This is a genomic window from Kiloniella antarctica, assembly GCF_042682825.1.
GTDB classification, from domain to species: domain Bacteria; phylum Pseudomonadota; class Alphaproteobacteria; order Kiloniellales; family Kiloniellaceae; genus Kiloniella; species Kiloniella antarctica.
The window spans coordinates 443895-500545 of the sequence record NZ_JBHUII010000001.1 but is presented as its reverse complement, the minus strand read 5'-3'; the positions used below and the strand labels follow the sequence as shown (position 1 = coordinate 500545).

Annotated in this window: 58 protein-coding genes and 1 tRNA gene (2 of these 59 cut by a window edge); 30 read left to right on the top strand and 29 right to left on the bottom strand. The window is 45.4% G+C overall.

What is annotated here, in order from left to right; genetic code table 11:
• Positions 1–308: the 3' portion of a class I SAM-dependent methyltransferase gene (locus tag ACFSKO_RS02395; protein ID WP_380248028.1), read on the top strand. It extends 457 nt beyond the left edge of the window; 308 of the gene's 765 nt are visible here — the last part of the coding sequence; the start codon falls outside the window, past its left edge; the stop codon is at positions 306–308.
• Between the two features lie 61 nt (positions 309–369).
• Here the strand turns inward: ACFSKO_RS02395 and metW are convergent, their stop codons facing one another.
• Positions 370–978 carry a methionine biosynthesis protein MetW gene (metW, locus tag ACFSKO_RS02390; protein WP_380248026.1) on the bottom strand — a complete coding sequence of 203 codons (609 nt, stop codon included), beginning with the start codon at positions 976–978 and terminating at the stop codon, positions 370–372.
• The gene (gene metX / locus ACFSKO_RS02385) at positions 975–2177 is read right to left on the bottom strand and encodes a homoserine O-acetyltransferase MetX (protein ID WP_380248024.1); all 1203 of its coding nucleotides are present in this window, start codon (positions 2175–2177) and stop codon (positions 975–977) included. Before metX ends, metW begins: the two co-directional genes overlap by 4 nt.
• Before the next feature lie 262 nt (positions 2178–2439).
• Between metX and ACFSKO_RS02380 the strand changes: the two genes are divergently transcribed.
• From ACFSKO_RS02380 to ACFSKO_RS02370, 3 genes are read left to right on the top strand one after another with little or no spacing between them, the layout of a single operon-like run.
• On the top strand, positions 2440–3282 hold the full coding sequence (locus ACFSKO_RS02380) for a chorismate mutase (RefSeq protein WP_380248022.1): 843 nt from the start codon (positions 2440–2442) through the stop codon (positions 3280–3282).
• Between the two features lie 51 nt (positions 3283–3333).
• A complete protein-coding gene (gene hisC / locus ACFSKO_RS02375) occupies positions 3334–4416 on the top strand; it encodes a histidinol-phosphate transaminase (RefSeq protein ID WP_380248020.1) in 1083 nt (360 codons plus the stop codon).
• Positions 4409–5341, top strand: coding sequence for a prephenate/arogenate dehydrogenase family protein (locus tag ACFSKO_RS02370; protein ID WP_380248018.1), 933 nt, complete (start codon positions 4409–4411; stop codon positions 5339–5341). The genes hisC and ACFSKO_RS02370 overlap by 8 nt, the downstream gene beginning before the upstream one ends.
• Before the next feature lie 81 nt (positions 5342–5422).
• Here the strand turns inward: ACFSKO_RS02370 and ACFSKO_RS02365 are convergent, their stop codons facing one another.
• Complete coding sequence (locus tag ACFSKO_RS02365; RefSeq protein WP_380248016.1) at positions 5423–6484, bottom strand: DUF2125 domain-containing protein; 1062 nt, start codon at positions 6482–6484, stop codon at positions 5423–5425.
• A gap of 111 nt (positions 6485–6595) precedes the next feature.
• On the opposite strand from ACFSKO_RS02365, the gene ACFSKO_RS02360 reads away from it, so the two are divergent.
• Positions 6596–7186 carry a gamma-glutamylcyclotransferase gene (locus tag ACFSKO_RS02360; RefSeq protein ID WP_380248014.1) on the top strand — a complete coding sequence of 197 codons (591 nt, stop codon included), beginning with the start codon at positions 6596–6598 and terminating at the stop codon, positions 7184–7186.
• 40 nt (positions 7187–7226) lie between these two features.
• On the opposite strand, the gene ACFSKO_RS02355 is transcribed toward ACFSKO_RS02360, so the two are convergent.
• Genes ACFSKO_RS02355 through ftsE form a run of 5 tightly spaced genes read right to left on the bottom strand, consistent with a single transcriptional unit; the run spans position 7227 to position 10450 of the window.
• Positions 7227–7427, bottom strand: coding sequence for a hypothetical protein (locus tag ACFSKO_RS02355; protein WP_380248012.1), 201 nt, complete (start codon positions 7425–7427; stop codon positions 7227–7229).
• Positions 7428–7429: 2 nt separating this feature from the next.
• The gene (locus ACFSKO_RS02350) at positions 7430–8161 is read right to left on the bottom strand and encodes a lysophospholipid acyltransferase family protein (protein WP_380248010.1); all 732 of its coding nucleotides are present in this window, start codon (positions 8159–8161) and stop codon (positions 7430–7432) included.
• A 6-nt stretch (positions 8162–8167) separates the two neighbouring features.
• Positions 8168–8806 (bottom strand): YdcF family protein, encoded by a 639-nt coding sequence (locus ACFSKO_RS02345; RefSeq protein ID WP_380248008.1) that lies wholly within the window; start codon positions 8804–8806, stop codon positions 8168–8170.
• A 12-nt stretch (positions 8807–8818) separates the two neighbouring features.
• Positions 8819–9709: a cell division protein FtsX gene (locus tag ACFSKO_RS02340; protein ID WP_380248006.1), complete on the bottom strand. Its 891-nt coding sequence runs from the start codon at positions 9707–9709 to the stop codon at positions 8819–8821.
• Positions 9710–10450 carry a cell division ATP-binding protein FtsE gene (ftsE, locus tag ACFSKO_RS02335; protein ID WP_380248004.1) on the bottom strand — a complete coding sequence of 247 codons (741 nt, stop codon included), beginning with the start codon at positions 10448–10450 and terminating at the stop codon, positions 9710–9712.
• A gap of 168 nt (positions 10451–10618) precedes the next feature.
• Between ftsE and ACFSKO_RS02330 the strand changes: the two genes are divergently transcribed.
• Positions 10619–11398, top strand: a complete 780-nt coding sequence (locus tag ACFSKO_RS02330; protein ID WP_380248002.1) for a zinc-ribbon domain-containing protein — start codon at positions 10619–10621, stop codon at positions 11396–11398.
• Positions 11399–11512: 114 nt separating this feature from the next.
• The gene (locus ACFSKO_RS02325) at positions 11513–11881 is read left to right on the top strand and encodes a response regulator (RefSeq protein ID WP_380248000.1); all 369 of its coding nucleotides are present in this window, start codon (positions 11513–11515) and stop codon (positions 11879–11881) included.
• An 83-nt stretch (positions 11882–11964) separates the two neighbouring features.
• On the opposite strand, the gene ACFSKO_RS02320 is transcribed toward ACFSKO_RS02325, so the two are convergent.
• From ACFSKO_RS02320 to argH, 4 genes are all read right to left on the bottom strand, one after another.
• Positions 11965–14514, bottom strand: a complete 2550-nt coding sequence (locus tag ACFSKO_RS02320) for a DUF4175 domain-containing protein (protein ID WP_380247998.1) — start codon at positions 14512–14514, stop codon at positions 11965–11967.
• A 75-nt stretch (positions 14515–14589) separates the two neighbouring features.
• Positions 14590–15858: a diaminopimelate decarboxylase gene (gene lysA / locus ACFSKO_RS02315; protein ID WP_380247996.1), complete on the bottom strand. Its 1269-nt coding sequence runs from the start codon at positions 15856–15858 to the stop codon at positions 14590–14592.
• A 2-nt stretch (positions 15859–15860) separates the two neighbouring features.
• The gene (locus ACFSKO_RS02310; protein ID WP_380247994.1) at positions 15861–16163 is read right to left on the bottom strand and encodes a hypothetical protein; all 303 of its coding nucleotides are present in this window, start codon (positions 16161–16163) and stop codon (positions 15861–15863) included.
• Positions 16160–17530, bottom strand: coding sequence for an argininosuccinate lyase (gene argH / locus ACFSKO_RS02305; RefSeq protein ID WP_380249424.1), 1371 nt, complete (start codon positions 17528–17530; stop codon positions 16160–16162). The genes ACFSKO_RS02310 and argH overlap by 4 nt, the downstream gene beginning before the upstream one ends.
• 92 nt (positions 17531–17622) lie before the next feature.
• On the opposite strand from argH, the gene ACFSKO_RS02300 reads away from it, so the two are divergent.
• On the top strand, positions 17623–18216 hold the full coding sequence (locus ACFSKO_RS02300) for a TlpA disulfide reductase family protein (RefSeq protein ID WP_380247992.1): 594 nt from the start codon (positions 17623–17625) through the stop codon (positions 18214–18216).
• A gap of 130 nt (positions 18217–18346) precedes the next feature.
• On the opposite strand, the gene ACFSKO_RS02295 is transcribed toward ACFSKO_RS02300, so the two are convergent.
• From ACFSKO_RS02295 to ACFSKO_RS02250, 10 genes are all read right to left on the bottom strand, one after another.
• A complete protein-coding gene (locus tag ACFSKO_RS02295; RefSeq protein ID WP_380247990.1) occupies positions 18347–19231 on the bottom strand; it encodes a 3-hydroxybutyryl-CoA dehydrogenase in 885 nt (294 codons plus the stop codon).
• Between the two features lie 135 nt (positions 19232–19366).
• On the bottom strand, positions 19367–20299 hold the full coding sequence (locus tag ACFSKO_RS02290) for an FAD-binding protein (RefSeq protein ID WP_380247988.1): 933 nt from the start codon (positions 20297–20299) through the stop codon (positions 19367–19369).
• 2 nt (positions 20300–20301) lie between these two features.
• Positions 20302–21051: an electron transfer flavoprotein subunit beta/FixA family protein gene (locus tag ACFSKO_RS02285; RefSeq protein WP_380247986.1), complete on the bottom strand. Its 750-nt coding sequence runs from the start codon at positions 21049–21051 to the stop codon at positions 20302–20304.
• 150 nt (positions 21052–21201) lie between these two features.
• The gene (locus ACFSKO_RS02280; RefSeq protein WP_380247984.1) at positions 21202–21765 is read right to left on the bottom strand and encodes a cob(I)yrinic acid a,c-diamide adenosyltransferase; all 564 of its coding nucleotides are present in this window, start codon (positions 21763–21765) and stop codon (positions 21202–21204) included.
• Between the two features lie 152 nt (positions 21766–21917).
• Positions 21918–22115, bottom strand: coding sequence for a twin transmembrane helix small protein (locus ACFSKO_RS02275; protein WP_380247982.1), 198 nt, complete (start codon positions 22113–22115; stop codon positions 21918–21920).
• Positions 22116–22286: 171 nt separating this feature from the next.
• On the bottom strand, positions 22287–23141 hold the full coding sequence (locus ACFSKO_RS02270; RefSeq protein ID WP_380247980.1) for an NUDIX hydrolase: 855 nt from the start codon (positions 23139–23141) through the stop codon (positions 22287–22289).
• A 155-nt stretch (positions 23142–23296) separates the two neighbouring features.
• Positions 23297–23902: a YceI family protein gene (locus tag ACFSKO_RS02265; protein ID WP_380247978.1), complete on the bottom strand. Its 606-nt coding sequence runs from the start codon at positions 23900–23902 to the stop codon at positions 23297–23299.
• Between the two features lie 21 nt (positions 23903–23923).
• Positions 23924–24505 (bottom strand): YceI family protein, encoded by a 582-nt coding sequence (locus ACFSKO_RS02260; RefSeq protein WP_380247976.1) that lies wholly within the window; start codon positions 24503–24505, stop codon positions 23924–23926.
• A 24-nt stretch (positions 24506–24529) separates the two neighbouring features.
• The gene (locus ACFSKO_RS02255) at positions 24530–25090 is read right to left on the bottom strand and encodes a cytochrome b (RefSeq protein WP_380247973.1); all 561 of its coding nucleotides are present in this window, start codon (positions 25088–25090) and stop codon (positions 24530–24532) included.
• Between the two features lie 163 nt (positions 25091–25253).
• Positions 25254–27284: a methylmalonyl-CoA mutase family protein gene (locus ACFSKO_RS02250; RefSeq protein ID WP_380247971.1), complete on the bottom strand. Its 2031-nt coding sequence runs from the start codon at positions 27282–27284 to the stop codon at positions 25254–25256.
• A gap of 213 nt (positions 27285–27497) precedes the next feature.
• Here ACFSKO_RS02250 and ccrA point away from each other — a divergent pair, with 213 nt between their 5' ends.
• Together ccrA and ACFSKO_RS02240 are read left to right on the top strand one after the other, a co-directional pair.
• Positions 27498–28781 (top strand): crotonyl-CoA carboxylase/reductase, encoded by a 1284-nt coding sequence (gene ccrA / locus ACFSKO_RS02245; protein WP_380247969.1) that lies wholly within the window; start codon positions 27498–27500, stop codon positions 28779–28781.
• 136 nt (positions 28782–28917) lie between these two features.
• Positions 28918–30579: an acyl-CoA dehydrogenase family protein gene (locus tag ACFSKO_RS02240; RefSeq protein ID WP_380247967.1), complete on the top strand. Its 1662-nt coding sequence runs from the start codon at positions 28918–28920 to the stop codon at positions 30577–30579.
• Positions 30580–30584: 5 nt separating this feature from the next.
• Here the strand turns inward: ACFSKO_RS02240 and gluQRS are convergent, their stop codons facing one another.
• Entirely contained in the window at positions 30585–31448 is an 864-nt protein-coding gene (gluQRS, locus tag ACFSKO_RS02235) for a tRNA glutamyl-Q(34) synthetase GluQRS (RefSeq protein ID WP_380247965.1), read from the bottom strand.
• Positions 31449–31487: 39 nt separating this feature from the next.
• Here gluQRS and ACFSKO_RS02230 point away from each other — a divergent pair, with 39 nt between their 5' ends.
• The 3 genes from ACFSKO_RS02230 (at position 31488) to ACFSKO_RS02220 (ending at position 33742) form a co-directional block, all read left to right on the top strand.
• A complete protein-coding gene (locus tag ACFSKO_RS02230) occupies positions 31488–32117 on the top strand; it encodes a DNA-3-methyladenine glycosylase family protein (protein ID WP_380247963.1) in 630 nt (209 codons plus the stop codon).
• Positions 32118–32242: 125 nt separating this feature from the next.
• A complete protein-coding gene (locus ACFSKO_RS02225) occupies positions 32243–32920 on the top strand; it encodes an alpha/beta hydrolase (RefSeq protein WP_380247960.1) in 678 nt (225 codons plus the stop codon).
• 240 nt (positions 32921–33160) lie between these two features.
• Complete coding sequence (locus ACFSKO_RS02220; protein ID WP_417456999.1) at positions 33161–33742, top strand: HNH endonuclease; 582 nt, start codon at positions 33161–33163, stop codon at positions 33740–33742.
• 72 nt (positions 33743–33814) lie between these two features.
• Here ACFSKO_RS02220 and ACFSKO_RS02215 read toward each other — a convergent pair whose 3' ends face one another.
• The 3 genes from ACFSKO_RS02215 to ACFSKO_RS02205 all read right to left on the bottom strand — a co-directional run bounded on the left by ACFSKO_RS02215 (position 33815) and on the right by ACFSKO_RS02205 (position 35564).
• On the bottom strand, positions 33815–34318 hold the full coding sequence (locus tag ACFSKO_RS02215) for a disulfide bond formation protein B (RefSeq protein ID WP_380247958.1): 504 nt from the start codon (positions 34316–34318) through the stop codon (positions 33815–33817).
• Between the two features lie 34 nt (positions 34319–34352).
• Positions 34353–34934 (bottom strand): YqaA family protein, encoded by a 582-nt coding sequence (locus ACFSKO_RS02210; RefSeq protein ID WP_380247955.1) that lies wholly within the window; start codon positions 34932–34934, stop codon positions 34353–34355.
• A 126-nt stretch (positions 34935–35060) separates the two neighbouring features.
• Positions 35061–35564 (bottom strand): cold-shock protein, encoded by a 504-nt coding sequence (locus tag ACFSKO_RS02205; protein WP_380247953.1) that lies wholly within the window; start codon positions 35562–35564, stop codon positions 35061–35063.
• A 319-nt stretch (positions 35565–35883) separates the two neighbouring features.
• On the opposite strand from ACFSKO_RS02205, the gene ACFSKO_RS02200 reads away from it, so the two are divergent.
• Both ACFSKO_RS02200 and ACFSKO_RS02195 read left to right on the top strand, forming a co-directional pair.
• A tRNA-Leu gene (locus tag ACFSKO_RS02200) sits at positions 35884–35968 on the top strand.
• A gap of 140 nt (positions 35969–36108) precedes the next feature.
• Positions 36109–36567 carry a hypothetical protein gene (locus tag ACFSKO_RS02195; RefSeq protein WP_380247950.1) on the top strand — a complete coding sequence of 153 codons (459 nt, stop codon included), beginning with the start codon at positions 36109–36111 and terminating at the stop codon, positions 36565–36567.
• 19 nt (positions 36568–36586) lie between these two features.
• On the opposite strand, the gene ACFSKO_RS02190 is transcribed toward ACFSKO_RS02195, so the two are convergent.
• The gene (locus ACFSKO_RS02190) at positions 36587–37507 is read right to left on the bottom strand and encodes a LysR family transcriptional regulator (RefSeq protein ID WP_380247948.1); all 921 of its coding nucleotides are present in this window, start codon (positions 37505–37507) and stop codon (positions 36587–36589) included.
• 106 nt (positions 37508–37613) lie between these two features.
• Here ACFSKO_RS02190 and ACFSKO_RS02185 point away from each other — a divergent pair, with 106 nt between their 5' ends.
• Positions 37614–38027, top strand: coding sequence for a VOC family protein (locus ACFSKO_RS02185; protein WP_380247946.1), 414 nt, complete (start codon positions 37614–37616; stop codon positions 38025–38027).
• Complete coding sequence (locus ACFSKO_RS02180; RefSeq protein WP_380247944.1) at positions 38024–38959, top strand: 2-hydroxyacid dehydrogenase; 936 nt, start codon at positions 38024–38026, stop codon at positions 38957–38959. Before ACFSKO_RS02185 ends, ACFSKO_RS02180 begins: the two co-directional genes overlap by 4 nt.
• A 1-nt stretch (position 38960) precedes the next feature.
• Here the strand turns inward: ACFSKO_RS02180 and ACFSKO_RS02175 are convergent, their stop codons facing one another.
• Positions 38961–40148 carry a BaiN/RdsA family NAD(P)/FAD-dependent oxidoreductase gene (locus ACFSKO_RS02175; protein WP_380247941.1) on the bottom strand — a complete coding sequence of 396 codons (1188 nt, stop codon included), beginning with the start codon at positions 40146–40148 and terminating at the stop codon, positions 38961–38963.
• A gap of 293 nt (positions 40149–40441) precedes the next feature.
• Between ACFSKO_RS02175 and ACFSKO_RS02170 the strand changes: the two genes are divergently transcribed.
• The 4 genes from ACFSKO_RS02170 to ACFSKO_RS02155 all read left to right on the top strand — a co-directional run bounded on the left by ACFSKO_RS02170 (position 40442) and on the right by ACFSKO_RS02155 (position 44066).
• The gene (locus ACFSKO_RS02170; protein ID WP_380247939.1) at positions 40442–41104 is read left to right on the top strand and encodes an NnrU family protein; all 663 of its coding nucleotides are present in this window, start codon (positions 40442–40444) and stop codon (positions 41102–41104) included.
• Positions 41105–41161: 57 nt separating this feature from the next.
• Entirely contained in the window at positions 41162–41854 is a 693-nt protein-coding gene (locus ACFSKO_RS02165; protein ID WP_380247937.1) for a cyclic nucleotide-binding domain-containing protein, read from the top strand.
• A 91-nt stretch (positions 41855–41945) separates the two neighbouring features.
• On the top strand, positions 41946–42290 hold the full coding sequence (locus tag ACFSKO_RS02160; protein WP_380247934.1) for an arsenate reductase: 345 nt from the start codon (positions 41946–41948) through the stop codon (positions 42288–42290).
• 9 nt (positions 42291–42299) lie between these two features.
• The gene (locus tag ACFSKO_RS02155) at positions 42300–44066 is read left to right on the top strand and encodes an RsmB/NOP family class I SAM-dependent RNA methyltransferase (RefSeq protein ID WP_380247932.1); all 1767 of its coding nucleotides are present in this window, start codon (positions 42300–42302) and stop codon (positions 44064–44066) included.
• 36 nt (positions 44067–44102) lie between these two features.
• Here the strand turns inward: ACFSKO_RS02155 and ACFSKO_RS02150 are convergent, their stop codons facing one another.
• A complete protein-coding gene (locus ACFSKO_RS02150; RefSeq protein WP_380247930.1) occupies positions 44103–44537 on the bottom strand; it encodes a DUF2846 domain-containing protein in 435 nt (144 codons plus the stop codon).
• Between the two features lie 258 nt (positions 44538–44795).
• Here ACFSKO_RS02150 and ACFSKO_RS02145 point away from each other — a divergent pair, with 258 nt between their 5' ends.
• From ACFSKO_RS02145 to mutL, 9 genes are all read left to right on the top strand, one after another.
• A complete protein-coding gene (locus tag ACFSKO_RS02145; RefSeq protein ID WP_380247928.1) occupies positions 44796–45227 on the top strand; it encodes a MaoC family dehydratase in 432 nt (143 codons plus the stop codon).
• 197 nt (positions 45228–45424) lie between these two features.
• Positions 45425–46429, top strand: coding sequence for a bifunctional riboflavin kinase/FAD synthetase (locus tag ACFSKO_RS02140; RefSeq protein WP_380247926.1), 1005 nt, complete (start codon positions 45425–45427; stop codon positions 46427–46429).
• Between the two features lie 20 nt (positions 46430–46449).
• The gene (gene ileS, locus ACFSKO_RS02135) at positions 46450–49284 is read left to right on the top strand and encodes an isoleucine--tRNA ligase (RefSeq protein ID WP_380247923.1); all 2835 of its coding nucleotides are present in this window, start codon (positions 46450–46452) and stop codon (positions 49282–49284) included.
• Positions 49285–49322: 38 nt separating this feature from the next.
• Positions 49323–49814, top strand: coding sequence for a signal peptidase II (gene lspA / locus ACFSKO_RS02130; protein ID WP_380247921.1), 492 nt, complete (start codon positions 49323–49325; stop codon positions 49812–49814).
• 30 nt (positions 49815–49844) lie between these two features.
• Positions 49845–50426: a DUF3035 domain-containing protein gene (locus tag ACFSKO_RS02125; RefSeq protein ID WP_380247919.1), complete on the top strand. Its 582-nt coding sequence runs from the start codon at positions 49845–49847 to the stop codon at positions 50424–50426.
• 208 nt (positions 50427–50634) lie between these two features.
• Positions 50635–51996: a M16 family metallopeptidase gene (locus ACFSKO_RS02120; RefSeq protein WP_380247916.1), complete on the top strand. Its 1362-nt coding sequence runs from the start codon at positions 50635–50637 to the stop codon at positions 51994–51996.
• On the top strand, positions 51993–53348 hold the full coding sequence (locus ACFSKO_RS02115) for a M16 family metallopeptidase (protein WP_380247914.1): 1356 nt from the start codon (positions 51993–51995) through the stop codon (positions 53346–53348). The genes ACFSKO_RS02120 and ACFSKO_RS02115 overlap by 4 nt, the downstream gene beginning before the upstream one ends.
• Positions 53349–53455: 107 nt before the next feature.
• Positions 53456–54757, top strand: coding sequence for a glucose-6-phosphate isomerase (locus ACFSKO_RS02110; RefSeq protein ID WP_380247912.1), 1302 nt, complete (start codon positions 53456–53458; stop codon positions 54755–54757).
• A gap of 93 nt (positions 54758–54850) precedes the next feature.
• Positions 54851–56651, top strand: the 5' portion of a protein-coding gene (gene mutL, locus ACFSKO_RS02105) for a DNA mismatch repair endonuclease MutL (RefSeq protein WP_380247910.1). Its footprint extends 122 nt past the window's final position; the window shows 1801 of its 1923 coding nt (coding positions 1–1801); it begins with the start codon at positions 54851–54853; its stop codon lies off the right edge, out of view.

Here is a 56651-nt window from a genome sequence, read left to right as displayed (position 1 = left end):
TTAGCCGCTCGCAAATTTCGAAACTTCTAAATGATACGCTTTTTGTTCCTATAAGTACCAATCGATCTTTGTATGTGCCGCCAAGTCAACGCCTGACAATTTTACAAGCTGCTTCAGCGTGGGAGCGCGTGGGGAAGAGATTTTTCCCAACCTTTGCCGGCGTATTGACTGTGGAGGCAGGAAAACAATTGTATGTTCCTGGTACACCTAAAAAGGTACCCGGCCTTAGACGCCCTAGTTTGGCCAATGCGCCTCAAGCATTTCAGAAAAACTCACGTGTGCGCTCGCCCGCGAGAACCAAGCGCTAAATGAGCAAGCGATTTTCTTAGCGTAAAGATTGAGAATATTGTGCTTTCTTTGAGAAAGTTCTTATTCTCTATCGAGCAAGAATATTGCTTGCTGACCGGTTAGGTTGGGGAAAATAAGGTTCTTTTGTTGTCCTCTTTGATCAAGAAATAGCGTTTTCGCGATCTTGATGTTCATGTCTTCGCAGAGGGCAAAAAAATCGTTAATGGTACAAAAGTGAATATTGGGTGTCTCGTACCATTGGAAAGCCAATGATTTAGTTACAGGCATTCTTCCTGCCAGCGACAAACTGGCCCGAACCCGCCAGTGACCAAAGTTCGGGAAAGATACGATAGCACGGCGACCGATCCGCAAAAGCTCTTCCAGAACATGTTTTGGATCATAGGTCGCTTGAATGGTTTGGCTAAGTATTGCGTAGTCAACAGCGTCATTGGGATAGTACTGAAGGTCTGTATCAGCATTACCCTGAATGACAGACAGGCCACGACCCACGCACTGGTTTACTCCCGTTTGGGAAAGTTCGATCCCGCGGCCGGAAACAGCTTTGTTGTGAGTGAGGTGGTCCAGTAAAGCGCCATCGCCGCACCCAATATCAAGCACACGACTATCTGGCTCAATAATGTCGGCGATGAGCTTAAGGTCGGGCCTTAATGTAATATCTTTATGTTTCATTCTTTTGACCCTTGGCCACTTTCTCTGTCATTTCGGCCGTTAAACCAGCGTTCAGCGCATCCTTTGATAAAACCGTCAATGGTTTCATGGAAGCGGGGCTCGTTTAACAAGAAAGCGTCATGACCGGCGTCGCTTTGTACTTCGACAAAAGAGACATCGGCAGCAACGGCATTCAGAGCGTGAACAATTTCACGGTTAGCACTCGTGGGAAAGAGCCAGTCACTGGAGAACGAAATGACACAGAAACGAACCGGCGAATCCCGAAAGGCATTCGCAAGCATGCCACCATGTTCTTCTGCCAAATCAAAATAGTCCATTGCTCTGGTGATATAGAGATAAGAGTTGGCATCAAACCGCTCAACAAAGGTGTACCCTTGGTGGCGTAGATAGCTTTCAACCTGGAAATCAGCGTCAAAGCCATAAGTGAGATTTTTTCTGTCTTGTAGACGGCGCCCAAATTTTCTGTGAAGGGCTGGTTCTGAAAGATAGGTAACGTGTGCGGTCATTCTGGCGACAGAAAGACCTGCGCGGGGGACTTTATTTTCTTCCAAATAAGCGCCGTGACACCAGTTGGGGTCTGCCATAATGGCTTGTCTGCCAACTTCATGGAAGGCTATGTTTTGCGCTGTATGCCGGGGGGCGGTTGCAATTGGAATGGCAGCAAAAACCATTTCCGGGTAGCTCACAGCCCACTGTAAAACTTGCATGCCGCCCATTGATCCGCCGATTACACAAAACAATTTTTTGATGCCAAGGCTTTCAACTAATCGTTTTTGGGCACGAACCATATCCCCTATGGTGATAACTGGAAAATTGAGGCCATAGGGTTTATCTGTTTTGGGGTCAATAGATACAGGGCCTGTGGATCCCATACATCCACCAATAACGCTACTACAAATAATAAAGTATTTATCTGTGTCGACAGGTTTTCCTGGCCCTACCATCATAGCCCACCATCCGGGCTTTTCTGTAATAGGATGGGTTTCCGAAACAAACTGATCGCCGGTGAGGGCGTGGCAAATCACAATGGCGTTGGTTTTATCAGAATTTAGAGTGCCATAAGTCTGATAAGAAACCTCTATGGGGCCAATCTCAATACCACTATCCAAGGGCATGGGCTCGTCAAAGACGACCTTTTTCCCTGGGATAGTTACTGATTTATCTTGAATTTGAATTTCAAGAGAACTGTCATCGGTCATGGTATTTGAGTAGCCTTAATCATATTTTGGCATATGTCCCTGAACACACTTATTGGGGTTTTAGCCGAGGTAATCCATATTCCTGTTTTTACAGGGGAGTAATTTAAAATAGTGGTACTTACTTGAGGGTTGTTTTTATCCTTGGGGCGGCTTTCAATCAAGAAAGAACGAAAAGGGTCGGATTTGAAGAATCTTTTCTTTTACTTTTCAATCTGGCTATGTCTATCTCTTCACTGGATTTGAGGAACACAGGTTAGGCGCAATGTCTGATAAAGATACACTTTCCGATCTCCGTAATCAGATCGATGAAATTGATATACAACTTCACGATCTGTTGATGAAACGGACTGAAGTCGTGCAGATTATCGGTGCCCGAAAAGGGGACGCCGTTAAAAATCTGAGTGCCGGGAGAGAAGCCCAGGTGCTAAGGCGTATGGTTGAGCGCCACAAAGGACCATTGCCAAAATCTGCTTTGGTTCGATTTTGGAGGGAAATTTTTGCTAGCGCGGCTCAATTGGAAGGAGGTATCACGGTAACGGTGCATGCTCCGGAAAATGATAATCGGTTTTATGATCTGGCGCGTGAACACTTTGGCATGGAAACACCAATTTCCAGTCGTCAAACAGTGTTGAGTGTTCTTCGAGAAGTCACTGATGGACAAGCAAGTGTTGGTGTTCTGCCCTTGCCACAAGAAGAAGACAATCCTTGGTGGCTTTCGCTTGCTCAGGGAGAAGGTGCGACCAAGACTCGCATTATTGCTCGTCTTCCTTTCTTCAATACAGCTAATTCTGACGGTTCAGAAGCAGTTATTGTTGCGTCGAATGTGCAAGAGAAGACAGGACATGATCGTAGTTATGTTGTTGTTGAATCTTCTGAACCTCTTTCACGGTCAACGCTGATTGAACTTCTAGAAAAATCGAATCTTAAACCCCTTAATATTCAAATCCACACTCCGGATGGTTCAGTTTGTCTGCAACTTATTGAGGTGGATGATTATGTAGCGCCAGGCGATGAGCGTCTGGCTCTACTAACCGATCTCTCTGACAAGCGTATCACGCATGCCTGGGCAATTGGTGGTTATGCAATCCCTTTAACGGACGCATAACAAGTCGACAGATAGGTCGATGTAATTTCAGTAAATAAGAGAGTTTTTAAAATGGCTTTAAAACCGCAACCCGGAATTATGGATGTATCCCCTTACGTTGGTGGAAAGTCTAAGGTTGAAGGTGTCGATCGGATTTGCCGCTTGGCTTCGAATGAAAACCCGCTTGGTGCTTCAGACGCAGCTAAAGAAGCTTATCAATCGATCGCAGATGACCTTCATCGATATCCGGATGGTGGCTCTTATTTACTTAGAAGTGGCATTGCTGATGCCGAAAATTTAGATGCTGATCGCATTGTATGTGGCGCCGGGTCCGATGAATTATTGGGGCTGCTTATTCAGTCTTATGTCGGGATTGGTGACGAAGTTGTATATAATGAGCATGGGTTTTTGATGTACCCTATTGGCACGAAGATTGCCGGGGGAGTGCCTGTTAAATCTGCAGAAAAAGACCTTCGTATTGATATTGACGCGATGCTTGCTGCGGTCACTGAAAAAACACGGATCGTGTTTTTGGCCAACCCAAACAATCCGACAGGAAGTTATGTCACTGAACATGAGTTACGCCGTTTGAGAAGCGAGCTTAGAGGTGATATCTTGCTTGTGATTGATGCGGCCTATTGTGAATACGTTGATAATGCGGATTACATCAGTGGGGCATCTCTGGTCGAAGAAAACGATAATGTTGTCATGACACGGACCTTCTCCAAGATCCACGGTTTAGCTGCTCTTCGTATTGGTTGGGCTTATTGTTCCACGGAAGTAGCAGATGTTCTTAATCGTGTACGGGGGCCTTTTAATGTCAGTTTGGCTGCTCAGGCTGCCGGGGTTGCTGCAATTCAAGACAAGGCGCATATCGAACGGTCAAAAGAGCTGAACAGCCGTCTCCTTAATTGGTTCCGTCAGCAAGTTGCCGAATTGAAATTAACCACACACGATTCTGTTGGTAATTTTGTTCTGGTTAACTTTGGCGGAGCTGAACGCGCTGCGTCCGCCTTGGAATTTTTGAAAAACAAAGGTGTTCTGGTTCGAGGAATGGCGGCTTATGGATTGGCGGAACATATCCGAGTATCCATTGGAACTGAAGAAGAAATGAGGGTGGTGATCGATAGTCTCACCGCATTTACAAATGAGTGATACAAAAGAGCCTTTGTTTAATAGAATAGCGTTGATCGGTATTGGTCTGATTGGATCGTCTCTTGCGCGAGCAACAAAACAGCGTGGTCTTGCCGGTGAAATTGTCGCGTGTGCGAGAAGTAAAGCAACCCGTGACATCGTTATGGAGTTGGGGATCGTCGATGCTGTGTATGAAACACCGGTTGAAGCCGTTCAAGACGCGGATCTAATAATTCTCTGTACACCTGTCAGTACCTACGCCGATCTGGCACAGGCAATGTCACCAGCCCTGAAGCCTGGGACGATTGTTAGTGATGTGGGGTCGGTCAAAGAATCTGTGATTCGGGACGTTGGGCCGCACCTGCCTGATGGTGTTCATTTTGTCCCAGGTCACCCGATTGCGGGTACAGAGCATTCTGGCCCTGAGGCTGGATTTGCTGAACTGTTTGACGGGCGCTGGTGTATTCTTACACCACCTGTTGGTACGAATGCAGCCGCTTTGGCAAAGATAACGACCTATTGGGAAGCATTGGGAAGCATGGTGGAAATCATGACCCCGCACCACCACGATAAAGTTTTAGCTATTACGTCTCACCTTCCACATCTAATCGCTTACACTATTGTGGGGACAGCGACTGATCTGGAAGAGAGTCAGCAAGCTGACGTTGTAAAATTTTCCGCAGGCGGGTTCCGGGATTTTACCCGAATTGCGGCTTCTGATCCGATTATGTGGCGCGATGTTTTTTTGAACAATCGTGAGGCTGTCTTGGAAATGCTACAGCGTTTTTCTGAAGATCTTTCTGTTCTTCAACGTGCGGTACGTTGGGGTGAAGGTGATATACTTGAAGATCGTTTTCGGAAAACGAGAGACATTCGTCGCGGCATTGTTGATGCCCATCAGGCAGGAACGTTTGATGCTCGAGAGCCCGATAATGACGGCAATTAATCGATAGTCATAAATAATAGAGCACGAAAGGCTTTCTCGATATAGGGGAAGCCTTTCGTGTTTATATCTTGTGATAATAAGTTATTTTGCAAGCGGGGGGAGCTTGAAAAGCGTTATAGGACCAACAGAGAGCCATCCATCTCTCATGACGAGAGGGGCTTCTATTTCATGGCGCCCCCGACTGTTGGTTCTCCCCAAAGCTGCAAGCGATAACTTTATGCCAAAGCTCTGGCCTTTGTTGATCAACCCATTTTTTTCAAGTTGAGATACAACTTCGTCGGCGCCCTCAATTCTACTTTCAAGCTTCCCTAAAGGTCGCAAACGATTGTCGAGAGCGACCTTCCCTCGTGCATCAATGAGCAAGGGACCCCAGCGCATGCTGGCATCGTGAAGAGCCAGAAAACCACCAGTATCACGCCAGATGTGTAAAGATTTTCGAATCTTGTCTTTGGGAACAATTCCATAAAGAGTACCGTCCAAATTTAATTGAGAAATCGGTCCGCCAAGTGGTGTTTTCTTTAATTCAGGGTGATTTATATCCTGAGCCTTAATGAGGATGTTGAATTCTTGTAGTGGGCTTTCAGCTGTCGCCGGGCGCAAGGGACCTAAGGTCGTGTCGAGGGTTGTGATAGAGAGAGGATGGTGACTCTCACGGGTGATGATGAGGCCATCAGCTTGAAGTCTTGCATTGAGTAGTTCGCCTTCAAGAGATATTTGAGCTGTGGATTTTGCAAGATTACTAACAATGTTTATCGAAGGCTGGTTGTGAGGTAGGCCATCGATCAGGTGATCTTTTGAGAGATCAAGTTGCATGCTTAAGGGTGACCAGGGGGTGGCTTCAGCTGAGAGGCTTTGTGTTTGCCACCACCATCCGTCAGGGGAAACTATTCTCGGTTTTTCTAATATTGCCCTGACGACGAAGGGGAAGCCATCAAGAGATAACGTACCATGTGTGATCTCGAAACCCCGAGTACGTTGTTTTTCAACCCAGTGAGTTAGGCCAGTTTCCATTTGATGAGCTGCCCAAAACCAATATGCGACAGCGAAAGTGACCAAAATAGTCAGAGAGCCAGTACCTAAGAATAATAGCTTTTGTCCTAGGGGGCGAGAGGCTGGCTCGGTTGAGGAGATGTCTTTAGGCATTAATCTGCACCCTGGATATATTACGATAACAGCGACGATTACTTTATATCGCTGTATACAATCGATAAACTCATACGTTCATACGCATACCGGATTCGGAGTAACAGAGCAATGTCGACCCCAGAATTGAGGGCTTTTTACGATTCGAAAATATCTCTGGAAGAAGGGAAGGATTTTTGGGTCTTTGGGTATGGCTCTTTAATGTGGAATCCCGGCTTTCCGCATATGGAAGTACAGCCAGCGACTCTTGAGAACTTCCATAGGCATTTTTGTATTTACTCGTTCTTCTATCGTGGAACGCCGGAATGTCCGGGCCTGGTTCTTGGATTAGATGGGGGTGGGTCTTGTGTTGGAATGGCCTATCGGGTTCCTGCGGCGGAACGGAAATTGGTATTGGATTATCTGTTCGAAAGAGAAATGATATCAGGTGTGTATCATCCTGGTCAGTATGACATCACACTTGAAAATGGGACGGTCGTGAATTGTCTAACGTTTGTAGCGGACAGCGATCATGAGCAATATGCAGGAAGGCTTACTCAAGATGAACTTATTCCACTTTTGCTACAGGGCGTAGGTAGTGCAGGACGTTGTATTGAGTACTTAGATAATACGGTTAAACATCTCAAGGCTTTGAGTATTGACGATCAAGGTCTTCATGATTTACAGAACAAGGCGCACGCAGCTTTAAAACGGATACCTTGATCGAATTTATAAAGCCTTTTCTTGAGAGTCTTCAAAGACCCTAATTCAAATGTAAACCGACGTATTCGATTAGGGCGTCAAAATCTGTTAGTAGCCAGAAAATCCCCAAGACGATTAACCCGCCTATTGGCAAGGTATACCATGGGTGATTAAATGGAACGTTTTCGCCACATGCGTGACAGATATCGTCGTCAATACCAATTTCAGTTGAGCATTTTGGGCATTTTCTTGGCTTCGCCATGACTATTTTCCTTCAACTTTCTTGGCTTCTTCCATCAAATCATTGCTCGCGGTCTCTATCGTGTCTTGCAGCGTTTTCATAAAGACTCTTGGCTTAAGGCCTGTCGGTATGAGGGGGAGGTATTCGAGGACAATTGTCCCTGGTCTTTTAACAAAAGCATCTTTCCCCCAGAATAGCCCTGAATTGAGTGCTGCAGGACAAACAGGGACATTCAAACCACTATATAGAGCTGCTATTCCTGTTTGATATTCCGGAGGTTGCCCCGGTGTAGAGCGCGTGCCTTCTGGAAAAATCACAATAGGACGATTTTGTTCCAGAGCTTCTTTTGATTCTGAAATCATCTGTCTTAACGCTTTTGTTCCCGCCTTTCGATCAATGGCGACAACACCGCTTTTCCATAGGTACCAGCCAAAAAAGGGAATACGCAGAAGTTGTTTTTTAAGGACGATACAAGGATTATCCTGAAAAGCCATCAATGCAATAGTTTCCCATGCGGATTGATGTTTACTGACAAGTAAAAATTTTCCGTCTTTTGGGAGATTTTCTTTACCACGGATTTCATAAGTTGTTCCGCAAATAACTTTAAGAAGCCAGAAAATCACGATTGCCCAATAGTGGCCTGCGATGAGCATGTAGCGTTGGGGAAAAAGCATGAGCAACAGGCAAGGCGTAAAGAAAATAGCGCACCAAATCAGATAAAATATATTGAAAGTCAGAGATCTTAAGAAAATCATTGAGTGTTATCCGATCAGGTTCGCTTGCATATCTTCAGCCCAATTTCTGACTTGAGCCAATAAAAATTTTACGTATTCAGATAGAATAAGCGTCATACTGCCCGGCCAAAGCCACCAATCTTTCTGTTTCACATGCTCTGGAAATACAGGATGTGGGTAGATGGTGATATTTGGCATCGCATGACGAAATTCCAAAAGGCTTCTTGGCATATGATAGGAGGCTGTGACAAGGCGTAATGATGAATAGCCTTGCTCCTTTACCCAAGTCATACTTTCCTGGGCATTTCCACGGGTGTCATCGGCTTGATACCCAAGTTTGACGCAACATTCTAAATTTTGGGGGGAGCGTTTAGAAAGACTCAAAAGCTCTTGTACTTCAACGCCCTGATATACCCCTGAAATAAAAAGCTTTTTGCCCTGACCATCAGATAAAAGATCAAGACCAGTATTAATCCGGTCGCTACCACCAGTAAGCACCACAATGGCGTCTGTGACCTGTGACTTGTCAGTGATTTCATCGGGCAGACTTGTTGCAAACCAAAAGAAGCCCAAGATCCAAAGAAAGAGGGCGGTGACTGCTATAAAAGAGCCGGCTTTGAGTGTGAGAAAGGTTCTTCTATTTGATCTGTGAAACAATGAAGTCATCTTTCATAAGTACTATGGCATTAAGGCTAAACTGCGGAGAACGGTCAATCGAGCAGTCATCATGGCAATTAACGAAGCTCCTATAGGCATCAATAAAAGTGCTCCCCATTCTGTAACCGAGAAGGTTAAACTCGGGAGGATTGAGCTGTTGGCTTGTCCCAAAAGGGTACTAAAAGAAGCAATGGTGATCCCCGCGAGCAGTAACCCTGAAAGTCCGCCGACGGTACTTAGTTTGAGTGCGTGAAGCTGAAATCGTGTTGCGATATAAGTATCATGGGCGCCCATATGGTGGAAAAGCTCTACCACCTGTTTGTGAATAGCCAGGCCCATACGTGTTACAAGAATAACCATCAAACCAGCAGCTCCTCCAACAAGTAAAACTACCAAAAGAGATACCATTTGTATCACCTTGGCTAAGCCGAGAAGATTTCCGAGCCAACGTTGGTGGTCGTCGACACTGGCTTCAGGGAACTTTTCGGAGAGGAGAGTGTTAATTGTATCAATCGTTTTTACGTTGGATTGTTCAAGTTCCACTGAAACCAGAAATGGAATCGGGAGATCTTGGAGATGGACATCCTTTCCCAGCCAGGGTTCCATCAATTTGTTAAGTTCAGCATCGTTTAATATATCTACTTGCTCAACATTATCGAGTTCAGCGAGTTTTGTTCGGAAGTCCTTGAGTTTTTGCTCTGTGGATTGGTGATCAGCGGGTGTTTGCCCGGCCGGAACTTGTATGGTTAGACTATTGGATAAACCTTGATCCCAACGGTCCGCGAGCTTGTTCATGGTAATTGCCACGACGAGAGCCATTGTTGCGAGATAGACCATGACAGCGATCAACCATGGTAAAAATCGACTGGATGCGTCCCTATCCAAAGGGACATCATTACGTGTCCCAAACATTTAGGGGGATCCTGTGGTCTTTTGCGGTGGGGGAGATTGGATGCCTTTTATCAATCGGACTTCCCCGTTTATAATTTTGAATACTGGGTGATTAAATCTGTTTACGAGTGCTTCGTTGTGTGATGCAACAACGATGGTGGTGCCCCGTTTGTTAAGTTCTTCAAATAAGAATAAGAGACGCTCTGCAATTTTATCATCGAGATTGCCTGTTGGTTCATCCGCAAGCAGGAGGCTTGGCCGTGCAATGACAGCACGAGCAATCGCAACACGCTGCTGTTGTCCGCCGGATAGAGTTGGTGGTTTGGCGTCCAAATAATCAGCCAAGCCAACCCATGCAAGAAGTTCGCTCACATTCCGTCGGACTTTTTCCAGGGAGTTGCCAGTAATCGTCAATGGTAAAGCAACGTTTTCAAGGGCGGTAAGGTGGTCGAGTAGGCGGAAATCCTGAAAAATGATACCAATGCGTCTGCGTAACATTGGTAATTCTTTTCTATCCTGCTGGGAAACATCTCTGCCAAAAACACTTAAGCGCCCTGAAGAAGGGCGATGCGCCAGATACATCAGTCGCAACAGTGACGACTTTCCAGCGCCACTGGGTCCAACCATAAAATGAAAGGATCCTGGTGCGAGCGTAAGGTTTACCTGATGCAGTACATCTGGACCTGACCCGTAGCGCAAATGAACATCCTGAAAACGAACCAAAGGCCTGAAACCTATAGTAATGAAGGGAGTAGGAACCATGACATATTTTCACAGCGAACGTAAAGACTTGAGCACTTAATAATCGAAAGCTTTTATAGAGATTAAAGGCGGTATCGGAGCGGGTAGTTTTTGTTCAAGCCTTGCGTTCGTTTTTTCTGCGCCTTATAAATTATCTTCGAATTTCGTTTCTTCGTGGTGATTGGCCGAATGATAATTTCTTGTCCTGAATGTAGCGGTAAGTTCCGTGTTGCTGCTGAAGCCCTCGGTGAGAGCGGGCGTAAAGTCCGTTGTAAGAGTTGTCGCCATACCTGGTTCCAGACACCTGATGCCGAAATAGAGATCGCTGCCCCAGCTGTTTCGCCGGATATTAATACCGGAATATCTGAAATTCCTGAAAATATTGTAGGACCTTCTGAGGTCGCTCCTGAACCTGTCAATGATGATTTTATCGAACCAGGCAAGGTGCGGTCTAAGAAACCAAAGGGGTTTGCTCCAGAGAAAGCGAAGAAAAAGGGCAAGGGGGTTCTTGTTGGTTGGCTTCTGTTTTTTGCTCTGGCTGGTGGACTTGGATATGGATTTTGGAGTGAGCGGGTTTTGATTGTGAAAACCGTTCCAGAGGCAATGAAGTTATATGAGCTACTTGATCTACAGGTTTTTCTTACAGGAGAAGGCTTGAAGATTGAGAACCAGAAATTTGAACGCGCGACAAAAGATGGGACAAAGCTCATTGTCGTGACCGGTGAAATCGTAAACGTCACGAACGAAAAGATTATTATTCCAAAACTTATTGGATCGCTCCGTGCTAATACAGGGGAAGCACTGTCTCGTAAAACGATCTCACCCTCGGTTAAATTTCTCGGTCCGGAAGAGAAAACAGAATTTTTCATAGAGTTGATTAGTACGCCGAAAGCTATTCAAGCGGATGTAAATTTTGTATCTGATGAAGAAGCCCTGCAAACGCCTGACTTTGATCCGATTGATAAATAGGCTCCTTTACTACCAGCTCTATTTTATAAGGCATGGTAACCTTCGCTCTGTCGTGATATTCTGCAAATTAACGAAGTGTTAACCATACACTTGATGGTAGTTGCGGTGGGGTTTATGTCTAAAATCTTGGTAGCTGAAGATGATAATGCAGTACGGACTTTTGTGGCCCGTGCTCTTACACATAAAAAGCATGAAGTCACGGCCGTCGGCGACGGAATGCAAGCATTAGAAGCTTTGGAGAAAGACAAATACGATCTTTTGATCACGGATATTGTTATGCCTGGTCTTGATGGTATTGGGTTGGCCTTGAAGGTTGCAAAGGATGCTCCTGATATGCCCGTTTTGCTCATGACGGGATATTCGGCAGAGAAGCAAAGGGCACATAATTTGGAAGAGCTCATATTTAAGGTTGTTACAAAACCTTTTAGTCTTCAACAAATCTGCGCGGCAGCTGAGGAAGCACTTGGCATTGAAGTCGATTAAGTCTGAACTTAATGTTGAAAAAACAGTTCAGGAAGATTTCATTTCCTTTCTGTCACTGTTTTATCTGTAATTCCAAGCCTCTGCTAAAAACGATCCAGTAATCTCTGGATGTAGATTCTTTCATCTTTGGTACGGGCCCGGTCATTTCGACGATCACGTAATTCCTGAAGGATGCGTCGGCTTTCCAAGAAGTCGGCCTCATCAGGAAGGGGCACACCTCGTTTGGCAACACTTCCGCCTTCATTCCCAATGTTACGGCCAAAAGGATCTTTTCCAGAACCGTCTTTCCCTCTGACCCAACCACTACCTCGTTCAGGGGCTTGGTTTAACATTTTTAAGTATTTTTCTGCGGCTTGTTCCGTTCCGTTTTGTAACTTTCTGAGACTTCTTGTCTGAGCACGAACCACTTGGTCGCTTTCTTTTCCATCCCCATCTTGTCCCTGGAGAGCATCTCGGGCCATGCCCATCGATTGTTCGGCCTGGTCAAAATCTTCGGGAATATTACCAAGTAACTCTTGAATATTTTCCATAAGTTGTTCTAACTCTTGCCGGAGGCGTTCTTGGCTACGAGCATCTCTGGCTTGTTGTTCGCCATAACTCTGTTTTTGATTGCCGGGCCGACCTCCACCAGGCGTAGTACGAGAAGATGGTTGATTTCCCATCTTTGGCTCGTTTGTGTTTTTTTGCTGCTCCTGTTGGCGTTGGTAGCTATTTTCAAGCAGCTCTTCTTGTCGTTTGGTCAGATTCTGTAACTTCTCAAATGTTTCTCTGCCTTTGTCCCCAGCGTTATCTTGCGGATTGGGCCCTTGTTGAAAGGCAAGGTTTTCAAGCATATTCTGTAATTCAGATAGAAGTTGCATTGCTTCTTCCATTGATCCGTTTTCAGCCAGCATTCGCGCTTGATCAATGAGTTTTTGAAGATCTTTACCATCTAAAGTTTTGGCACCTTCAGGAAGAGGTGGCGGGTTTTCTTGCTCGGGGTCAGTTAAAAACTGCTCAAGCATCTTAGCGAGCAATGAATCAACAGCTTGTTGAAGCTTGTCCATTAAGCGATTGATTTCTTCAGGGGGGGCTTGTGATGACAAGGCTTCTTGAAGTTGTTTTTGAATATCACGTAAATCTCTTTGAGCCGTACTTAATCGCCCATCTTCTAGGTGAAGTGCCGTTTTCCAAAGGAGCTCTTGGCTTTCTTTTTTTGCATCTGAGGTGGTGTCAAAAAGAAGATGTTTCCCCGCAATTGTCATCGTGAGAGCAACGAGTGTGTCATACTCATAGTAATCAGGTCGTTTGACGAGACCGCCGAGCATGGCAATGACATTCCCTTTGTTTTCTGGAATATTAAGGTCTTTCCTGAGATTCACAAGTTGCCGTGCAAGTGGGTGAGTAAAAGGTCGTTCGGGAACTGTGATTTTGATGGTTTCAGTATTTCCCTTTTGGTCTAAAGCATCCAACGTTGCGAGTTGAAACCAAACTTGCTCACCAGCGAGAACGTGATCGGTTAAATCCAGATAATACTGCCCCTCATATTTTTTACTTTGGCTTGCGGGCAGTGGAAGTTTGATAATTTCTGCTTTGTTTGGATCGTCTTGCCAAAACAAAATTTCGAGAATGTTGGTACCATAATCATCTTCGGTTTCGAATGATATTTTTAAAAGGCCTTGATCATTTTCTTGCGGTTTTTCCATAAATCTAATTTCAGGATTTTGGTCCACTAAAAGATTTACATCAGCGTTAAGAAGAGTCCGGAATGAGGTCGCAATGCTAAGGGTACCGCTTTCGGTAATGACAAAAGTGCTTTCGTGGCTGGTTTCACCTGTCCGCTCCATTTCAATAGTCGTATCGGAAAGTTCCAGATTGGGCGAGCCCTCCAATCCATGAACCTGAACAAGAGCTCGACTGCCTTGAGGTAAATCAAGCTGCTCAGGGATTGAAAACTCCTTATCAAAGAAGAGAGGAGGCGCTCCAGTGTAATCTGGCGGTGTTAACCACATACTGTATTTGACACCACCTGTTTGGCTAGATGGGATTAGGCGATTTAGGTCAAAAGCTGTTGTAATACGATTGGGCCATTGATCATAAGAGAAGGCAGATACAAACAATCCGAAAATAACCAAGGACCTTAAGCCATAAGGGTCGATTTTAAACAATAAAGGACGAGGGAGGGGAACCGTCAGGGATGAGAGAGAAGCTTCGAGCCTTTTTTTGTTTTTAAGCCAAAGAGAGAGGCCGGACTTTGTTGCCTTTAAGGGGCGATCGCTGATGCTGCTTAAGGGGCGATGAGAAAGTTGATTTGTTTTCTCCAGACGACGCAGAGCTGCATATTGATCTGGAATTTTAAATTTAATCCCAAACAAGATCACTGATGTCATCAGCAGTAATCCTGCCAAGATGAGAAATGTTAGGTGAGCCCAAATTGGAAGTAAGGTGGGGATATCGAGAAGAATAATTATAATAGAGATAGAGAGCGTGCCCCAGAATACCCAGGAAGCAGCTAAAAAGGCCTCCCAAAAAAGGATAAGTCTTGTGAGCATTGCTTTGTAACGGGTTTTCCACGGCAAGATTGTTTCTGGCCGGGATTCGAGGGCTTTTTTTAGCGGCTGTTTGCGGACTTGCTTATGGGCGGTACTATCCATCGGTCCATATGTTCCTTTGGCAGGTTCATTTGGACATACCGCCCTAAAATTTGATTGGGCTTTTTTAGCGACTGATTATGAAAGCCAATCTGGCAGAACGTCCTGTTTTATCAGTGTATCATAATCAATGCGTTTACGCACAACAGCAAACTGATCACTTTTAACCAAGACTTCGGGAGCATTTAATCGGGTGTTGTAGTTGGATGCCATTACAGCACCATAGGCACCTGCGGATTCCATCGCGAGAAAGTCACCAGCTTTAACTTCAGGCAGGGGTCTTTGTTGTGCAAAAGTATCGCCAGATTCGCAAATTGGACCTACGATATCACAAGGAGTGAGTTGAGCATTTGCCGCGGGTTGATTTAAAGGAATGATGTCGTGCCAAGCATCATAAAGCGAGGGCCTGATCAAATCATTCATCGCCGCATCTATAATCAGGAAGCGACGGTTTGTGCCTTCTTTTACATAGATGGTTTCGGTCACCAATACGCCAGCATTTCCAACAAGGAATCTGCCGGGTTCAAAAATACACTCTGCATCAAGACCTTCTAGTACTTCGCTGACAGCCGCGGCGTATTCGCTAAGATCGGGAGGAGTTTCGTCATTGTATTGAATTCCAAGGCCACCGCCAAAATCGATCCGTTTAAGAGGCAATCCGGCACTTTTAAGTTCTTTGTAAAGTGTGGCCAAGCGTTGAAAAGCATCTTTGAATGGGCTGGCATCAGTTAGTTGTGAACCGATGTGTACTGCGAGGCTTTCGATGGCGATATTGGGCAGCGCCTCTGCTTGTTCTACAAAGCGACGGACACCCGGGATATCGATCCCGAACTTGTTATCAGCTTTTCCGGTTGAAATTTTTGCATGGGTTTTTGCATCTACGTCAGGATTGATACGAAAAGCGATAGGTGCGGTGACGCCAAGTTGCGTTGCGACTTGTGACAGAGCTTCTAGTTCCGGTAGAGATTCTACATTAAACTGAAGAATACCAGCCTTAAGGCCCGCAGCCATTTCACTTGGCTTTTTCCCGACACCAGCGAACACAATTTTCTTAGGATCGACACCTGCAGCCAAAGCCCGTCGAAGTTCCCCTTCTGAAACGACGTCGGCACCCGCGCCAGCTTTGGCAAGAGTTTTGATTACTGATTGATTTGAGTTGGCTTTGAGCGCGTAACAAATGGTTCCTTTGACGCCCGCCTTGGAGAGAGCATCTGAAAAGGAATTGTAAGCATTCACCATCGCTTGGGTGGAGTAACAAAAAAACGGTGTACCCACTTCTCGAGCAATGTCTTCTAAAGGCAAGCTTTCTACGTGAAGTTTGCCGTTACGGTATTCAAAGGAACTCATATTTATTGTCCGTAAGTCTTCGTCTTTATCCTAGAGTTCTTACGTATACTAAGACTCTCCGGGAGAGGATTTTCATCTGGCGCAGCTTCCGCAGCCCCGTTTGGCGCATTCGGTGTTACTGCGGGTGGGTAGGGATATTGATGGGGATAATTCCAATCTCCATCCGGACGCTCGAGGCTTCCAACCTTACCGCAGGCAACGAGCAGCAAACCTGCGCCAAACAGTACTGCAGTTGCAAGAGATTTCTTGGTAAAGACGAGTTGTCTCAGTACAATCCGAGCCTGCTCTATCCAAGTTTCTTTCATGACAAGAACCTCTCACGCGCTGCTTTCGCTGATTTTTTTACATTCTCAGGAGCTGTGCCACCAAAACTAGTCCGGCTTTGCGCAGACTGCTCAACGGTTAACACTCTAAATATGTCGTCGGTAATACGGGGCTCGACCGTTTGCATTTCTGATAGGTTCAGTTGGCTGATGTCACATTTTTTGTCTTCGGCGAGCTTTACAATCGTCCCCGTTACATGATGAGCATCTCTGAAAGGCAAATTGAGCTCTTTCACGAGCCAATCTGCGAGGTCTGTTGCTGTTAAGAAGCCATCGGCGGTTGCTGCAAGTAGACGGTCACGATTGGCAACCATGTCAGTTACCATACCTGTCATGGCAGTAACGCTGAGGATCAAAGTATCTGCTGCATCGAAGACAGGTTCTTTATCTTCCTGCATGTCTTTGCCATATGTAAGAGGCAAGCCCTTCATAACGATGAAAAGTGTGTTCAGTGAACCAATAACCCGGGCGACCTTGCCGCGGATGAGTTCGGCTGCATCCGGGTTTTTCTTTTGCGGCATAATCGAGCTGCCGGTGGTGAAGGCATCTGAAAGAGTTACAAATCCAAAACCTTGAGAACACCAAATCACGAGTTCCTCTGCAAAACGGGAAAGATGCGTTGCGAGAATAGCACCAGCGGACATGAACTCAAGGGCATGATCACGATCAGAAACTGAATCAAGGGAGTTTGCTGTGGGGCGATCAAAACCAAGTGCCTCAGCGGTAACATGACGATCGATAGGGAATGAAGTACCTGCAAGTGCCGCAGCGCCCAGTGGGCATTCGTTCAGTCTTTTCCTGCAATCCTTCAAACGACCTCGATCACGGCCAAACATCTCTACATAGGCCAGCATGTGGTGACCAAATGTCACAGGTTGAGCTGCCTGGAGGTGTGTGTAACCGGGCATGATTGTGTCATAGTTGTCTTCGGCTTGTGTGATCAAAGCTTCGATTAAAAGACCGGTTTGTTTGTCTAGTTCGTCAATCGCACTGCGTACCCAGAGCTTGAAATCCGTTGCTACCTGGTCATTACGAGAGCGCGCAGTGTGTAAACGTCCAGCGGCATCACCGATGAGTTCGCGCAGTCGATTTTCGATATTCATATGAATATCTTCCAGCGCGGCGGAGAAGATGAACTCGCCGTCTTGGATTTCTCGCGAAATTGTGTCTAGACCATCAAGGATTGCCTTGCCATCTTCTGGACTGATAATACTTTGCTTAACCAGCATGGCACAGTGAGCTTTTGATCCTGCGATATCTTGTGCGGACATACGCTTGTCGAAGTCGATAGAAGCATTAATCTTCTCCATAACTTCTGCAGGTCCAACGGAAAAACGTCCGCCCCACATTGCATTGGCTGTTGCATCACTGGCTGATTTTGGTTTTGACACAGTATTCTCTTTCGTCTTCTCGGTCGTACGACTTTATGGACTTTATAAATATGATCCAGATTAATACCCCTCGGCTCCTCAGAGTAAGTACTCTCATGCTTTTGATTGTCATATCACTTTTGGCGATATCACTCTCAGTACACAATGCAAGCGCCGATACTTCTGACAAACCACCTCTTGAAGGGCGACTCGAAGGGAACTTTACTCTTTTCGATCCTCCTGTGCCAGTACCGATCGACAGCTTTCAGGCAGAAGATGGTCAGTTGATGTCTCTTAAGGATCTGAAGGGGCAAGTTCTTCTTATAAATTTCTGGGCGACATGGTGTGCTCCTTGTGTGAAGGAGATGCCAGATTTGGATAAATTACAGGCCGATGCCGGAAGTGATTTGTTCAGGGTAATCACACTATCCGAAGACAGAACAGGATTGAAAAAAATTCTCCCCTTCTTTGAGAAACAGAACTTGAAACATCTACCTGCTTACGTTGACCCAAAAGGTCGTGTGTCTAGGGCTTTTGGGTTGCGTGGCTTGCCCTCAACGTACCTTGTTGACAAGCAGGGCCTGATCGTTGGTGCGCTTATTGGCCCTTTTGAATGGGATGCAGCCGAAGTTAAAACTCTGATCAAATATTACACTGACCTGTGAGTTAACAGGTAATCTCAAGGTCGTTCTTATAAAGAGGGAATTGAGATGGATGGTTGAAAACAAAAGAGCCGTGAGAAATTCATATTCCACGGCTCTTTTATCTTCGACGTTTAGTGCTTTAGTTGTGATGTTACCGCGTTGGGACGGGCATATCACCAGCGTAGTCATAGAACCCACGCCCTGCTTTTTTACCAACCCAACCTGCCTCTACATATTTCACAAGAAGAGGACACGGGCGATATTTGGTGTCGGCGAGGCCTTCGTAAAGGACAGACATAATGGCCAAGCAAGTATCTAGGCCAATAAAGTCAGCGAGCTCAAGCGGTCCCATAGGATGATTTGCGCCAAGCCGCATAGCCGTATCAATGGAATCAACAGTTCCAACGCCTTCGTAGAGCGTGTAAACGGCTTCGTTTATCATGGGGAGCAGGATACGGTTAACGATAAAGGCCGGGAAATCTTCCGACGATGCGGATGTTTTTCCCAGTTTGTGTGTCATGTTTTTGATTGCTTGGTAGGTCGGTTCTTCGGTTGCTATCCCTCTAATGAGCTCTACAAGCTGCATTACAGGAACCGGGTTCATGAAGTGCATACCCATGAATTGACCGGGACGATTTGTTACAGCCGCTAGGCGGGTGATTGAAATTGATGAAGTATTTGAGCAGAGAATGGCTTCTGGTTTCAGTAATGGGCAGACTTTACGAAAGATATCTTTTTTTATCTCTTCATTTTCTGTAGCGGCTTCGATGACGACATCGCATTGATTAAGGCTTTCAAGGGCTTGTGAGTTCGTAATTCTGCCAAGGGCCGTGTTGATATCGGCTGCGGAAATTTTACCCTTGGAGACTTGACGATTCATGTTCTTTTTGATGGTGGCGAGTGCGCTATCAAGCTGCTCTTGACTAACATCGACCATGCGAACATCAAAGCCAGCGAGTGAGCTGACATGTGCGATGCCGCTACCCATCTGACCAGCACCAATAATGCCTACGGATTTAATTTCCTGAATCGTCATACTCTATACGAGCCTTTCCGCTACTTCTAAAATCTAAAACAAGACGCTACCACATTTGATAGCGTCTTGCCCTAGGATATTACTGCAGAACGATCTTTGGACAATCAAGCCTTAAGAGCTTGATCAAAAGATTCTTTATCCGAGTTCTTTTTCAAGCTCGGGAACTGCATCGAATAGGTCAGCAACCAGGCCGTAATCGGCAACCTGGAATATTGGCGCTTCTTCGTCTTTGTTGATTGCCACGATGACTTTTGAATCTTTCATTCCAGCCAAGTGCTGAATCGCACCAGAAATCCCGACTGCAATGTAGAGATCAGGAGCGACAACCTTACCTGTTTGACCAACTTGATAGTCATTTGGGACATAACCAGCATCAACAGCAGCTCTAGACGCACCAACCGCAGCACCAAGCTTGTCTGCAACACGTTCTAGCATGGCGAAGTTCTCGCCGTTTTGCATGCCACGGCCACCAGAAATAACGACACCAGCAGTTGTGAGTTCTGGGCGCTCGGATTTTGTGAGTTCCTGACCGACAAAAGCAGATAGGCCAGCATCACCAGTTGCTTCAACAGCTTCGACAGCGGCAGAGCCGCCTTCTTCTGCTGCAGCTTCAAATGCGGTGCCACGTACGGTGATCAGTTTTATCGCATCAGTGGATTGTACTGTTGCAAGCGCGTTACCTGCATATATAGGGCGTACAAAAGTATCAGCTGATTCAATGGCAGAAATTTCTGAAATCTGTTGGACATCGAGAAATGCAGAAGCCCGCGGCAATATATTTTTACCATACGTCGTAGCGGGTGCCAGAATATGGCTGTAGCCAGGAGCAAGCTTCACAATTAAAGGAGCAATATTTTCTGCAACGTCCTGAGCGTACTCAGCAGCATCAGAAACCAGGATTTTAGAAACACCAACAATTTTTGCGGCGGCCTCACCAGCGGTACTGCAGCCGGAGCCAGCAACGAGGACGTGAACATCACCACCAAGTTGGATTGCAGCCGTAACTGTATTCAGAGTAGCAGGCTTGATGCTTGCATTGTCATGTTCGGCGATAACAAGAATAGACATCGTTAGATCACCTTCGCTTCGTTCTTTAGTTTATCAACCAGCTCAGCAACAGAGCCAACGATTACACCTGCATCGCGCGCAGGTGGTTCCGTAACTTTAAGCGTCTTAACGCGCGGGGTTACATCAACACCAAGGTCTGCTGGATTGGTCGCATCAATTGGTTTTTTCTTTGCCTTCATAATATTTGGCAAAGATGCATAGCGCGGTTCGTTTAAACGAAGATCAACCGTCAATACGGATGGCAAAGGCAGACTTACATTTTGCAGGCCACCATCAACTTCGCGGGTGATTTTTAATTTATCACCATCTTGTTCTACGGCAGAAATGAATGTGCCTTGAGACCAGCCGAGAAGAGCAGCAAGCATTTGGCCCGTCTGATTATTGTCGCCATCAATGGCCTGTTTGCCAAGAATGACAAGTCCGGGCTCTTCGTTGCCGACAACAGCTTTTAAAAGCTTTGCAATTGCGAGAGGCTGGAGTTCTTCGTCGCTTTGGATATGGATGCCGCGGTCAGCACCCATAGCGAGGCCTGTACGCAACGTTTCTTGTGTCTGAGTTGGACCAGCTGAAACAACAATAACTTCACTGGCAATGCCAGCTTCTTTCATGCGTACAGCTTGCTCGACAGCAATTTCACAGAAGGGGTTCATCGCCATTTTGACGTTAGTTAATTCAACGCCAGTTTGGTCGGACTTAACCCGAACCTGCACGTTCGCGTCAATGACGCGTTTGATAGGGACGAGTACTTTCATCGAGAAGTATCCTTAATATTCGCACTTTTCCTAAGTAGATTTATGAGAAATTCAATCCCCTTTAATCTACTCTCTAACAGCCAGTCGCCGGGAACTTTAGGCGCGCCGACATACACTGTCAATGATCGCCTAAAGAGTTTCTTTGAGTGATCATCGGTTTGCCCCGGGTATCCAGAGCACGTCCTGGGCGCCATTGTCATTCACGTGACGGGCCAGAACAAAAAACAAGTCAGAAAGACGGTTGATGTATCGTAGTCCTTCAGGGTTAATTTCTTCCACCTGCCCTAAAGCCGAAATCAGGCGCTCAGCACGTCGGGAGACTGTGCGAGCTTGGTGCAAGTAGGCGGCTGCTGCGGATCCGCCAGGCAGGATGAAAGATTTTAGCGGCGTTAAATTTGCGTTAATCTCATCAATTTCTCGCTCCAGCCTCTCAACCTGTTCTGCCGTAACCCGTAGAGGTGGGTATTTAGGGTTTTCTTCCTCAGGGCAGCAAAGGTCAGCGCCAAGATCAAAGAGGTCGTTCTGGATACGAGAAAGGATTTCGTCAACATTCTCTTCACTGTGTAATCTGACGAGGCCGGCAATTGCGTTGGTTTCGTCAACTGTACCGTAAGCTTCAACACGTAAGTCGTGTTTATCAACACGTTTTCCAGACCCCAAAGAGGTTTTACCTTTGTCGCCGCCCCGGGTATATATGCGTGTCAACTGAACCATAAAAGCGCACTCCGTCTAGCTGTTGCTAGCCTTCATCTTTGTCATGTTCGTAAATTACAATAGCAGGATAACCCATACATTAATGAAGGTTATATCACCGGAGCGACTGACTTTTGATGAATTTGGCTGAAAAGTATCTTGGTATCAAATTATCAGGCACTTTTGGCCCAAATGGCGATCATAAATATTACTAAGGCCACGCCTTGAGCAATAACACGATAACGCATAAAGCGGTTGGCATTTTTCATGTCATAATCGCCACCGCGTGCCATCGTAATCAATCCTGCAAAAAGGATAATCAAGACGGTGGCAAGAGAAAGCACAATCAGGATGTTAAGAAAGTTGTCCATATTTTAATGATCTCGAAAAATGAAGGCTGTACCAGTGTTTTTTTAAATGCTGCTGTGCATCATTGCGCATTCTCAAGCTCCTGAAAACGAGAAAATATACCTTTAAAGGTATGGGATGTTGTCTTGGACATAGTTCGGCCGGATTTGAGTTAAGGCAGGCACCGCTAAGATTCAGGTTTCTCGAAGATGCATTCCCTCTGCAAGAGCTACGTAATCCAGACAATCAGGTGTGATGTAGCCTTTACGGATTAATAAGTGAATAGTTGCGAGACTCACATTAAATTTAAAATCATCGGTGTGGGTGATGCGCTCTATTACTTGTTCAATGGGCCACAAATAAAATTCTTCTACTTCACCATCAGTATTTTGAGGGATGAAGTTTTCTGGCAGATAAAGATCGTAGGTGAAAAGGACGTCGTTTCGTAAGCCATCGTCTCTCTCACATCTATAAGAGATGAGACCCGTGGCTTTTGCCTGTCGTGCCAAATGTTCGGGGATGTTGGCTTCTTCAGCCGCTTCTTTGATTAAATTTTCCTGTATGCTTAGTCCAAAGGGGTGTCCGCCAGCCACGATGTGATCTAGCTTGCCAGGAGCATTGGGCTTGTCCATAGAGCGCTTGCCAACCCATACTTTTAAGCCCTGGTCACTTTCAACCAGACCATTTAGGTGAACACCGTACCCGCGAATCCCAAAGTATCCCGAGGCTCCTCTGTCCATTTTCATGACAGGCGCGTGTCCCCAATGATTGGTAATCGCGTAGTACTCTCCACGCCAACGTGGAATTGTCCCGGAATTTACGAGTTGTTTGATGACACTTTCAACGGCGCCTGTACGGTCTTCAAAGCTGGCAAGCTTATCTGAGAGCTTGAGGCATTTCTCTGTTGTTTCAAAAATACTCGGAAATTTGAGCAACTCGGTCGCAAAATCATGCGTTACATGGCCGTAAATTTTTGAGCCAATCATAAAAGGTTTATAATTTTCGGGGTGCCAGCGGTGACAAGTCTTTACTCTATCCAATAGTGCCACTGATTGCTCCTGTTATAATGTACATTTGTATGTTGTCTCGCAGAGATATCTTGAGGTGCCGAACAAAGTTCCGCAATTTCAAAATAAAGTATGAATATTTTTTTTTAGAAAAGATGACTATGGGAAGATAAAAGGATGCTCAATAGATGAGTATTTTATTTAAGGGTGGTATCTTCAATGGCATTCAAGTTGAAGGAGATGGTGATCTCGTCGTCAATGATGGAAAAACGAGATCCGACACCGAAATCTAACCTGTTTAACGAGATTTCACCTTGAAAATTAAGAGTTTTTTCTTCAAGGGAATTTTGCTTGTTAAATTTTGTCGTTAGTTCAACTTCCCGGGTTATGCCGTGCAGGGTTAGTAGGCCTTTAATTCGAATTTCAGATCCTTGGCGCCATTGGGTCGCGGTGCTTTGGAAAGATAACTGGGGATATCGCAAGCAGTCCAAAAAGGATGAGCTCTTCACTTTTGCAGCCAAATCTTGGTTGGGTACTTCTTGATCGAGCATTTCTACGGAACAAGTTTGAATGGAAATTTGGACATGATCATTGTTTGGCTTTTCAGGGTCTGAAAAAATTGTACCGCTGATGTCCTGGAATTGCCCGTTAAAGGTCGTGAGGCCTAGATATTGGCCTGTAAAAGTCGCCTCAGCTGTTTGAGGAGTAATGATGAAAAATGTCCCAGCGGCCTGCGCGTTAAAGGACAGGAAAAATAAACTAAACAGTATGAATTTTATTAAGTTTATTACCTTGTTTATCATAATGTTAGGATTCGAATTCGCTTATTTTACGAGACCTTCAACTGTAAAGGTAATCCGAACGTCCTCTCCTATCACTGCAGTGTCCAGCCACTGGCCAGATCCAATGCCATACTGTAGCCGAGAAATGTGGGTTCCACCAGTGGCTGTCAGATTGTTGTTGTCGACGGATGCAGAGAAAGGGAGGATCAATACTTTTGTGATGCCAAGCATTGTAAGGGTGCCATGGGCCACGAATTGATCACCTTGAATTTTTTCAAGATTCGAAGATTCAAAAATTGCTTTTGGATGGTTTGTCGTATCGAAAAAAGCAGGCGAGCGGATCAGTTTGTCACGATCATCAGAATGTGTGTTTACTGAGTTTGTGTCAATTTCAATTTTAATGTGGCTTGTGGCCAATGCGTTGGGGTGAAAAGCAATGTCTGCATTGTATTTTTCGAAGGTTCCAGTCACATCTGCTCCTGATTGGGTGGCGACAAATCCAATCTGGCTTTGCTGTGCATCTAACGCCCATACCTGAGCTGCATTGGCATGGGAACGGCCCAAGAATATGATGCCGAAGACAAGTAGAGCTGCGGATAAAAGGATGCGAAATATTGTGCTCATGTCAGTCTCATGTTTCAAAAAGAGTCAGTTCCGCGTCCTGCAAAATGGCAGCATACGAATTAAAACGAGGTCTTTGTTCAGGTAGTGATGTTTGAGTGCTGCGCTAATATGGACGACGATAAGCGCTGCAATCCCCCACCCTAAAATGAAATGGGAAGTGGAAAGCCAATCTGCAAACGATTTATTTAACATTCGTACACTTGGCAGGGTATAACTGTTAAAAAATACAATGGGGTATCCTGATGCCCAGGAATGAAAAATACCGATAATCGGTTGAGCAAGGACTGCTGTGTACAGGCTTATATGCATAGCACGAGCAATGTTTTTTTCTCGGTTGCTCATTGTATTGGGAAGAGGAGGAGAAGGAGGGGAAATCTGTCGCCATACAATTCTTATAATGATAAGAAATAAAAGAATTAACCCTAACGATTTGTGCAGGTTATAATACCAAATTTTTTCCAAACCCAAGGGAAGATTCTGCATCCACCAGCCAAGCGGGATGTGAGCCAGAATAAGGAGGGCTGTAGACCAGTGCAAAATTTTTGTAATCGATCCATAATTTTTAAGATCGTTTCTTAGTTGCATCTCATCTGCTTTCTCCGTTGGGAGGCATGTGTAACATAATAGGTGTGTTTCTTTATCTCTCAACCTTAGATAGGTGCGGTCGCCATCAGGTCACAGTCACAAATCAGTGATCTCAACATTCTTAAAGGCTTGTATGCCTGAAAAAAACAATTTTAGAACCACTTTAGGTCGTTGATTTGTGTATGTTTGACAATATATTTGTGATGTCTTCTAGTATGGATGTGAGGTCAAAATCTTTAGGGGTATAGATTGCAGCGACACCGATCTCTCTTAAGCTTATAGCATCTTCGGTGGGAATGATGCCGCCGACGACCACAGGAATATCCGATAATCCCGAGTCTGTTAGTCGTGACATGATTTCTTCTACAAGGGGAAGATGTGAACCTGAGAGTATGGAGAGGCCAATGACGTGGACGCCTTCTTCAAGCGCGGCATTGACGATTTGTGCCGGTGTTAGGCGTATGCCCTCATACACGACTTCAAACCCAGCTTCTTTTGCACGAACAGCAATCTGTTCTGCGCCATTAGAATGACCGTCCAGGCCCGGTTTTCCTACCAGCATTTTGGGTCTGCGGCCAAGAATTTTGGAAAGCAGGTTGAGCTCATTTTGAATTTTCTGGAGGGATTGGCGATCGCGTCCTTTTCCGGTGGCTTGGCCTACACCTGTTGGTGCTCGAAACTCTCCAAAGATATCCCGTAAAGTTTGGGACCACTCGCCTGTTGTTACGCCCGCATGGGCGCAGGCGATTGAGCTTGTCATAATGTTCTCCCCTTCTTGAGCGGCTATTTTAAGTTGGGTTAGTGCTTGATTAACAACCATCTCGTCTCGATGTTCTCGCCATGAATTTAATCGGTTAATTTGGTCTTGCTCAGCCTCGGGGTCAGCTTTTAAAAAGCCGTCACCTTCACCGGTTGTTAAAGGGGAAGGTTCAGTTTCTGTATATTTATTAACACCAACCACCGTTAGGTCGCCGCTTTCAATGTCCTGAAATCTTTTTGCACCGGCTTCGACCAACTTTCCTTTCATATAAGAGCTTTCGACTGCTGCAATGGCGCCGCCCATGTCTTCTATCCGGCCCAACTCTTCCCGCGCTTCATCCATTAAAGATTGAACTTTGTTTTCAATCTCGGTGGAGCCGTTAAATATATCGCCGTATTCCAAAATGTCTGATTCAAAAGCAAGGATTTGTTGCATGCGTAACGACCATTGTTGATCCCAGGATCGCGGTAGGCCCATTGCTTCATTCCAGGCCGGTAGTTGAACCGCCCGGGCGCGAGCGTCTTTTGAAAGAACGACAGCTAGCATTTCGAGTAAGATTCTATAAACGTTGTTTTCGGGTTGCTGCTCTGTAAGACCAAGTGAATTGACCTGCACGCCGTACCGAAATCGTCGATATTTTTCTTCTTCTACGCCGTAACGTTCACGACAAATTTCATCCCATAATCGGGTAAAAGCTCTCATTTTACAAAGCTCGGTAACAAAACGAACGCCTGCATTAACAAAGAACGAAATTCGACCAACAACCCGTGAAAAATCAGCTTCTGGAACCTGACCTGAAGCTTTAACCGAATCCAACACAGAGATAGCGGTCGCGAGAGCGTAGGCTAGTTCCTGAACGGGGGTCGCGCCTGCTTCTTGCAGGTGGTAGGAGCAAACGTTCATGGGGTTCCATTTAGGAACTTGGTTGTAGGTAAAGGAAATGACATCTGTAATCAGACGCATCGACTGTTTGGGAGGGAATATATAGGTGCCACGTGAAAGGTATTCTTTTATGAGGTCGTTTTGTGTTGTGCCGGATAAGGTCTCTCTGGAAATCCCCTGTTTTTCAGCGCAAGCAATATATAGGGCCAATAACCAGGGAGCGGTGGCATTGATGGTCATTGAGGTGTTCATTTGATCAAGCGGAATTTCGTGAAAAAGAGCTTCCATATCCCCTAAGTGAGAAATGGGAACGCCAACTTTTCCAACTTCTCCGCGAGAAAGAACGTGGTCCGAATCGTAGCCGGTTTGGGTTGGAAGATCGAAAGCAATCGAGAGCCCTGTCTGCCCCTTACTAAGATTTTTTTTATAGAGAATGTTGGATGTAGCAGCCGTAGAGTGCCCGGCATAGGTGCGAAACAACCAGGGACGATCAGGGTTTGTTTTTTTTGCTGCACTTGCGGTATGAGTATTGGTTTTTGGTTTTGTTGGCATTCCAATTTTCCCTATTTTTAATTTTATTGTCGTTTATTTGTTGTTATTAAGACATAAAATTACAGTATATTCCACTTTATCGTAAAAATATAATAATTGTGCATTGCAATATAATCAACTCCCGTTAAACTAATTTTGAGCAGTGATGAAGTTTTATCTCTCCGGGCGACAGGTAGACCACCAAAAGGTGGCATAAAATGGGGAAAGACTAAGATGAGTGGTACGGCAAAAATTGTGGACATCACCGTCCAACAGGAAAAAAAAGATCTATATGACATTGGTGAAATTCCACCTCTTGGTCATGTTCCAAAGCAAATGTATGCATGGGCTATAAGACGAGAACGTCATGGTGAGCCAGAACAGGCCATGCAGGTCGAAGTGGTTGATGTTCCTAAATTGGAAAATAATGAAGTTTTGGTTTTGGTTATGGCCGCAGGCGTCAACTATAATGGTGTTTGGGCCGGACTTGGTAAGCCAATTTCAGTTTTTGATGTTCATAATGAACCTTATCATATCGCGGGTTCAGATGCCTCTGGCATCGTTTGGGCGGTTGGCTCTAAGGTAACTCGTTGGAAAATCGGCGATGAAGTTGTCGTCCACTGTAATCAGGATGACGGGGACGATGAAGAGTGTAATGGCGGCGATCCAATGTTTTCCCCTTCCCAGCGTATTTGGGGTTATGAAACGCCTGATGGTTCGTTTGCTCAATTTACACGTGTCCAGTCCCAGCAACTTATGCACCGTCCCCGTCACCTGACATGGGAAGAATCAGCCTGCTATATTCTGACGATGGCAACGGCTTATCGGATGCTGTTTGGGCACCGCCCTCATATTTTGCGTCCCGGCCATAATGTTTTGGTTTGGGGGGCTTCGGGTGGACTGGGCTCTATGGCTATTCAACTGATCGCGACGGCCGGTGCTAACGCAATAGGTGTGATTTCTGATGAAACAAAGCGTGATTTTGTTCTCTCTCTTGGCGCAAAGGGTGTTATCAATCGCAAAGATTTTGATTGCTGGGGACGCTTGCCAGAGGTCGATGACGTCGAAGGCTACAAAGATTATATGAAAGAAGTTCGCAAATTTGGTAAGGCAATTTGGGATGTAACTGGAAAAGGCAATGATGTAGATTTTGTCTTTGAACACCCGGGTGAACAAACATTCCCAGTAAGTTGTAATATTGTTAAACGAGGTGGAATGGTAGTGTTTTGTGCTGGGACAACCGGATTTAACCTTACCTTTGATGCAAGATTTGTGTGGATGCGCCAGAAACGAATTCAGGGCAGCCATTTTGCCAATTTAAAACAAGCGTCACAAGCTAATCAGTTGGTGATTGAACAGCGCATCGATCCCTGTATGTCTGAAGTTTTCTCGTGGGATGATATTCCAAGAGCACATACCAAAATGCTGAATAATCAGCACAAACCTGGAAATATGGCTGTGTTGGTTCAATCGAAGAGGCCAGGATTGCGTACTTTAGAAGACGTCATTGAGGCATAGGTTTTTCCCTGTTGCTGATAGGAACGGTGTTTAATAAGTGATCTATCTGTCTTCAAATTTTGAGGCTATGTATGCTTATTTGTAACGGTTTTCTTATCAGCTTCTAATATATTTAACATACTCAAAGGCGATAAGCATGTCTGAAGATGCAGGGCTGTTTTCTAAGTGTGATAAAGCGATCAAGGCGGCTGGTGCCTTGTTGGAAAAAGCGCGTCTATCCGTGATTGTGCTCGTCTGCGATGGTGGTGACCGGATAAATGCGACGTTACTCGAAGAGCAACAGTTGGCGGCGCATGGTTATGCGTGGTTGGCTACTTACGTCTCCGCGTTGGAAAATATGCTTATTTGGGGGCGTAGGCTTCAAGGGGAAAATGCCTTCGGAGAAACAGAAAGCCTAATTTTACGCATCGCTTTTGGCGAATATCTTTCTCAAATGAGCGGTGGGATCGCTTTGAGTCAGGTGGAGATTGTCCGTCCAAGTGATCTTGGTTTGGATGCTGACGCGGTGTTCGAGTTCCAAAACGATGCTGTCTTGGCACTGATCAGTGAGGGAAATACCACAGAAAATAGAAAGCATCTCGCAGCTTGTTTGGTAAATAGTTTGGAGACACGTAATTTTGGTGCTCTGGGCCTAGGTGACGAAACTCTTGAGATGGTGCGTGATCAATTTCAAAGGTTTGCCGATGATCATGCAGACCAAGCGCATGACTGGCATTTGAAGGATGAGTTGATTCCAATCGAAGTTGTTGAACAACTGGCGGAGCTTGGTATTTTTGGGCTAACTGTTCCTGAAGAATATGGCGGTCTTGGCATGGGTAAAGCAGCCATGTGTGTTGTGACGGAAGAGCTGTCGCGTGGATACATTGGCTTGGGATCGCTGGGAACACGTTCTGAAATAGCGGCAGAGTTGATCCGTCTTGGTGGTACGAAAGAGCAAAAGCAGCAATGGTTACCGCGAATTTCTATAGGTGAAATATTGCCAACTGCCGTCTTTACCGAACCCAATACGGGGTCCGATTTAGGTTCTCTAAAAACGCGGGCTGTTAAAGAAGGCGATATTTACAGGATAACTGGCAATAAAACGTGGATCACCCACGCGGCTCGTAGTGATATTATGACACTGTTGGTACGAACGAACCCTGATGAGCCTGGTTATAAAGGGTTGTCGATGTTCATTGCGGAGAAGCCTAGAGGTACAGATGATGATGATTTTCCGGCGGAGGGCATGAGTGGTAGCGAAATTAAGGTACTCGGCTATCGTGGTATGAAGGAGTATGAGTTAGGTTTTGATGGCTTTGCCGTTAAGGCTGAAAACCTACTCGGAGCAGAAGAAGGGCAAGGCTTCAAACAGTTGATGGCAACGTTTGAATCTGCACGTATTCAAACGGCAGCACGTGCAGTTGGTGTGGCTCAGTGTGCCTTGGAGCTGGGGATGAGATATGCACAAGACCGTATCCAGTTCGGAAAGCCGCTCTATAGTTTCCCTCGAGTCTTTGGCAAACTTGTTTGGATGACGGTTGAAACCATGGTGGCGCGTCAGCTCACATATGCCGCTGCAAGGGAAAAGGATTCAGATCGAAGATGTGATATCGAGGCGGGTATGGCGAAGTTATTGGGCGCACGTGTTGCGTGGTCAAATGCGGATAATGCCCTGCAAATTCATGGTGGAAATGGCTATGCAGAAGAATATAAGATCAGCCGGATTCTCTGCGATGCACGGATTTTGAATATCTTTGAAGGTGCTGCTGAGATTCAGGCTCAGGTTATCGCACGGGGACTTCTGTCTGGGAGAAATTGATTATGTTAAGGGCTCCAGTTTTTGAATCCAGCCATAGCAGTGACTTGTTTTGGATTCTGGCCACGTTCTCTGAGTTCTCGTAGAGCAAGTGCGTTGTGACGTTTGGCTAGGCGAGTGCCTGTGTCATCATAAATAAGATTGTGGTGGTGCCATGTTGGCACTGGCAGTACGAGTAGAGCTTGAAGTAACCGATGGATATGGGTTGCTTCAAAGAGGTCTTTGCCTCTGGTTATGTAATTGACCTCCTGGAGAGCATCGTCAACAGTTACAGCAAGGTGGTAGCTGGTGGCGATGTCTTTACGTGCAAGCACAACATCTCCAAAATCCTCTGGTGTTGCTTTGATTTGGCCAGCCGACACATCCCGCCAATACAACGGCCCAGTCAATTCAATGGATTTTTTCATGTCGAGTCTAAGGGCATAAGGATGGCCTTGGTCGATTTTTTCCTGCCGTTGGCCAAGAGGTATTTTTTTGCATGTACCCGGATATATCAGGCCATCTGGCCCATGGGGCGCCTTACCCGATTGTTTAATCTCGGCCTGAATTTCTTTTCTTGTACAAAAACAGGGGTAGAGCAGGTGTTGCTCATCAAGTTGATCAAGTGCTTTTTTGTAATCATTCATGTGTTGAGACTGAATTCTTACAGGCTCTTCCCATTTTATACCCAGCCAGCGGAGATCTTCGTAAATAGCGTCTTCAAAAGACTTGCGGCATCGAGTTGTGTCGATATCTTCTATGCGTAATAGAAGGCGTGCTTTGAGTTTTTGAGCCTGTGTTGCTGAAAAAAGTGCTGAATAGGCGTGCCCCAAGTGAAGGTATCCACTTGGGGAAGGGGCAAAGCGAAGTATTATTGGTTGTGCACTGATCATACCTGAAATGTGTAACGAGATAGAGGTAAATGTCCAGTTGTGAGTGATATAAAAATTCCAGACGAGAGTCTGCGTCCCGCACTAGAGGCATTGTCCATAAGAGATCCTGATGTTGCTCAAGCCTTCAAAGATTGTGGGTTGCCGCCTGTTCGTTCCCAAGAGCCTGGGTTCGATGGACTGATTCGAATGATTATTTCTCAGCAAGTATCTGTTCAATCTGCCCGAGCAATTTTGGCACGGTTAATTGGACAAGTAGACGAAATTACACCGGAAAATATCCTAGCTCTTGATGACGAAGGTATGAAGTTAGCCGGGCTAAGTCGACCTAAGCAACGTTACGCAAGAGGTTTGGCCGCGGATGTTCAAGATGGACGATTAAACCTTGATCGGCTTCCTGACCTGCCAGATGACGAAGTAATTGAGCAACTGATCCAGGTGAAGGGGATTGGTCGTTGGACGTGTGAGGTTTATCTTTTGTTTGCGTTACAACGGCAAGATGTAATGCCCGCGGCTGATCTGGCATTGCAAGAAGGGATGAGGCTCATCAAGGGGTTGGACGCACGCCCTAGTCCTAAGGAAATGTACACGTTGTCTGAAGGCTGGCGCCCCTATCGAAGTGCTGCCGCGCGGTTTTTATGGCACTATTATCATCATACGGGAATTGCGTGAGAATCCCAATTATGAGGCATGGTTGTGTCTTTTCTTGATCATTTATTAACCAATTGGCTAAAATTAGTGACCCGGCAGAAAAAATCGTGTAAAGGTAAATAGTTATACATGGGGGGCATGGATAAATGTCAGTAGAAGCTTTATCTGGACCACGTCACGAGCCTAGCTCGGGTGGCCCAGCAAAAGAATTAATAGTTATGTTACATGGTCTGGGTGCGGATGGTCAGGACCTGATCGGCCTTGCGCCTTACTTTGCCAAAGCCCTTCCTAATGCTGCAATTGTTTCTCCGAACGCGCATCAGCCTTGTGATATGGCGCCTATGGGGCGTCAATGGTTCAGTTTGCAGAGTCGGGATCAGGATCTCATTCTTGATGGGGTTCGAAAGGCCACACCGATTATTGATGATTATATTGCGAAAGAAATGGCGCATTATAATCTTTCGGCAGATAGAGTGCTGGTGATGGGTTTTTCTCAGGGAGCTATGATGACATACCATCTAGGTTTTCGACAGAAGAACCCCTTTGCAGGCATGATGTGTTATTCAGGCATGCTTGTAGCGTCTGATCTCTTAAATGATGAGTTAACCAGTAAAAGCCCTGTTTTGGCAATTCACGGTGATGCTGACGAGGTTGTTCCTTCAGAGGCGTTGCCAGCTGCGGTCAAAGTTATGACAGAGCATGAAATTCCAGTTTATCAACAAATGATTTCACAACTGGGACATGGCATTGACGAAAATGGCATTAAAATGGGTGTTGGCTTTGCGTTAGAAACTTTAGGCTATAACCCAAGTGATGGTGATTAGAGTTTCTTTATAGGGCATTTATTTTTGGATAAAGGTTGTTTCTCAATTTCAGAGAGCGGCCTTTTTTTCATTCAGAATCAATAAAACTTGGTTGTGTAAAAGTTACAGTTCAGCCTAAATTTTGTGTTTCTTTTATTACGTGCGTACAAAATGTTGTATGCTATACGCATATTCATTATTTATAAGTAATAATAATCGTATCGTTAAACCGAGGTGTATTTGAACCCACGGAGGTAAAACGTGGTTTCCTTTTCTGGTAATCCGGTGTTGGTCCTGAATGCGGATTTCAAGCCGATGAGTTATTTTCCTCTTTCACTTTTGTCTTGGCAGGATGCTGTCAAAGCAGTGTTTCTCGAACGTGTTCATATTGTATCTGAATATGATAAAGAAGTTCATTCCCCATCGTTTCGTATGCGCTTACCAAGTGTAGTTGCGCTAAAAGAATATGTTAACCTTGACCGACGGCCAGCGTTTACCCGCTTTAATGTCTTCTTGAGAGATAGTTTCTCTTGCCAATATTGTGGTGTACATGAACGGTCAGAAAATTTGACTTTCGATCATGTTTTGCCTCGGTGTCAGGGTGGGGGAACGTCATGGGAAAATATCGTGACGGCTTGCCAGCGATGCAATCTGGATAAAGGGGGACGGTCCCCTACAGAAGCCAGGATGCCTTTGATGGCTTGGCCCCGGTGTCCCAGTGTTCATGAACTAAACGCCAATGGAAAAGGCTATCCCCCTAATTACCTTCATGAGAGCTGGCGTGATTTTCTCTATTGGGATACGGAATTGGAAGGTGAAGCAAATGTTTCTTTATTGGAATAAAGAAACATTTGTGACCTAATTTCATGATCTAATTTCATGGCCAAATTTCATGGATTGAATTTACTGGACAAATTAACGAGACCTTTTTTGCCTTACAGTCCAAAAGCAAATTCCTGCGAGCATTAGAGATATCGGTACGTTGTAGCCGGCCATGGAAATGCCGAAAAGATCCCATGGTACAACGTCGCACCGGACCACAGGTTGATTTAAAAGCTGGTTGGCCAAATCATCAACAGAGAGGGAGAGGTCAAAGGCGTCGCCTTGGCATTCACTCGTGCCCTCCCACCACTGTTTCTCCACCCCGGCATGGAAGCCAGCGATAACTGCACCACCAAGAAATGACAGGCTACTAGCTCCAAGTGTAATACGTGCTAAAGGTGGGTTTTTTCTTAAAACCCAAGCCAAGAGGGCAAAGGCAGCTGCGACAACATAGGCCCAACGTTGGTACATACAAAGAACGCAAGGGTAGAGGCCGCCGATATATTGAAATGCCAAAGCTCCAGCCAAAACAAGCATGCTGGAGGCAATGGCCAGCAAGGCCATATACCCTGATCTAATTTTGGCGAATGTTTTCATTATGACGGCCATTTGGTTTCATTATGGAGGGAAGTTATAGAAGGTACTTCAAAGCGACAAAGCCCCCTACAAGAAGTATACAGAAAATTGTGGCAAGAATATTGAGATACTTTTCAATAAAAATTCGAATAGGTTGACCGAATTGCCATAATAAACCTGCAACGATGAAGAAACGCAAACCGCGTGCACCAACAGATGATATACTAAATATAGCAAAATTTAATTCGAAAAATCCTGATGCAATAGTTATCACCTTGTATGGAAAAGGCGTCACCCCTGCAATAAAGACAATCCATGCGCCCCAGTCATTATACTTGGAACGAAAACTGTCTAGGTACTCGGTTTTACCATAAAACTGAATTATTGGCTGACCAATACTGTCAAATAATAGTGCGCCTATTCCATAGCCAAACATACCGCCGAGCACTGAAGCTATCGTGGCAATCAATGCAATTTTCCAAGCTTGGTCTCTTGCTGCCAATACCATTGGGATAATAAGAATATCTGGTGGAATTGGAAAAACTGAACTCTCAATAAAGGCAATTAATGCGAGTGCGAGCAGCGCATGTGGGTGCGCGGCTAGGCTCATTGTCCAGTTGTAGAGACTACGAAACACTGTTTGCTTCCTTCTATAAATTAGGATGCGAAGAAAACAGGACATTGCAGCTCAGTCAAGCTTTGACCCTATATATTATTGGTAAGAATACAATTAACGAAAGTTTAGGGCTGCTTGTAAATGAATTTATTCAAGCATTTGAACAACTGTTGCCAGAGGGCCTTTGTCACCGTCCTCAGTTTCCATTTTTATTCGTTGATTTTGCGTGACTCTATAAATTCCTGATTTTTCAAGTATTCGAGCTGAAATAAAAATATCCCGGCTGCCATCATCGGGAGAGACAAAACCGTAACCTTTATCGGCATTGAAGAACTTTACAATACCTTCGATCGTCGGTTCACCGCTTTCACTTCCGGGAGGGGGAGGTGGCTCAGGCATAGATTGGACACTGTGGATTTGTTTGACTTGTAAGCCTTTGTCCCCATTCGTCAAATCGCAAAGAAGCTCTGCTCCTTCTGGCAGAGATCGATGTCCTGCGCGTTCTAGAACAGATATATGAAGAAAAGCATCGGGTAATTCATCGCCAGCTTGGACGAAGCCAAAACCCTTTGTGGCGTTGAACCACTTAACCCGAGCTTGAACATCGGGCATTTCACATTCAGGTTGATCTACTACACTGGTTTCCAACATGGCGCACGGTTACTCCGGACTGACCTTACTGTTGTACTCAAAGGTTTTCCTTAAAGAGGATTACCAACTAGCTATAGAGGGGACTTTTTTTTATTAGGGATCGACCACGTGGTAATTCATTTCCCCCAAGGAAGTGGCCGTTTAAATTTATAGTAACCTTAATTAAGGGTTAAGTTCTAGTGCAACGTTACTAAAGTATATAACAAAAAGCAAAAATTCATGTTTTGCGTGTAAAATTAAAGACTTCTTTTTGATTGGAAACTTTTTTGAAAAAGGAGTCTTGCTAAAGCTGCCTGCATGAGTAATATGCGCCCCAAGTGCCCCCGTGGTGGAATTGGTAGACGCGCGTGACTCAAAATCTCGTATCTTCGGATGTGCCTGTTCGAGTCAGGCCGGGGGCACCATTCTCTTTTCATTAAAATAGCCGTAGAAAAAGTGAATAGCTTCGCTTTTCGGATAGCTATTTCCAGTCAACCTGTTTTAATTCTCTCGCAATATTTTGGGAATAATTTCCCTTTGTTTCTGTGGTGTTGAGGAAATGGTGATGAGTAAACTGGATGCCATTCAAGCGCACGTTCTTGCTGAATTAGCTAAGGAGCAGGGGGAGCAACTCCGGTTCATGGCAAATTTGGATTTACGCTTGGTATTTGGCTATCTGACGGCACAGTTTATTCTTGTGGGTTGGATGACGGGCCAAGAGAATCTAGCTGTTCATATTTTTGGCGCGATTTTGTTGGTCAATACTTTGTTGTTTTCAGTCATTGTACTTTTAATTGTTCGGCATGGTCGGCGGCGCCATCAGGTTTCTCAGACTTCCAGAAATATCGATTCGGCTCTCCGACTTTACGAGCCTGGGTTCTATTTTGAAGGGCAAATCAAAAACCCAGATCGACAAAGAGAAACCAATCCTTTGTTATTGTACTGGCATCCAATTTATATATTTATTTGCTCCGTTGCCTTTGCTGGCGTGAACCTTCTTACATTTTTTGTTTATCTGGCTTAAGGGCAGTCTTTGCCAGACTTTATTTTGTTACGTTGGACTTTATCAGGTGTTGCCAGATAAAATCGATTGCGGTTTCTTTACCAGTCTCTCTTTTTCGCAATAAAACAACTTGGCGCATATAGTTAGGATTGGGAATCACGATCTTATCAAGTATAAGGCCTTCGGCCCAAGGAGCTGGCCAATCCGGAACTAACGCCAAACCGAGGCCTGAATTGACTAAAACTGCAATCGCCTCAAGCGCATCCAGTTCATAGAGTTCCTGTACCCGTAGTTTGTGATCATCCAAATAGGATTTTACGTAGCCTCCACCCCAGGAATTTTGGTCGTATCTGATAAAGGGGTGTTGCTGAAGTTGCTGGTGCAGGGCGTTGCTCAAGATATTATCTGTGAGATTTTTATTGTTTTTAGAGGGTATCCTCAGATATCCGTCGGCCGCAATAAGGCAAAGATTTTCTTGGTGAATTTCAGAGATTTTTATGTTTTTTGGGATGTGAAAAGGTGGTTTTGTGATGATAACAGCATCAAGTTCATCTGCGACTAATCTATTGTACAATTGAGCAGAAGTTCCTGGATGTAACTTGATTTCAAGTTCGTGGCCTGTGTCGTTGAGCGATTTAAGTGCCTTTGGAATCAGCCCTGTCATCGCAGTGGATATGGCGCCACATGCAATACGTCCTGAAATTCTGTCTTGATTTAAGGCGTCGACTAAATTTCGATGCTCTTTGATAACTTGTTTGGCATGCGGCAGTATTCGAAGAGCTGCTTCTGTCAAGCGGATGGTTTTTCCAGCTCTTATCGTGAGAGGCATTCCCAATAAAATTTCTAGGGATTTAAGCCGTTGGCTAATGGCTGCGGGCGTTAATCCTTGAACACGTGCGGCTTCTGCAATGGATCCGTTTTGGGAGACAGCCAGTAGACTTTCGAGAAATTGACTATTCAAAAGATAGATATCCTTTCGTTTGAAGCTAAATTAATACAGTAATTTTTATTTGTTGTCTGTGATAAAAAATCGCTGAATACAAAAATTTATATTGTTAGGAATCATAATGAAAAGCTTGTTTCATTTTGCATACAACGTTCGTGATTTAACTGCTTCTCGAAATTTTTATGGAAAAATTCTTGGCTGTAAGGAAGGGCGATCTACATCGACTTGGGTGGATTATGATTTCTTTGGTCATGAGATTTCGCTTCATATCGGAGAGCCTTTCAAGACAGAAATCACGGGGCAGGTCGGGGGTAATCTGGTTCCTATGCCTCACCTTGGTGTAATACTTGATTATAAAGATTGGCTTATTGTTGTTGAAAGGTTGAAGGACGCCGAAATTTCCTTTGTACTGGAGCCAAGTGTTCGTTTTGAGGGAGAACCCGGAGAACAATGGACAATGTTTTTTTATGATCCTTCTGGCAATCCCATTGAAATTAAGGGCTTTATGAATATGGATAGAGTGTTTGCGTCATGAGTATTATTTTACTGACGACTGTTCCGCGTGAAGAAGAAACAATGTGGCTTGATGCTCTGTGCACTTTGTTGCCGGGAGAGGATATTGTTCTCCCAGATCGGATCGAAGATAAAGAGGCGGTTGATCTCGCAATTGTTGCTAATCCACCACAAGGCGTTTTGCGTACCCTGCCTAACCTTAAGTGGATACAAAGCCTGTGGGCAGGGGTGGATGCTTTGTTGGGCGATTCAACGCTGCCAGAAGCAGTGCCGTTGGTGCGTCTCGTCGATCCCACATTAGCGAGGTCTATGGCAGAGGCCGTGGCAACGCACGTCCTAGCGCTACATCGTAACTTGCCAGTTTATGCGCGGCAGCAACAAAAATCTCTCTGGCTACAGCATGAATTGCCTTTGGCTTCAGAACGACATGTTGGCATTCTTGGCCTTGGTGAGATGGGGCTTGCTTCAGCAATACAACTTACTCGACTTGGCTTTAATGTTCGCGGCTGGAGCCGTTCTCTTAAGTCGCAAGAAGATGTTAAGTGTTTTTCTGGTGATGAAGGGCTTTCGCAATTTCTGCAAGGTCTGGATATAGTGGTGAATCTTTTACCGTTAACAGCTGAAACAAAAGGTATCTTATCGAAGTCTCTGTTTGATCAATTACCACAAGGGGCGAGCTTGATTAATTTTGGCCGGGGAGGTCATCAGGTTGAAGGCGATATACTTGAGGCTTTAACTCGCGGTCAACTTTCGCATGCTGTGCTCGATGTCTTTTCTCAAGAACCTTTACCTGAAGAAAATTTGCTTTGGCGACACCGTGGTGTCACCTTATTGCCGCATGTTGCGGCGCCAACAAATCCCAAAACGGCAGCTGATATCGTAACGCAAAATATTCAGCGATATAGGAGCTCAGGACTGATTCCCAAGGCAGTGGAAAGATCTGTCGGGTATTAGTTTATACTGCTTGTCCGGCTGCATGGCCTGATGCCCAAGCCCATTGAAAATTAAACCCGCCGAGGTGGCCGGTAACGTCGACGACTTCACCAATAAAGAAAAGGCCGGGACGGGTTTTACTTTCCATTGTTGTGGAGGAAAGGTCTTTGGTGTTGACCCCTCCCAAGGTAACTTCTGCCTTGGCGTAGCCTTCATTACCTGCTGGTGTGATGCTCCATTTGTGGATTCCTTCAGCTATAGCCCTTAGCTTATTACTTCCAAGGTCGGCGGGGGTCCGGTTTTGAGCTTTGCGTTCGACCCATTCTTGCGCAAATCGTTTGCTTAGAAATGGTGCAAGAACATTGGTCAGAGATTTCTTTTTGTTCTCTTCTGCGGTTAGTTCTGTTTCGATGTTCTGAGCGGGAAGTAAGTCGATGGTAAGCGTTTTTCCGGGCTCAAGATAAGAAGAAATTTGTAAAATTGCCGGGCCACTAAGGCCGCGATGTGTGAAAAGGAGGTTCTCTTTGAAGCTTTGTTTCTTGACCGAAGCAATACATTCTTGAGAGATTCCGCTCAGGGTTTTACAGAAATCCTTATCTTCCTGATTTAAAGTCAAAGGTACTAAGCCAGGTCTAATCGGTGTCATGGGAATATTAAATTGCTTGGCAATGCAATGGCCAAAATCTGTGGCGCCTATTTTAGGGATAGATAGCCCGCCAGTCGCAATAACCAAAGAGCTACAAGTCAACGTGCCAATACTGCTTTCGAGTGAAAAATTCTCGGGACCAGATTTGGGCGCAAGCCTACGAATATTTTGGACTGAAACAGGATTTTTAATTTCTACGCGTGCATCCCTGCATTCTGATAGCAACATATCAATGATTTCTTGTGCAGAATTATCACAAAAAAGCTGTCCGAGAGTCTTTTCATGATATTTGATTTTATGTTTTGCCATCAGATCAAGGAAATCGTTAGGTGTGTAACGTGCTAAAGCTGATTTGGGGAAGTGTTTGTTACCAGAAATAAAGTCGCTGGGGGTTGTGTGAATATTGGTGAAATTGCAGCGTCCACCTCCAGAGATCCGGATTTTCTCACAAAGTTTTGTCGCATGATCTAACACAAGAACCTTGCGACCTCGTTTACCCGCTTCAATGGCACACATTAGTCCCGCGGCGCCTGCTCCAATAACGATCACATTCCAGTCTTGCATAAACTCTCTCTTTAGTTTGGAGCCAGGTAAATATAAAAGTGTGAATATCTATGACGTGAATTCTTCAAGCCAATAAGGTGTTGCGATAGAGTTACAGGGTCATAACTGAATTTTGAATTGAGTCCAAGCATCTCGCGGAGCAGGGCTGATATGAAAACAATCTCTAACTTCATTTATTTGAGTAAAACACCTGACCTAACACAACAGTGGTTTATTGTATTGGGTGTGTAGTGTACCTGTGATCATATGAACAGGTCCCGCATAGTTAAGTTTCGTCGATTGAGGAGAGTAAGTTGGGGTTAATTTTTTTATGTGGAGGCTTGGCCTTTTTTTCGGCACTTCATCTGGCTACGGCAACTAAAGTTATCAGAAGGCCACTTGTGCAGTGTTTGGGTGAGTGGCCTTATAAAGGCATATTCGCGTTACTCTCTCTTGTCAGTTTTATGGCTGCGTTACATGGTTACGCGATGATGGATTATATTGAGTACTGGAAAGCTGATAAGTTACTGGTTCTTGTCCAAACCTTTGTTCTTATGCCTGTAGCTTTTGTTTTACTGATTAGTTCGTACGTCTCGAAGGGGACGAGGAGGCTTACCCGCCATCCGATGTTGACTGGAATGGCGCTTGCTTGTTTCGGGCATGTGTTTGTTAATGGAGATCTCGCGGGGATACTTTTGTTTGGGGGGCTTGGTGTATATTGTATCTTGGCAATGCTCTGGAGTGACATACAAGCTAAGATATCCCATGAAGACGCACGGGTTGAAGAGCGTGATTTTAAAGTTCTGACTCAAACATCTTACATGCCATCGTTCATCAGATTTAAGGTGTTGCCTCAAGACATTTTACCGAGGCTGGGTGTTCTTGGACCTGTCTTAGGGATTGTAATTTATGGATTGGTTTTGACTTATCACGGTCAGGTTATTGGCGTTTCGCCTCTTTCTTCTTTAATGGAATAGTTATTCGACCAAACTTTTATGCGCTCTTGCGATGTTTTCGTACATAGAGGTGATTAGATGGATTTGATTCGTGAAAGCTACTCCAATCTACCTGCGATATTTGTATTTATTGGGTTTCTCTTAACGTTTATTGCTTTTGTCATTAGTGATATTCTTTGGTTACGGATTTTTACTATTGTGGCTAAACTCGCTATGGCGGTTGCAGCGTTGTTACCTGAAAGTGGACCTATGTGGTTATCCTTCACTGGGAATATGTTGTTGATAACGGTAAATGTTGTTCATTCAGCTCTATTAATTTTAGAACGTCGTCGTTCAGCTCTATCCAATGAAGAGCAAGAGTTAAAAAACAAGGCGTTTCCTTCAATGGACCGTGTTTTTGTTAAACGCCTTTTTGCCGCTGCTACGTGGTATGATTTGGGAAAAGGCGATACTCTCCTTGTTGAAGGAGAGCGTCCGGATAAATTATTTCTTTTCTTACAAGGGCGTGCGTTTGTGTCAGTTAAGCATAAACGGATTGGAGAGATTGGACCGGGGCAGTTCGTCGGCGAAATGTCTTTTCTAACGAGACAAAGTGCTGGAGCGACGGTTGTGACGCGTGAGCTGTCTCGCTGTTTGGTATGGCAAAGAAATATTGTAGAAAAATTATCAAAAAAAGACCGTGATTTAGAAAAGATATTAACGGCTGCGATAGGTGTTGATCTTGCAGGAAAAATTTTTCTGCAAAATCAAAAAGCTGTTGGGATAGGTTAGAGATGCCATGTGCTTTGAAGAGAAGTTTCCTTGCTTTTTTTGTTAAGCAGTTTACCTAAGGGCGTGAAACTATAACCATGCGGCTAAATTCATGACTAAAATCTATGGCATTAAGAACTGTGATACCTGCCGAAAGGCATTGAAGACTTTCGTTAGCAAGGGTAAAGCACATAGCTATCATGATTTTCGTATAGACGGACTATCTGCAGAAAGCTTGGATAGTTGGATGAAATTTGTCGGGTGGGAGACGCTACTTAATCGACGAGGTACAACGTGGCGTAATCTTTCTGATGATATTAAAAATTCAGTAGATGAGAACTCAGCCCGCGCATTGATGCTCGAAAATCCTACGCTCATCAAACGGCCTGTTTTTGAGCTAGAGGATAAAGTCGTTGTTGGCTTTACAAAAAACGAACAAGCCTTGCTTGGACTTTAGGGAAACAGTGTGACTGATAATTCAGATAAAAAGCCATCCGGTAAATCCCAAAACCGGAAACCCCTAAGCGACAAGACTCCAAGCGGGGCCGAAAAGCAGCGTGCGCGCAAAGAGCGTTTTATTGCTGAAAAGCATAGTAAGAGCACGACGATTCCATCCCCGTCTAAGGCTGCAGATTCTAAGGCCACAAACAGGACCACACGGGGGCCTTCACGCGATGATCGCAGCTCCTATCGCGGACGCCCACCAACTGAAAGCGGGTATGGCAAGAAACTCCGTGAGGATATCCGAGACGATCAGAATTTGGGGGGTGACCAAGTCTATACAAAACGTTCTGATATTGAACCAGCCAAGGGCGGGGAACGATTAGCGCGCGGTGCGAAGCGTGTCGACCTGCCAATGGGGCGGTTGCTTTATCATGTTCTTGCCGTTTTAGACGAGGCGACAAGTTCAGATAGCCCGATAGATCGCGCGCTTGCGTCGCATTTTTCAAATATTAAGGGCCGTTTGACTGATCGTGATTACGCCCGTATTCGTGATATGGTCTGGGGTGTGGTTCGTCGTTATCGCCGTTTGTTGTGGTGGCTTGAAATCAAGGGGCAGACCCTTCAGATGAGAAAACTACTACTTGCAGATCTGGCACTTACCCATGGTAAAACCTTGCAGGATATTACTAATTTCTGTAAGGGCGGCGGAGGGTACCTTAAGCGCCTGACTGATTCTGAGGCGCGTGCTTTGAGCTCAATGGAAGGCAGTGACCTGACAGAAGGGACAATGCCAGAAGCTGTGCTTCTTGAATGTCCTTCCTGGGCAGAAGCGGGGTTGAGGGAAGTTTTTGGTGACCGTTTTGGTGTTGAGGTTGCAGCTCTTAATGATCCTTCTCAACTTGATATTCGGGTAAATCCTTTCAAAGGAAATCGTGAAGATATTATTCCCCGGTTGGAAAAAGCTGGATGTAAAGTCGAAGTCCTTGACTGGTTGCCACATGGTATCCGTATTCACGATCACTGTAAAAAGGCTCATTTACCATTTTACGAGCGCGGTGAATTCGAAATACAGGATGCAGGTTCTCAAGTTCTATCAGTTATGGTTGCTGTCGAGCCTGGTCAACGTGTTGTTGATTTTTGTGCGGGGGCTGGCGGGAAAACCCTGGCGATGGCGTCTGAGATGGATAACCGAGGCCAGCTTGTTGCTTGTGATGTTCACAATAAGCGTCTCGGTCGTGCTGCACAGCGACTTAAACGTGCGGGAGTCTTCAATGCCGAACGGAAAGTTCTGGAAAGCGAACGCGATCCCTGGGTCAAAAAGAATAAAGGTAAGTTCGACCGCGTATTGATTGATGCACCTTGCAGTGGGACAGGCTCCTGGAGGCGTGCTCCGGATTCAAAATGGCGGCGCGATGAGACTGATTTGGCAGAATTGGTCGCTCTTCAAGAAAGTATTCTAACTTCTGCTGCACGGCTTGTGAAGCCTGGTGGAAGATTGGTTTATGCGACTTGTTCATTATTGCCATGTGAAAATGAAGAACAGATTGCAGGCCTCTTGCGTTCTCGACCTGACTTCAAGTTGATTCCTATCAAACAGATTTGGGAAGCACAGATGCCGCTTTCTCCACCTGAATATCTTGATGATATGTTGCGTCTTACTCCTGCCAGAAACGGGTGTGATGGCTTCTTTGCAGCTGTTCTTGTTCGTGAAGAAGCTACGCCTGTTGTGACAAAATCGGCTGAGAGTTCCGAGCCCGCAGAATCTACGAGCACTGAAGCTTCTGAATAACAATTGATAAAAGCTGCTCGCCTGCTTTGATGAACATTAAGGAACGAGTAGCTTTTGACCTTTTAGGTCTTGCATTGCTTGCTTCGCGTCGACTTCATCAATTGAGAGGTAGGTTCGAATAACGGAAGTTGTCCCATAGGCTCTGATGTAGCGTGTTTCCCCCGGAGATAGGGACAGAGAAATCGAATTTTTTAAATCAGAAGATATTGAGATCTCGTATTCTCCTGGGCGGGCATCGCGATAAATAGCCTGATTCATGACCGCCTTTCCCACTGATTTACCATCGACGAGAAACTCAGGCTCTATTGCTGCAAGAAAGGGAACTTTTGAACGGTAGAAATAAATTCGAGCGCTGTTATCAGATGCGAGTGGCAGGCTTCCTGTGATCGGTCGAGCATTCTTGCTGGCCCCACAAGCAACCATGGTTGTGGCAAGAATGAAAACAAGAATAGCTCTCTTTAAAGTCGACACTTAAAATACCCTCCGATGCCTCTACCTCCATTGTAGAGATTTCAAGCTAGGATGCCAGTCACTCCGGTCATCCGGTTAAAAATTTATTTCAAAACTCTTGTCTCATGCTGCAATGCAAAATAATGCTTGTTTGCGAGTGCGAAGGGACGTATTTTGCGTAAAGTTACATTGTGCTGGTGTGTCGCGAAACAAAACAACAAAAATAACCTCGTCGTGGAGTGAAACACTGCTTCAACGCTGATTCTGGGAGAGACAAAAATGCAAAATCAACAGGGGTATTACCTAGAAGACTTACACGAAGGAATGGAAGCCTCCTTTGCGAAGACAGTGACCGAAGCTGATATTGTTCTTTTTGCAGGTATCTCTGGAGATACTAATCCTGTCCACATAAATGAAGAGGCCGCGCTGAATAGTGTGTTCGAGGGGCGTATTGCTCATGGGATGTTAACTGCGTCTTTTATCTCAGCTGTGCTTGGGACTAAATTGCCAGGGCCGGGTGCGATATATCTTTCTCAGTCACTTCGTTTTAAGGCGCCTGTGCGTATTGGTGATACAGTGACCGCAATCGTACGGGTGAAAGAAATTATAACAAAGAAGAAACGCGTTGTTCTCGAGACAAGTTGTCAGGTTTTGGGCAAGGATGTTTTGGAAGGTGAGGCCACTGTCATGGTTTCTTCAAAAGAGGCCTAGTACGTTTCTTGCCGCAATCTTTTTTGAAAAAATTGACTAGGCTGTTTTCAAGCGGCTTCTGACTCTGTATTCATAGCTTCTTCGGGTATTCATAACCTCTTGGGCGTGGACTTGATGTGACAGAAGTGTCTATATCATTAAGTTACGCTATGAACCGATTACCAATAACTTAAGTAGAAGTAAGGCCAGGTCAGGATATGGCAGTTTTTCATAATTTCACCAATCTGCCAGCGGACGCGAAGGGTGCTGTTGTTGCGATTGGTAACTTTGATGGTGTTCATCTAGGGCATCAAGCTGTTATAAGGCAAGCCAGTGAAATAGCTAAAGAACTTGGCGTGCCACTTGCCGTGCTGACTTTTGAACCACATCCGCGCTCATTATTCCAACCAGACCGACCTTGTTTTCGACTGACTCCAATGTTTGCTAAGGCACATGCTTTGGTAAAGGTTGGTGTGGATCATGTCTTTATTCAAGACTTTACTCTGGAGTTCGCAAAGCAGACCGCAGAATCTTTTGTTCTCGAAACACTTGTACGTGATCTTGGGGCTAAACACCTCGTAATCGGAGGTGATTTTTGCTTTGGTAAAGATCGCCAGGGAAATGCGAGACTCCTGGAAACTTTGGGCGAAAAGCATAGCTTTGGCGTAACCGCAGCAACTCTTGTGAAGGATAAAAGTAGTGAAGTCTTATCATCTTCGCGGATAAGAGATTACCTTCGCGATGGGAAGCCTGGTGCCGCGGCAAGAATATTAGGCCGTTATTGGGAAATTGATGGTGCGGTACAACATGGTTTTAAGCGTGGAAGAACAATCGGCTTTCCAACAGCAAATCTATCCATGGAAAACTATTTACACCCAAGCCTTGGCGTCTATGCTGTGCGTGTTGCAAAGGACGGTGTCGAAGGTTTTGGTCTGACCCATTGGTACAATGGTGTTGCGAACATTGGCAAACGTCCGACGTTGGATGGTGATCGCGTAAATCTTGAAGTATTTATCTTTGATTTTGATGAAGATATTTATGATATGGACCTTCGGGTGCAAATCGTAGAGTATCTGCGCCCTGAACAAAAATTTGATGGCCTTACGGCTTTAACCAATCAGATCGCGAAAGACAGTGAGCAAGCAAAAGAGCTTTTACTGAATTTGGATGATCACCCGATAGAATTTGTTGTGATGACAACAAGTGATGAACAAGCAAAATAGTAAGACGGAAGATAGGCTCCATGAGCACGGATTATAAAGACACTGTTTTTCTCCCAAAGACCGATTTCCCAATGCGCGGCGGGCTCCCAAAAAAAGAGCCTGAAATTCTGCAGCATTGGAGCGATATTGGTCTGTTTGAAAAACTACGTGCTCAAAGCAAAGGTCGCGAAAAATTTACTCTTCACGACGGGCCGCCCTATGCAAATGGGCACCTTCACATGGGACACGCCTTGAACAAGGTGCTTAAGGATGTGATCAATCGTTCTCAGCAAATGATGGGTAAAGATGCGCATTATGTTCCTGGCTGGGACTGTCATGGCTTGCCAATTGAGTGGAAAGTCGAAGAAGGTTATCGCGCCCGCGGACAGGATAAAGACGAGGTTCCTGTCGTCGAGTTCCGTCAGGAGTGTCGTGAGTTTGCAGATAAATGGATCAATATCCAGATTGAGGAGTTCAAGCGTCTTGGTATCGAGGCCGATTGGGAAAAACCCTATCGCACCATGGATTTTGCATCAGAAGCTCTAATTGTAAAAGAAATGGGCAAGTTCTTGATGAACAAGGGCCTTTATATGGGAACAAAAGCAGTTCTCTGGTCTGTTGTTGAAAAGACGGCACTTGCTGATGCCGAAGTTGAATACCACGAGCTTAAATCACCGACCATCTGGGTGCGCTTTCCTGTTGCAAGCAGTAATCACGAATTGCTTGAGGGGGCTTCGATTGTCATTTGGACAACAACGCCTTGGACCATTCCAGCTAACCGAGCAGTAGCGCGTGGCGAAGAATTCGAATACGTCGTTTATGAAGTTACAGAACTCGGCGAAAATAGTTTGGCTAAAGTCGGAGAACGCCTGGTTCTTAATCGTGAACTTTCTGAGCAGGTAAGAATTGATGCAAAAATTGAAGCTTGGAAAGAACGGGGTGTTGTTTCTGATCTATCTGGCGTCACGCTCAATCATCCATTGGGCGGCTTAGTCGGTGCAGAAGGGGGGTTTGATTATCAAGTTCCTCTTTTAACGGCTGATTTTGTTACGAATGATGCGGGTACGGGCTTCGTTCATATTGCCCCGAGCCATGGTGCTGACGATAATGAACTCGGACGTCAACATGGGCTTGAAGTTCCGATGATGATCGATGAAGGCGGCGTTTATTACGATCATGTTCCTTTCTTTGCTGGTGCTTGTGTTTATACACAAGAAGGTAAAGCCGGAGATGCAAATGGTCGGGTAATTAAAGCTCTCATAGAGACGGGCGCTATGTTAGCTAAAGGCTCTATGCGTCATAGTTATCCACATTCCTGGCGCTCAAAAGCACCCCTCGTTTTCAGAAGTACACCACAGTGGTTTATCTCTATGGAGACAAACGATCTGCGCAAGAAAGCTCTAAAAGCGATTGATGACACTAGGTTTATCCCTGAAAAAGGCAGTAATCGTCTTTATAAGATGATTGAGGGGCGTCCTGATTGGTGTGTGTCGCGTCAACGTGTTTGGGGCGTGCCGTTACCCATCTTCATGGAAAAGAAAACGGGTGAGCCTCTCCGTGATCAAAAGGTCGTTGATCGAATCGTGGCTGCATTCAATGAAGAAGGAGGAGATGCCTGGTTTTCTAGTGATCCCTCTCGTTTCTTGGGGAATGATTATAATCCAGACGATTTTGAGCAAATCCAAGATGTAATTGAAGTTTGGTTCGATTCTGGTTCTACACATAGCTTTGTTCTTGAAGCGCGCCCTGAATTGAAATGGCCTGCAGATTTATACCTCGAAGGATCTGATCAACACCGTGGTTGGTTCCATACATCTCTATTAGAATCGGCAGGAACCCGAGGTCGTGCCCCTTATGATGCCGTGTTAACACATGGATTCGTATTGGATAACAAAGGTCGTAAAATGTCCAAGTCCTTGGGCAATATTACGGCACCAGCCGAGATTAACTCTCGGTACGGCGCTGACATTTTGCGCCTTTGGGTTGTTGCGTCTGATTATTCACAAGACTTACGTGTTGGTGATGAAATTCTGAAGTTCCAAGCCGATGCTTACCGCCGCTTGAGAAACACGCTTCGTTTCCTTCTTGGAAGTTTGAGTGAGTTTTCTGAAGCTGAACGCCTTCCTATTGCGGAAATGCCTGAACTGGAACAATGGGTTCTACATCGTCTGTCAGAATTAGATGGCGTTGTTCGTAAAAGCTGTGAAGATTATGACTTCCATGCAATGTTCCAAGCTCTTCATAATTTTTGTGCGCTGGATTTGTCTGCGTTTTATTTGGATATTCGCAAAGACGCACTTTATTGCGATGCTGCGGATAATCTCGAACGTCGTGCTTGTCGGACTATTATAGATATTCTCTTTGATTCTTTGACAGCCTGGTTAGCGCCAATTCTTTGTTTCACGACGGAAGAAGCCTGGTTAGCGCGTGGTAAAACCAGTGAAGCAGAATCTGTTCATTTACGGGCATTCCCAGAAATTCCTTCTGAGTGGCAGAATGATGCTCTTGCAAGTCGTTGGGATAGTGTTCGTGAAGTTCGCCGGGTTGTCACTGGGGCAATTGAAGTTTTGCGTTCGGAAAAGAAAATCGGATCAAGCTTGCAAGCCCGTCCAGCAGTTTATATCAATCGTAATGAACTTCTTACGGCGATTGGTGATCTTGATATGGCAGATATCTGCATTACATCTCAGATCGAATTGGTAAATGCAGATGCACCAGAGGAAGCTTACCGACTTAATGATGTCGATGGTGTTGGTGTGGTCGTTGATACCGCTGAGGGAGAAAAATGTGAGCGTTGCTGGAAGGTCCTGCCTGATGTCGGAAGCCATCCTCATGCGGAGGGAACGTGTAGTCGCTGTGCCGATGTACTTTCCTGACCTAGCATCTTAATGGCGTGTTCGTAAGGAACCAAAATATGATTTTGCGTGCATTGATTTTGGCCTTGATTATCGTCGGGCTGGATCAGGCGAGTAAGTGGTTTATTTTATTAGAAGTAATGAACCCACCACGCGTGATTGAAGTTACAGAATTTTTTAATCTTGTGCTGACGTATAATACGGGCGTCAGTTTTGGATTATTTGGGAGTGATTCAGAGTGGCGTCCCTTCCTTCTAGCTGGGGTCGCGTTTGTGATTGTAATCGGTTTGTTTGTTTGGCTTAGCAAGGAACCAACAAAGATGATTGCTGTATCTGTGGGCCTAATCAGTGGTGGAGCCATAGGTAATGTTATTGACAGGCTCGTCCATGTTGGGGTCGTTGATTTTTTAAGTTTTAGTATCTCGTGGCTCCCTTGGCAGATGTTTAATCCTTGGCCAGCTTTTAACCTGGCGGATAGCATTATTTTTGTTGGGGTTCTGGTTTTACTCTATGACGGCTTGTTCTTAACGTCATCTAAGGGTAATAAGTAAGTACCTTGGCAAAGGACGCGGATTGAACGCATGAAAAAATTACATATTTTTGGTTTACTAATTATCTCTTTGGTCGTGACCGGATGCAGTGACGGTTTGAAAGAACAAATCGGTTTGGGCAAGCGGGCGCCGGACGAGTTTAAGGTCGTCTCTCGTGCTCCTTTGAGCCTGCCGCCAGATTACAATCTCGCGCCACCACGTCCTGGTGCTTTGCGTCCTCAAGAAGGTTCTGCTCAAGGTCAGGCAAAGCGCGCGGTGTTTAATCTTGATGGTACAGCCGGTCCGGAAAAAACCACAACTTTGCAACAAGCTGGTCGAACAGAGGGTGAAATGGCTATCCTCAAATCAGCGGGAGCGGAGGAGGCCCCTGCTGATATTAGACTGCTTATTGATCGAGAAACGAGGCAGTTGAATTCTGAAAGTGAAAAAGTAGTTGATGCACTGATTTTCTGGAAAGATCAGCCTAGTCCTAACAGTATCGTTGATGCAGCCAAAGAGGCTAAACGTATTCAAGAGAATGCGGCTCTTGGTACACGCGGACAGGGTGAAACGCCGAAAGTCGTTATTGAGCGTGAGGCTCCTCTGGAAGGTGTTTTAGACAATCTTTTTTAGACGAAAATAAAAAACAATGAAAAAAGCTCCGGATATTCCGGGGCTTTTTTTGTTTATATTTGTTAAATAATCGGTTCCATGGGTTTTGCCCTAGTTTTGCCTGATTATTGTTCAATCTATTGTGAAAGATAGTGTTGTTGTTTGGCTTGTCTCATAGCGAGTCAACTTTTAACTAAACCATATTGCAAACAAGTTAGTTGATTTCCATATGCCTTTTTCTCAAGTAGTAATTTTTTTTCGTAAACTGGCGGTCTCAATCGCTTTGTATACTGCGTTGGGAGGGGCATGGGCAACAGCAGGGGTTTTTAACCCTGATGTGTTCACCTTGGATAATGGTATGCAGGTCGTTGTCATCCCTAATCATCGTGCCCCAATCGTATCGCAAATGGTGTGGTACCGAGTTGGTGCGGCTGATGAGAGCCTCGGGGAATCTGGTAATGCACACTTTTTAGAACACTTGATGTTTAAAGGGACTAAAAAGTTTAAATCGGGAGAGTTTTCTGCACTCGTTGCGAAGAATGGAGGTCAGGAGAATGCCTTCACATCTTGGGATTATACCGCTTATCATCAAACCGTAGCTAATGATCGTCTCGAAATGATCATGGAGCTGGAAGCTGATCGGATGACGGGTCTTGTCTTAAATGATGAAGCGGTTTTGCCTGAGCGGGAAGTTGTCCGGGAAGAACGCAGAAGTCGGGTCGGGAATAGTCCCGGTGCCCAACTTGGTGAAGTTATGCGGGCGAGCCAGTTTCTCAATCACCCTTACAGAATTCCAATAATAGGGTGGGATCATGAAATTGAGGCGTTGAATACGGACACGGCCTTGAGGTTTTATCGTAAATGGTATGCTCCCAATAATGCCGTACTGATTATTACGGGTGACGTGACGACGGAGATGGTTAAATCACTCGCTGAGAAGTATTATGGTGTCATCCCCGCAAGGGACGTGCCTGAACGCTTAAGAGTATCGGAACCGCCACAACAAGCTGCACGCAGGGTTGTGAAAAAAAGTAAGCTTATCAATAGTCCTTCGCTTTCAATTCGTTATTTGGCACCGAGTTATCGGACCGCTGGAGATGACACACCTTACGCGTTGCAAGTTTTGGATGAGATTATTGGAAGTGGGCCCACCAGTAAATTATACAAAAGTCTTGCTATCGATGAAAAAACAGCAGCATCGGTGGGCTCTGGCTATAGCCCAACAGCTTATGATCTTGGCACATTTACTTTGTACATATCTCCCAGTGCAGGGATTAGTATTGAGAGCGCTGAAAAGCGTTTGCGCGAAGAGCTTGCAGACATTCTAAGAACGGGTGTGAGTGAAGAAGAAGTGATGATGGCAAAAACCAGAATGGTTGATGCGGCTATTTTTGCACGAGATTCTCTTTCTGCGGGTCCGAACATTATTGGACGGGCATTAATGTCAGGACGCACTGTTGAAGATATTGAGGCTTGGCCTGAACGTATTGCTGCTGTTACGACCGTAGATGTAAATAAAGTTATGAAAACAATTTTTAATGACAACAACTCAGTTACTGGCCTTCTCCTTCCAGAGGCAGATGACAAATGAATTTACTATCCAAAAAATATTACCTTCTTAAAGCTTGCATTGGAATCTATGCGAGCTTGATGTGTGCGAGTGGTGCTTCTCGTGCAGAAGAAATTATTGAAGTAGTGAGCAGTGGAGGGGTAAAAGCCTGGCTCATTGAAGACCATAGCAATCCAATCATATCGGTTAAGTTTGCCTTCACAGGTGGCTCTTCTGTTGATCCAGAAGGAAAAGCCGGGCTGGCCAATCTCGTTGCTGCGACCATAGATGAAGGATCTGGTGATCTTGATTCTCAAAGCTTTCAGGGGAGATTAAATGATCTTTCTATTTCCATAAGCTTTGATGCAAGCCGTGAATTTTTTAGTGGAGAATTGGTGACGCTCAAGCGTAATCAGGCCGAAGCTTTTAAACTGTTAAATCAAGCCTTAACAGCTCCTCGGTTTGATGATGAACCTGTAGAGAGAATTCGATCACAGATTTCGCTCTCGCTCCGTCGTCGTGCAGATGATCCGGGCTATAAAATACAAAAGACACTTCGTGATCTGTATTATCCTAATCATGTTTATGGACGCGCTAATGATGGTAACGTTGAGAGCGTAGCAAGTTTAACCGTTTTTGACCTCCAGAGCTATCTAAAAGACAATATTGCTTTCGATAACTTGACGGTTTCAGTCGTTGGTGATGTCACGCCTGATGAGTTGCTCCCCATGTTGAACAAGGCATTTGACGGGATTGCAGCCAAAGCCAAACCGTTTCGGATTACAGGCGCTAAGCCTAAAGTATCAGGAGGTGTGGTTATCATTAGAGAAGATATTCCACAAAGTGAAGTCCTGATGGTTCAACCTGGAATTTCCAGAAATGATCCTGATTATTATACGGCAATCCTTGTGAATCAGATTTTGGGGGGAGGCAGTTTTTCCTCTCGTCTTTATCAGGAAATTCGTGAAAAAGAAGGTTTGGCCTATTCTGTCGGAAGTTATTTCTCACTTCTTGATCAAGCCCCATTGCTTATGGCTTCTGTGGCCACCCAAAATGACCGCGTAGGGAAATCAATAAAGATCATACGTGAGCAATGGCAGCTGATGGCAGCTGATGGCCCGACAGAACAAGAACTTGCCGATGCAAAGACCTATCTCACAGGATCTTTCCCGCTAAGCTTCACAAGTACGGGCCGTGTTGCAAATATTCTTCTTGCGATGCAGTTAAACAATCTGGGCATCGATTATCTTCAAAAGCGAAACCGCTACATCGAAGCGGTAACTTTGGAAGATGCCAGACGGGTTGCGAAAGAACTCTACGATGTCGAGGCGCTAACAGTTATTATTGCTGGAGACCCTGTCGGGATTGAAGAAGTCGATCCCGTGGCCTACTAGCCGATATCAGTTTGTGCTTAATTGTCTTTTTTTGATACCCAACGTTTGTTACTTTTTTTTGATACGCCTTATTACTTGCGGCAAATACCACCTATCAGATGGAAATCATGTCCTACATTCACGATGCTAAATTATGTCTTGAACCGTTCCTTGGCGAGGGAGGGTTGAAACAAGGTATTTTCGAAGAACAGCTTGAAAGCTGTCGGCAGAGTATTGTTCGGCTAAAAGAAGACAAAGATAGCGGACGATTACCCTTTTTATCCATTCCGGAGCAACGAGATGATTTGGTTGTTTGTCAGACGATAGCCTCGTCCTATCGGGCGAATTGCAGTGATGTCGTTGTCTTGGGCACCGGAGGGTCATCACTTGGCGGCAGAACGCTTTATGGACTTGCGTCTAGTGCGTTTGGCCCGATCAATGGTGGACCTCACCTTCATTTTATCGACAACATTGATCCTCACAGTTTTGATATTCTACTAAAGAAGCTGGATATTTCTAAAACGGGACTGATTGTTGTTTCCAAATCTGGATCAACAGCAGAAACCGTTGCTCAGTTTATGGCTTTACTTCCGGCTTTTCAAAAAGCTTACGGCCCAGAGAAGTTGGCGGAGCGGATTACTGTCATTACGGAACCTCGGCCAAATCCTCTTCGTAAACTTGCACGTGATCTTGGTCTGGAATGCCTTGATCAAAACCCACTAATTGGGGGGCGGTTTTGTATCTTAACGATTGTCGGATTACTTCCCGCAATGATTGCGGGTCTCGATGTTGCTGCCTTGCGAAATGGGGCTGCTAAAGTTGTAGAACAAGCTTTTAACACCGAAGAAATGGCAAAAGTTCCTGCTGCTGTTGGTGCGTCTGTCGCTACGGGTTTATTACGACAGCGTAATATCCGTCAAACTGTGATAATGCCTTACGAAGATCGACTTGCTAATCTTGGTCTCTGGTACAATCAGCTCTGGGCAGAAAGCCTTGGCAAAGAAGGTAAAGGTACGACGCCGATCCGTGCGTTGGGGACTGTGGATCAACACAGTCAACTTCAACTCTATCTGGATGGCCCACAGGATAAGATGTTCACAGTGATCTATCATGATACCAAGGGCCAAGGTTTACCTGTGGATTCAGTTTTGCCGAAAGGTGAAGATTCTTTGAGCTATCTTCGCGGCCGGACCCTTGGGGATTTGCTCACCATTTCAGCAGAAGCAACGACACAAACCCTTGCGAGAAATGGCCGTCCGGTTCGAAAATTCCTTCTCGAAAAAATAGATGAAGAAACTCTTGGCGCTTTGACGATGCATTTCATGTTAGAAACGGTAATATCAGCAGATTTATTGGGTGTTAATCCCTATGATCAGCCTGCGGTAGAGCAAGGGAAAATGCTGGCAAGACGTTTACTCAAAGAACTCTGATCCGGTTTCGGTTAAATATCGATTTCATCATTGTTTGCGCCTTATCATTAGCGCACTATTGTCGTGCTTGTTCTCTCGAAATAGGAGCCTTTTGTGCTTATCCGTCGCCTCCCCGATACCTTGGTCAATCAAATTGCCGCTGGTGAAGTCATCGAACGACCTGCTGCAGCAATTAAAGAATTGGTCGAAAACTCTTTGGATGCAGGATCCCGTAATATCGATGTGGTTATGCGCGATGGTGGACGAAGTTATATCTCGGTAACGGATGATGGCTGTGGCATGAGCGTGGAGGGTCTGAGTCTTTGTATCGAACGCCATGCGACCTCAAAGCTTCCCAGCGATGATCTCGTACATATCGAGACACTAGGGTTTAGAGGTGAAGCCTTGCCCTCTATCGGTGCTGTTGCTCGCTTGCAAATCACTAGCCGTGAAACGGGGAGTGAAGATGCTTGGGCAATAAAGGTTGAAGGTGGTGTTCTCCATGACCCACAACCTGCGGCGTGCAATGCGGGTACGCGGGTTGAAATCCGGGATTTGTTTTTTGCGACACCCGCTCGATTGAAGTTTCTAAAAGCTGCCCGAACAGAAGTAAGTCACGCCGAGGATGTTCTCAAGCGTCTCGCCATGGCACATCCCCAAGTGGGATTTTCCCTATCAGATGAAAAGCGTACAATTTTAAGATTACCAGCCAATAGTGGCGATCTTTTTGAAGTTAGGTTAAAGCGTTTATCATCTGTCATGGCACGTGAGTTTGAAGAGAATGCTCTTCCTATTTCTGCCGAACGGGAATATTTGAAGCTATCCGGTTATATCGGTTTGCCGACCTTGAACCGTGGGAACGCCCAGCACCAGTATCTCTTTGTTAATGGCCGTCCCGTAAAGGACAGGCTGTTACAAGGAGCGGTACGTGGTGCTTATCAGGATTTCCTTGCCCGTGATCGCCACCCTCTTCTGGCACTCTTTTTGGAACTGCCTTCGGAGATGGTTGATGTCAACGTTCACCCGGCAAAAACTGAAGTCCGGTTCCGGGATGCTGCGTTGGTACGTGGATTAATTGTTGGTGCTTGTAAACATGCATTGGCAGAGGCTGGACACAGAGCTTCGACCTCTGTTGGGAATGCGGCTCTTGGCATGCTTGAAGCCGCCCGAGCGCGTAGTGAGCGGGAGGGAGTTCGGCCATCAACAGAATATTCATGGCAGTCGCGACCATCGATAAACTATCCTTCTGGCCGGTTGTCAGATGCTGTAATGGATTATCACGCGCCTTTACCGGGACAATCACAGTCTGCTTTACCCGGTGCAGAGAATTTTGCCCCACAAGCGCGAAGTGGAATGACCGGGGGAGGACTTTCGGAAGATACCGCTCCTTGGGATCAAGGCGAGGAAAATTTTGCTCAGGTCGGCTCTGAGGGGGATCATTTTGATCACCAATCTCATCCTCTTGGTGCAGCACGTGCGCAATTCCATGAAAATTATATAATCACCCAAACAGCTGACGGTATCATTGTTGTTGATCAACACGCCGCACACGAACGCCTTGTCTTGGAAAAGATGAAAGCGCAAATGGCAGAGCAGGGGGTGAAAACCCAAATGCTGCTACTTCCCGAAGTCGTCGAGCTTGAAGAAGATGCGGCCCATCGTTTGGTGAAAAGGGCGGATGAATTGTCGGAACTTGGTTTAGTGTTAGAAGGTTTTGGCCCAGGAGCTGTTGTCGTGCGTGAAGTCCCTGCTATTTTGGGGGAACGTGCTAACGCTGCGGGTTTGGTTACGGATCTTGCTGATGAGCTTGCCGAGTTGGGAGAGACCTTGGCTCTAAAAGAACGCGTAGAGCGCGTTCTCGGTACGATGGCGTGTCATGGCTCTGTACGTTCGGGACGCCGTCTGAATGGTGAAG

Excerpts from the sequence above, each read along its gene's own strand:
- metW (WP_380248026.1), bottom strand. The coding sequence starts at position 978 with ATGAAACATAAAGATATTACATTAAGGCCCGACCTTAAGCTCATCGCC.
- metX (WP_380248024.1), bottom strand. The coding sequence starts at position 2,177 with ATGACCGATGACAGTTCTCTTGAAATTCAAATTCAAGATAAATCAGTA.
- ACFSKO_RS02380 (WP_380248022.1), top strand. The coding sequence starts at position 2,440 with ATGTCTGATAAAGATACACTTTCCGATCTCCGTAATCAGATCGATGAA.
- hisC (WP_380248020.1), top strand. The coding sequence starts at position 3,334 with ATGGCTTTAAAACCGCAACCCGGAATTATGGATGTATCCCCTTACGTT.
- ACFSKO_RS02370 (WP_380248018.1), top strand. The coding sequence starts at position 4,409 with ATGAGTGATACAAAAGAGCCTTTGTTTAATAGAATAGCGTTGATCGGT.
- ACFSKO_RS02365 (WP_380248016.1), bottom strand. The coding sequence starts at position 6,484 with ATGCCTAAAGACATCTCCTCAACCGAGCCAGCCTCTCGCCCCCTAGGA.
- ACFSKO_RS02360 (WP_380248014.1), top strand. The coding sequence starts at position 6,596 with ATGTCGACCCCAGAATTGAGGGCTTTTTACGATTCGAAAATATCTCTG.
- ACFSKO_RS02355 (WP_380248012.1), bottom strand. The coding sequence starts at position 7,427 with ATGGCGAAGCCAAGAAAATGCCCAAAATGCTCAACTGAAATTGGTATT.
- ACFSKO_RS02350 (WP_380248010.1), bottom strand. The coding sequence starts at position 8,161 with ATGATTTTCTTAAGATCTCTGACTTTCAATATATTTTATCTGATTTGG.
- ACFSKO_RS02345 (WP_380248008.1), bottom strand. The coding sequence starts at position 8,806 with ATGACTTCATTGTTTCACAGATCAAATAGAAGAACCTTTCTCACACTC.
- ACFSKO_RS02340 (WP_380248006.1), bottom strand. The coding sequence starts at position 9,709 with ATGTTTGGGACACGTAATGATGTCCCTTTGGATAGGGACGCATCCAGT.
- ftsE (WP_380248004.1), bottom strand. The coding sequence starts at position 10,450 with ATGGTTCCTACTCCCTTCATTACTATAGGTTTCAGGCCTTTGGTTCGT.
- ACFSKO_RS02330 (WP_380248002.1), top strand. The coding sequence starts at position 10,619 with ATGATAATTTCTTGTCCTGAATGTAGCGGTAAGTTCCGTGTTGCTGCT.
- ACFSKO_RS02325 (WP_380248000.1), top strand. The coding sequence starts at position 11,513 with ATGTCTAAAATCTTGGTAGCTGAAGATGATAATGCAGTACGGACTTTT.
- ACFSKO_RS02320 (WP_380247998.1), bottom strand. The coding sequence starts at position 14,514 with ATGGATAGTACCGCCCATAAGCAAGTCCGCAAACAGCCGCTAAAAAAA.
- lysA (WP_380247996.1), bottom strand. The coding sequence starts at position 15,858 with ATGAGTTCCTTTGAATACCGTAACGGCAAACTTCACGTAGAAAGCTTG.
- ACFSKO_RS02310 (WP_380247994.1), bottom strand. The coding sequence starts at position 16,163 with ATGAAAGAAACTTGGATAGAGCAGGCTCGGATTGTACTGAGACAACTC.
- argH (WP_380249424.1), bottom strand. The coding sequence starts at position 17,530 with ATGTGGGGCGGACGTTTTTCCGTTGGACCTGCAGAAGTTATGGAGAAG.
- ACFSKO_RS02300 (WP_380247992.1), top strand. The coding sequence starts at position 17,623 with ATGATCCAGATTAATACCCCTCGGCTCCTCAGAGTAAGTACTCTCATG.
- ACFSKO_RS02295 (WP_380247990.1), bottom strand. The coding sequence starts at position 19,231 with ATGACGATTCAGGAAATTAAATCCGTAGGCATTATTGGTGCTGGTCAG.
- ACFSKO_RS02290 (WP_380247988.1), bottom strand. The coding sequence starts at position 20,299 with ATGTCTATTCTTGTTATCGCCGAACATGACAATGCAAGCATCAAGCCT.
- ACFSKO_RS02285 (WP_380247986.1), bottom strand. The coding sequence starts at position 21,051 with ATGAAAGTACTCGTCCCTATCAAACGCGTCATTGACGCGAACGTGCAG.
- ACFSKO_RS02280 (WP_380247984.1), bottom strand. The coding sequence starts at position 21,765 with ATGGTTCAGTTGACACGCATATATACCCGGGGCGGCGACAAAGGTAAA.
- ACFSKO_RS02275 (WP_380247982.1), bottom strand. The coding sequence starts at position 22,115 with ATGGACAACTTTCTTAACATCCTGATTGTGCTTTCTCTTGCCACCGTC.
- ACFSKO_RS02265 (WP_380247978.1), bottom strand. The coding sequence starts at position 23,902 with ATGATAAACAAGGTAATAAACTTAATAAAATTCATACTGTTTAGTTTA.
- ACFSKO_RS02260 (WP_380247976.1), bottom strand. The coding sequence starts at position 24,505 with ATGAGCACAATATTTCGCATCCTTTTATCCGCAGCTCTACTTGTCTTC.
- ACFSKO_RS02255 (WP_380247973.1), bottom strand. The coding sequence starts at position 25,090 with ATGCAACTAAGAAACGATCTTAAAAATTATGGATCGATTACAAAAATT.
- ACFSKO_RS02250 (WP_380247971.1), bottom strand. The coding sequence starts at position 27,284 with ATGCCAACAAAACCAAAAACCAATACTCATACCGCAAGTGCAGCAAAA.
- ccrA (WP_380247969.1), top strand. The coding sequence starts at position 27,498 with ATGAGTGGTACGGCAAAAATTGTGGACATCACCGTCCAACAGGAAAAA.
- ACFSKO_RS02240 (WP_380247967.1), top strand. The coding sequence starts at position 28,918 with ATGTCTGAAGATGCAGGGCTGTTTTCTAAGTGTGATAAAGCGATCAAG.
- gluQRS (WP_380247965.1), bottom strand. The coding sequence starts at position 31,448 with ATGATCAGTGCACAACCAATAATACTTCGCTTTGCCCCTTCCCCAAGT.
- ACFSKO_RS02225 (WP_380247960.1), top strand. The coding sequence starts at position 32,243 with ATGTCAGTAGAAGCTTTATCTGGACCACGTCACGAGCCTAGCTCGGGT.
- ACFSKO_RS02215 (WP_380247958.1), bottom strand. The coding sequence starts at position 34,318 with ATGAAAACATTCGCCAAAATTAGATCAGGGTATATGGCCTTGCTGGCC.
- ACFSKO_RS02205 (WP_380247953.1), bottom strand. The coding sequence starts at position 35,564 with ATGTTGGAAACCAGTGTAGTAGATCAACCTGAATGTGAAATGCCCGAT.
- ACFSKO_RS02195 (WP_380247950.1), top strand. The coding sequence starts at position 36,109 with ATGAGTAAACTGGATGCCATTCAAGCGCACGTTCTTGCTGAATTAGCT.
- ACFSKO_RS02185 (WP_380247946.1), top strand. The coding sequence starts at position 37,614 with ATGAAAAGCTTGTTTCATTTTGCATACAACGTTCGTGATTTAACTGCT.
- ACFSKO_RS02180 (WP_380247944.1), top strand. The coding sequence starts at position 38,024 with ATGAGTATTATTTTACTGACGACTGTTCCGCGTGAAGAAGAAACAATG.
- ACFSKO_RS02175 (WP_380247941.1), bottom strand. The coding sequence starts at position 40,148 with ATGCAAGACTGGAATGTGATCGTTATTGGAGCAGGCGCCGCGGGACTA.
- ACFSKO_RS02165 (WP_380247937.1), top strand. The coding sequence starts at position 41,162 with ATGGATTTGATTCGTGAAAGCTACTCCAATCTACCTGCGATATTTGTA.
- ACFSKO_RS02160 (WP_380247934.1), top strand. The coding sequence starts at position 41,946 with ATGACTAAAATCTATGGCATTAAGAACTGTGATACCTGCCGAAAGGCA.
- ACFSKO_RS02145 (WP_380247928.1), top strand. The coding sequence starts at position 44,796 with ATGCAAAATCAACAGGGGTATTACCTAGAAGACTTACACGAAGGAATG.
- ACFSKO_RS02140 (WP_380247926.1), top strand. The coding sequence starts at position 45,425 with ATGGCAGTTTTTCATAATTTCACCAATCTGCCAGCGGACGCGAAGGGT.
- ileS (WP_380247923.1), top strand. The coding sequence starts at position 46,450 with ATGAGCACGGATTATAAAGACACTGTTTTTCTCCCAAAGACCGATTTC.
- lspA (WP_380247921.1), top strand. The coding sequence starts at position 49,323 with ATGATTTTGCGTGCATTGATTTTGGCCTTGATTATCGTCGGGCTGGAT.
- ACFSKO_RS02125 (WP_380247919.1), top strand. The coding sequence starts at position 49,845 with ATGAAAAAATTACATATTTTTGGTTTACTAATTATCTCTTTGGTCGTG.
- ACFSKO_RS02120 (WP_380247916.1), top strand. The coding sequence starts at position 50,635 with ATGCCTTTTTCTCAAGTAGTAATTTTTTTTCGTAAACTGGCGGTCTCA.
- ACFSKO_RS02115 (WP_380247914.1), top strand. The coding sequence starts at position 51,993 with ATGAATTTACTATCCAAAAAATATTACCTTCTTAAAGCTTGCATTGGA.
- ACFSKO_RS02110 (WP_380247912.1), top strand. The coding sequence starts at position 53,456 with ATGTCCTACATTCACGATGCTAAATTATGTCTTGAACCGTTCCTTGGC.